The sequence below is a fragment of the Thermodesulfobacteriota bacterium genome, from assembly GCA_026415035.1.
Taxonomy (GTDB): domain Bacteria; phylum Desulfobacterota; class BSN033; order BSN033; family UBA1163; genus RBG-16-49-23.
Genome location: JAOAHX010000018.1, coordinates 1 through 57,159 on the forward strand (window position 1 = coordinate 1; position 57,159 = coordinate 57,159).

General features: G+C 57.1%; 54 protein-coding genes, 1 tRNA gene and 1 pseudogene (1 of these 56 only partly in view). 26 read left to right on the forward strand and 30 right to left on the reverse strand.

Annotation, left to right across the window (positions count from 1 at the left end; genetic code table 11):
* Window positions 1–291: 291 nt before the first annotated feature.
* The 21 genes from N3G78_10645 to N3G78_10745 all read right to left on the reverse strand — a co-directional run bounded on the left by N3G78_10645 (window position 292) and on the right by N3G78_10745 (window position 23,556).
* Entirely contained in the window at window positions 292–897 is a 606-nt protein-coding gene (locus N3G78_10645) for a molybdopterin-dependent oxidoreductase (GenBank protein MCX8118379.1), read from the reverse strand.
* Entirely contained in the window at window positions 894–1,400 is a 507-nt protein-coding gene (locus N3G78_10650) for a pyridoxamine 5'-phosphate oxidase family protein (GenBank protein MCX8118380.1), read from the reverse strand. The genes N3G78_10645 and N3G78_10650 overlap by 4 nt, the downstream gene beginning before the upstream one ends.
* A 90-nt stretch (window positions 1,401–1,490) precedes the next feature.
* Window positions 1,491–2,087, reverse strand: coding sequence for a cryptochrome/photolyase family protein (locus N3G78_10655; protein ID MCX8118381.1), 597 nt, complete (start codon window positions 2,085–2,087; stop codon window positions 1,491–1,493).
* A 31-nt stretch (window positions 2,088–2,118) separates the two neighbouring features.
* On the reverse strand, window positions 2,119–3,312 hold the full coding sequence (locus N3G78_10660) for an ABC transporter permease (protein MCX8118382.1): 1,194 nt from the start codon (window positions 3,310–3,312) through the stop codon (window positions 2,119–2,121).
* Window position 3,313: 1 nt separating this feature from the next.
* Window positions 3,314–4,765: an ATP-binding cassette domain-containing protein gene (locus N3G78_10665; protein ID MCX8118383.1), complete on the reverse strand. Its 1,452-nt coding sequence runs from the start codon at window positions 4,763–4,765 to the stop codon at window positions 3,314–3,316.
* A gap of 1 nt (window position 4,766) precedes the next feature.
* Entirely contained in the window at window positions 4,767–5,885 is a 1,119-nt protein-coding gene (locus N3G78_10670) for a glycosyltransferase family 2 protein (GenBank protein MCX8118384.1), read from the reverse strand.
* Between the two features lie 9 nt (window positions 5,886–5,894).
* Window positions 5,895–6,809, reverse strand: coding sequence for a TIGR01777 family oxidoreductase (locus tag N3G78_10675; GenBank protein ID MCX8118385.1), 915 nt, complete (start codon window positions 6,807–6,809; stop codon window positions 5,895–5,897).
* 19 nt (window positions 6,810–6,828) lie between these two features.
* On the reverse strand, window positions 6,829–7,215 hold the full coding sequence (locus tag N3G78_10680; protein ID MCX8118386.1) for a pyridoxamine 5'-phosphate oxidase family protein: 387 nt from the start codon (window positions 7,213–7,215) through the stop codon (window positions 6,829–6,831).
* A 72-nt stretch (window positions 7,216–7,287) separates the two neighbouring features.
* Window positions 7,288–8,637 (reverse strand): deoxyribodipyrimidine photo-lyase, encoded by a 1,350-nt coding sequence (phrB, locus tag N3G78_10685; GenBank protein MCX8118387.1) that lies wholly within the window; start codon window positions 8,635–8,637, stop codon window positions 7,288–7,290.
* A gap of 4 nt (window positions 8,638–8,641) precedes the next feature.
* Window positions 8,642–9,103: a tryptophan-rich sensory protein gene (locus tag N3G78_10690; protein MCX8118388.1), complete on the reverse strand. Its 462-nt coding sequence runs from the start codon at window positions 9,101–9,103 to the stop codon at window positions 8,642–8,644.
* Window positions 9,104–9,135: 32 nt separating this feature from the next.
* Entirely contained in the window at window positions 9,136–9,735 is a 600-nt protein-coding gene (locus tag N3G78_10695) for a CoA pyrophosphatase (protein ID MCX8118389.1), read from the reverse strand.
* Window positions 9,736–9,781: 46 nt separating this feature from the next.
* On the reverse strand, window positions 9,782–10,348 hold the full coding sequence (locus tag N3G78_10700) for a cysteine hydrolase (GenBank protein MCX8118390.1): 567 nt from the start codon (window positions 10,346–10,348) through the stop codon (window positions 9,782–9,784).
* 19 nt (window positions 10,349–10,367) lie between these two features.
* Window positions 10,368–11,135: a TatD family hydrolase gene (locus N3G78_10705; GenBank protein ID MCX8118391.1), complete on the reverse strand. Its 768-nt coding sequence runs from the start codon at window positions 11,133–11,135 to the stop codon at window positions 10,368–10,370.
* A 17-nt stretch (window positions 11,136–11,152) separates the two neighbouring features.
* Entirely contained in the window at window positions 11,153–11,722 is a 570-nt protein-coding gene (locus N3G78_10710; protein MCX8118392.1) for a phospholipase D-like domain-containing protein, read from the reverse strand.
* Window positions 11,722–12,672 carry an L-threonylcarbamoyladenylate synthase gene (locus N3G78_10715; GenBank protein MCX8118393.1) on the reverse strand — a complete coding sequence of 317 codons (951 nt, stop codon included), beginning with the start codon at window positions 12,670–12,672 and terminating at the stop codon, window positions 11,722–11,724. Before N3G78_10715 ends, N3G78_10710 begins: the two co-directional genes overlap by 1 nt.
* An 11-nt stretch (window positions 12,673–12,683) precedes the next feature.
* Window positions 12,684–13,829, reverse strand: coding sequence for a 5-(carboxyamino)imidazole ribonucleotide synthase (gene purK, locus N3G78_10720; protein ID MCX8118394.1), 1,146 nt, complete (start codon window positions 13,827–13,829; stop codon window positions 12,684–12,686).
* Between the two features lie 7 nt (window positions 13,830–13,836).
* Window positions 13,837–14,328: a 5-(carboxyamino)imidazole ribonucleotide mutase gene (purE, locus tag N3G78_10725; GenBank protein ID MCX8118395.1), complete on the reverse strand. Its 492-nt coding sequence runs from the start codon at window positions 14,326–14,328 to the stop codon at window positions 13,837–13,839.
* 146 nt (window positions 14,329–14,474) lie between these two features.
* Window positions 14,475–17,210 carry a cation-translocating P-type ATPase gene (locus N3G78_10730; GenBank protein MCX8118396.1) on the reverse strand — a complete coding sequence of 912 codons (2,736 nt, stop codon included), beginning with the start codon at window positions 17,208–17,210 and terminating at the stop codon, window positions 14,475–14,477.
* A gap of 192 nt (window positions 17,211–17,402) precedes the next feature.
* The gene (locus tag N3G78_10735; protein ID MCX8118397.1) at window positions 17,403–17,996 is read right to left on the reverse strand and encodes a hypothetical protein; all 594 of its coding nucleotides are present in this window, start codon (window positions 17,994–17,996) and stop codon (window positions 17,403–17,405) included.
* A 12-nt stretch (window positions 17,997–18,008) separates the two neighbouring features.
* A complete protein-coding gene (locus tag N3G78_10740) occupies window positions 18,009–19,157 on the reverse strand; it encodes a sodium ion-translocating decarboxylase subunit beta (protein ID MCX8118398.1) in 1,149 nt (382 codons plus the stop codon).
* 193 nt (window positions 19,158–19,350) lie between these two features.
* Window positions 19,351–23,556 (reverse strand): acyl-CoA dehydratase activase, encoded by a 4,206-nt coding sequence (locus N3G78_10745; GenBank protein MCX8118399.1) that lies wholly within the window; start codon window positions 23,554–23,556, stop codon window positions 19,351–19,353.
* Between the two features lie 198 nt (window positions 23,557–23,754).
* On the opposite strand from N3G78_10745, the gene N3G78_10750 reads away from it, so the two are divergent.
* From N3G78_10750 to N3G78_10795, 10 genes are all read left to right on the forward strand, one after another.
* Window positions 23,755–23,985, forward strand: coding sequence for an AtpZ/AtpI family protein (locus N3G78_10750; GenBank protein MCX8118400.1), 231 nt, complete (start codon window positions 23,755–23,757; stop codon window positions 23,983–23,985).
* A gap of 1 nt (window position 23,986) precedes the next feature.
* Entirely contained in the window at window positions 23,987–24,298 is a 312-nt protein-coding gene (locus N3G78_10755) for a hypothetical protein (protein ID MCX8118401.1), read from the forward strand.
* Window positions 24,299–24,308: 10 nt separating this feature from the next.
* A complete protein-coding gene (locus tag N3G78_10760) occupies window positions 24,309–25,052 on the forward strand; it encodes a F0F1 ATP synthase subunit A (GenBank protein MCX8118402.1) in 744 nt (247 codons plus the stop codon).
* Between the two features lie 73 nt (window positions 25,053–25,125).
* The gene (gene atpE, locus N3G78_10765; protein MCX8118403.1) at window positions 25,126–25,353 is read left to right on the forward strand and encodes a F0F1 ATP synthase subunit C; all 228 of its coding nucleotides are present in this window, start codon (window positions 25,126–25,128) and stop codon (window positions 25,351–25,353) included.
* Between the two features lie 108 nt (window positions 25,354–25,461).
* Window positions 25,462–25,956: a F0F1 ATP synthase subunit B gene (gene atpF / locus N3G78_10770; GenBank protein MCX8118404.1), complete on the forward strand. Its 495-nt coding sequence runs from the start codon at window positions 25,462–25,464 to the stop codon at window positions 25,954–25,956.
* The gene (atpH, locus tag N3G78_10775) at window positions 25,946–26,488 is read left to right on the forward strand and encodes an ATP synthase F1 subunit delta (GenBank protein ID MCX8118405.1); all 543 of its coding nucleotides are present in this window, start codon (window positions 25,946–25,948) and stop codon (window positions 26,486–26,488) included. Before atpF ends, atpH begins: the two co-directional genes overlap by 11 nt.
* 110 nt (window positions 26,489–26,598) lie before the next feature.
* The gene (gene atpA / locus N3G78_10780; protein ID MCX8118406.1) at window positions 26,599–28,110 is read left to right on the forward strand and encodes a F0F1 ATP synthase subunit alpha; all 1,512 of its coding nucleotides are present in this window, start codon (window positions 26,599–26,601) and stop codon (window positions 28,108–28,110) included.
* 4 nt (window positions 28,111–28,114) lie between these two features.
* Complete coding sequence (gene atpG / locus N3G78_10785) at window positions 28,115–28,996, forward strand: ATP synthase F1 subunit gamma (GenBank protein ID MCX8118407.1); 882 nt, start codon at window positions 28,115–28,117, stop codon at window positions 28,994–28,996.
* Window positions 28,997–29,059: 63 nt separating this feature from the next.
* A complete protein-coding gene (gene atpD, locus N3G78_10790) occupies window positions 29,060–30,463 on the forward strand; it encodes a F0F1 ATP synthase subunit beta (protein ID MCX8118408.1) in 1,404 nt (467 codons plus the stop codon).
* Window positions 30,464–30,572: 109 nt separating this feature from the next.
* Window positions 30,573–30,980, forward strand: a complete 408-nt coding sequence (locus N3G78_10795; GenBank protein ID MCX8118409.1) for a F0F1 ATP synthase subunit epsilon — start codon at window positions 30,573–30,575, stop codon at window positions 30,978–30,980.
* On the opposite strand, the gene N3G78_10800 is transcribed toward N3G78_10795, so the two are convergent.
* Window positions 30,961–32,754 carry a phosphoenolpyruvate carboxykinase (GTP) gene (locus tag N3G78_10800; GenBank protein MCX8118410.1) on the reverse strand — a complete coding sequence of 598 codons (1,794 nt, stop codon included), beginning with the start codon at window positions 32,752–32,754 and terminating at the stop codon, window positions 30,961–30,963. The two genes, N3G78_10795 and N3G78_10800, sit on opposite strands and share 20 nt — an antisense overlap.
* Window positions 32,755–33,377: 623 nt before the next feature.
* Here N3G78_10800 and bioB point away from each other — a divergent pair.
* The 3 genes from bioB to N3G78_10815 all read left to right on the forward strand — a co-directional run bounded on the left by bioB (window position 33,378) and on the right by N3G78_10815 (window position 37,704).
* Window positions 33,378–34,349: a biotin synthase BioB gene (bioB, locus tag N3G78_10805; protein MCX8118411.1), complete on the forward strand. Its 972-nt coding sequence runs from the start codon at window positions 33,378–33,380 to the stop codon at window positions 34,347–34,349.
* 213 nt (window positions 34,350–34,562) lie between these two features.
* Window positions 34,563–35,885, forward strand: coding sequence for a DUF362 domain-containing protein (locus N3G78_10810; GenBank protein ID MCX8118412.1), 1,323 nt, complete (start codon window positions 34,563–34,565; stop codon window positions 35,883–35,885).
* 13 nt (window positions 35,886–35,898) lie between these two features.
* Window positions 35,899–37,704 carry an AMP-binding protein gene (locus N3G78_10815; protein ID MCX8118413.1) on the forward strand — a complete coding sequence of 602 codons (1,806 nt, stop codon included), beginning with the start codon at window positions 35,899–35,901 and terminating at the stop codon, window positions 37,702–37,704.
* 55 nt (window positions 37,705–37,759) lie between these two features.
* Here N3G78_10815 and N3G78_10820 read toward each other — a convergent pair whose 3' ends face one another.
* From N3G78_10820 to N3G78_10840, 5 genes are all read right to left on the reverse strand, one after another.
* A complete protein-coding gene (locus N3G78_10820; GenBank protein ID MCX8118414.1) occupies window positions 37,760–38,485 on the reverse strand; it encodes an ABC transporter ATP-binding protein in 726 nt (241 codons plus the stop codon).
* 28 nt (window positions 38,486–38,513) lie between these two features.
* Window positions 38,514–39,305, reverse strand: a complete 792-nt coding sequence (locus tag N3G78_10825) for an ABC transporter ATP-binding protein (protein MCX8118415.1) — start codon at window positions 39,303–39,305, stop codon at window positions 38,514–38,516.
* Window positions 39,306–39,372: 67 nt separating this feature from the next.
* Window positions 39,373–40,563 carry an ABC transporter substrate-binding protein gene (locus N3G78_10830; GenBank protein MCX8118416.1) on the reverse strand — a complete coding sequence of 397 codons (1,191 nt, stop codon included), beginning with the start codon at window positions 40,561–40,563 and terminating at the stop codon, window positions 39,373–39,375.
* 58 nt (window positions 40,564–40,621) lie between these two features.
* Window positions 40,622–41,494 (reverse strand): branched-chain amino acid ABC transporter permease, encoded by an 873-nt coding sequence (locus N3G78_10835; protein ID MCX8118417.1) that lies wholly within the window; start codon window positions 41,492–41,494, stop codon window positions 40,622–40,624.
* Window positions 41,495–41,536: 42 nt separating this feature from the next.
* Entirely contained in the window at window positions 41,537–42,598 is a 1,062-nt protein-coding gene (locus tag N3G78_10840) for a branched-chain amino acid ABC transporter permease (GenBank protein MCX8118418.1), read from the reverse strand.
* A 204-nt stretch (window positions 42,599–42,802) separates the two neighbouring features.
* Here N3G78_10840 and N3G78_10845 point away from each other — a divergent pair, with 204 nt between their 5' ends.
* The 6 genes from N3G78_10845 (at window position 42,803) to ruvB (ending at window position 46,537) form a co-directional block, all read left to right on the forward strand.
* A complete protein-coding gene (locus N3G78_10845; protein MCX8118419.1) occupies window positions 42,803–43,261 on the forward strand; it encodes a hypothetical protein in 459 nt (152 codons plus the stop codon).
* A gap of 58 nt (window positions 43,262–43,319) precedes the next feature.
* Window positions 43,320–43,394, forward strand: a tRNA-Val gene (locus tag N3G78_10850).
* Window positions 43,395–43,435: 41 nt separating this feature from the next.
* On the forward strand, window positions 43,436–44,185 hold the full coding sequence (locus N3G78_10855) for a YebC/PmpR family DNA-binding transcriptional regulator (GenBank protein MCX8118420.1): 750 nt from the start codon (window positions 43,436–43,438) through the stop codon (window positions 44,183–44,185).
* Window positions 44,186–44,279: 94 nt separating this feature from the next.
* Window positions 44,280–44,765, forward strand: coding sequence for a crossover junction endodeoxyribonuclease RuvC (locus N3G78_10860; protein MCX8118421.1), 486 nt, complete (start codon window positions 44,280–44,282; stop codon window positions 44,763–44,765).
* A gap of 86 nt (window positions 44,766–44,851) precedes the next feature.
* On the forward strand, window positions 44,852–45,481 hold the full coding sequence (locus N3G78_10865) for a helix-hairpin-helix domain-containing protein (protein MCX8118422.1): 630 nt from the start codon (window positions 44,852–44,854) through the stop codon (window positions 45,479–45,481).
* 12 nt (window positions 45,482–45,493) lie between these two features.
* A complete protein-coding gene (ruvB, locus tag N3G78_10870) occupies window positions 45,494–46,537 on the forward strand; it encodes a Holliday junction branch migration DNA helicase RuvB (GenBank protein MCX8118423.1) in 1,044 nt (347 codons plus the stop codon).
* Here ruvB and N3G78_10875 read toward each other — a convergent pair.
* Both N3G78_10875 and N3G78_10880 read right to left on the reverse strand, forming a co-directional pair.
* Window positions 46,534–47,514 (reverse strand): SDR family oxidoreductase, encoded by a 981-nt coding sequence (locus N3G78_10875; GenBank protein MCX8118424.1) that lies wholly within the window; start codon window positions 47,512–47,514, stop codon window positions 46,534–46,536. The two genes, ruvB and N3G78_10875, sit on opposite strands and share 4 nt — an antisense overlap.
* Window positions 47,515–47,596: 82 nt before the next feature.
* Complete coding sequence (locus N3G78_10880; GenBank protein ID MCX8118425.1) at window positions 47,597–49,498, reverse strand: SurA N-terminal domain-containing protein; 1,902 nt, start codon at window positions 49,496–49,498, stop codon at window positions 47,597–47,599.
* A gap of 139 nt (window positions 49,499–49,637) precedes the next feature.
* On the opposite strand from N3G78_10880, the gene N3G78_10885 reads away from it, so the two are divergent.
* Genes N3G78_10885 through rodA form a run of 5 tightly spaced genes read left to right on the forward strand, consistent with a single transcriptional unit; the run spans window position 49,638 to window position 55,063 of the window.
* A complete protein-coding gene (locus N3G78_10885; GenBank protein ID MCX8118426.1) occupies window positions 49,638–50,675 on the forward strand; it encodes a rod shape-determining protein in 1,038 nt (345 codons plus the stop codon).
* Window positions 50,676–50,693: 18 nt separating this feature from the next.
* The gene (mreC, locus tag N3G78_10890; protein MCX8118427.1) at window positions 50,694–51,560 is read left to right on the forward strand and encodes a rod shape-determining protein MreC; all 867 of its coding nucleotides are present in this window, start codon (window positions 50,694–50,696) and stop codon (window positions 51,558–51,560) included.
* 10 nt (window positions 51,561–51,570) lie between these two features.
* Window positions 51,571–52,098 carry a rod shape-determining protein MreD gene (mreD, locus tag N3G78_10895; protein ID MCX8118428.1) on the forward strand — a complete coding sequence of 176 codons (528 nt, stop codon included), beginning with the start codon at window positions 51,571–51,573 and terminating at the stop codon, window positions 52,096–52,098.
* Between the two features lie 3 nt (window positions 52,099–52,101).
* Window positions 52,102–53,973, forward strand: a complete 1,872-nt coding sequence (gene mrdA, locus N3G78_10900) for a penicillin-binding protein 2 (GenBank protein MCX8118429.1) — start codon at window positions 52,102–52,104, stop codon at window positions 53,971–53,973.
* Entirely contained in the window at window positions 53,966–55,063 is a 1,098-nt protein-coding gene (rodA, locus tag N3G78_10905; GenBank protein MCX8118430.1) for a rod shape-determining protein RodA, read from the forward strand. Before mrdA ends, rodA begins: the two co-directional genes overlap by 8 nt.
* Window positions 55,064–55,198: 135 nt before the next feature.
* Here rodA and N3G78_10910 read toward each other — a convergent pair.
* Window positions 55,199–55,522 (reverse strand): annotated as a pseudogene (locus N3G78_10910) (single-stranded DNA-binding protein).
* Between the two features lie 229 nt (window positions 55,523–55,751).
* Here N3G78_10910 and N3G78_10915 point away from each other — a divergent pair.
* Complete coding sequence (locus N3G78_10915; GenBank protein MCX8118431.1) at window positions 55,752–56,324, forward strand: TlpA family protein disulfide reductase; 573 nt, start codon at window positions 55,752–55,754, stop codon at window positions 56,322–56,324.
* A gap of 157 nt (window positions 56,325–56,481) precedes the next feature.
* Window positions 56,482–57,159: the 5' end (the start) of an endopeptidase La gene (gene lon / locus N3G78_10920; protein ID MCX8118432.1), read on the forward strand. Its footprint extends 1,656 nt past the window's final position; only the first 678 of its 2,334 coding nucleotides appear in the window; its start codon is at window positions 56,482–56,484; its stop codon lies beyond the right edge, outside the window.

A 57,159-nucleotide genomic window follows, 5' to 3' on the forward strand; every position in this document is an offset into this window, starting at 1 on the left:
GATAAATTCCGAAGCTACGATGCCCTGATCTGCTGTGGATATCGCCACCTGAGGATCGATCACAAGAAACGATTCAGCTCCGGAAAGGTCTACATCAACAGCCTGGAGGGATTCTGGGCTGTGTCAAGCTCGGATAGACAACCCTTGGCCGGTTCATCCCGCCATCACCAGGGAGATCGAAGAGAAAGGAATCTTCCAGGATCGCCGGCTTTAAGCCTAAAAGTCGATACTCAATCTGACCCTGTCTTTGGGATGAGGGGCATCAACGCCTCTTATCCGATCCTCTTTTTACTATTCGTCCAAAAATCGGATCACTTCGCCGTCAGGGATGGGTCTAAGGCGGCCTCCTTCGTTCATGTCGCGCACCATTCCAGCGGTGATGAGGGCCTCGTCAGGGTACCCCCGCTGCTCCCAATAGCCCGGGACGTAGCGGTCCACCAATTCGATCTTGACCACGCTCTTGGCCGACTTATAACCCCACAGATAGGGACAGAACCCACGGACAGGTCCTCCGTAATCCTCTTCTAAAAGCTCTCCGTCGAACTCGTAGGCGAGGAGGGTCTTCTCCCTGAGGGCCACTTCCATGGGGAGGGAGGTATCGTAGATCATTCGATAAGACCAGAAGCGGACGTATCGGGCCCTGGAGTCGACCTGAACCGCATCCAGCAGGTCCGATATCTTTATCCCTCCCCACTTTCCTCGGACGGAGAAGCGCGTCACGCTCGTGAGCCTGGCATCGGCGATCGACTTGGGAAAGGCCATCAAATCCTCCCAGGTGAAGCGTTTGGGAAGGCTGCAGAGACCTGTCACCTCGACTGTCCAGCTCTTCCGGTCGAGCCTTCCCGGGTGGCCCTCCGCCCAGAAGATCGGTGTCCTCAATTCCTTCAACCTGCTCATGCGAACCTCCTCTTTTGAAGCCTTTTGGAACGACCCTTGATAGAAGCCCCCTTTTTCTTGACGGGAAGCTTCACCACATTTTGAAAATGGCGAACCACATAGTAGGCATCCACCTCGACCTTCAGCAGTGCACAAGTGGGGGAGGAGACAAACTCTTTGAGGTAGGGGTGTTTGGCCAGATAGAGTTTTTGAAAGCGGACCCTCTCTCTGCCCTCCGTCTCTTTGACCACCCCGGTCGCGGTCACCGCCGCCGCCTGATAAAAATCGGCCTCCTGGTTCGATCGATTGTCCACGACCATGGCGATCCTCGGGTTACTGGAGATGTTGTCATATTTCCGGGTGGCCCGGGTGGTTGCAAAGAGGAGGTGCCTCAGGTCACGGGTCGCGGCAAAAGCGACCAGGCTTCCGTAGGGTTGCTTTTCGCTCTGGGTGGCCAGAACGGCCAGCCGTTGCGTCGAAAAGAGATCCTTCAAAAAGGATTTCAGCGTCCCGGTCTTTTCCATCTGAACCTCCCTCATCCTCTTTCGAGAAAATTCTCGGCAACCGTCAGATGTCGTTTCATCCTTCTCCTGCCCATTCGATCAATCCGATCTTTACGCTTCTTCGACCCGAGGATTCGATTCGGAGGAGGGCCATGCTGGGATGGAAACCCCCATGGGAATCTTCTTCCGGTTCTCGGGATCGAAGCTCCACTTCCCCCCGATGGGCCTGTCCCCTTCGAGCAGGATCTTCAACCTCTTTCTCTGGGCCATGTAGAAGCGGGTCATGGAGAAATGACCGGCCCCTTTGAAAAAGCTGAGGAGCCACTCCTCGGGGGTGAGAGATGCCGGGCTGGGTAATCGGTGAAGGCCCATCCGTCCCTTTCGGGCCTCTTGCTTCAACCCTTCTTCGAGCCCCCTGTCCACCGGGTCCACAAACCAGATCTCTTCGACCTTCTTTTGGCGAAGGGACTTAAAAAGATCCTCTCGAAAATCGAGGGAGTGGAGGCGATAACCTTGCGCCTCAAGCCTTTTCTTATAGGCCTGCATCGAGGCCCGGTGGAGCAGAAGTTTTTTCTTGTGGAATTTGAGGGGGATCGCCCCTCCGAAGAAGAAGCAAGGGGCCTCCACCAAAAAGATCTCCCTCTCCTTCGAGAGGACGGGAGAGGATTTAAAAAGTTGATGGGGGAAGATGAGGGCGGCCTGCTTCATGAGATGTCCCTTTGCGGCCAAAGCTTCCGTTTCAGTCTGTAAAACGAAAGCGCCAGAGCGCAATGACGAAGAAAAAAGACGCAAACCCAAGAAGAATGGAGACCTCCGGGAGAACGGCGTTGACCCCAAGGCCCCTCAGGATCACATCGTGATATCCGGCCAACGCCCAGGCGTGAGGGGTAAAGAGAGAAAGCGTCTTCATCCAATCCGGCATGATAAAAGAGGGCACCATCAGCCCCCCCAGGGCCGACAGGCTCACCGCCAGGAGCACTGAGAGGCCATTGACCTGAGCTTCGGTTCGGCCCAGCGCGGCCACGAAGAGCCCCATTCCATTGGCGGAGGCCGCAAGGGCCAGGGAGACGAGGATCAAAGCGGGGAGGGATCCGATCCGGATCCCGAAGATCAAGACCCCGATGCAGAACATCAAGGCCGTTTGAATCAAGTTGACGAGATAGTAGGGAAGAAGTTTTCCGATGAGGAGTGTGGCCTTGGAAAGGGGGGCGGAGAGAATTCTCTGAAAGGTGCCGTCCTGCTTCTCTTTCAAGAAACTGGAGGCCAAGGTCAGGACGATGAAGAAGACCCCAAATATGGTGTAGGCCGGGACATTCTGTTCGATCGCTGTGGGACGCCGCTCGAACCGATACGATTTGGGGAAGGTATGGATCACCTTCACCCTCGAGGGCCGAATTTCACCCCCGAGGGGAAGAGAGGTCCCGCCCCTGGAGGGGAAAGGCGCTAAAAAGGCCCGTTGCTCGATCACACCTGCGATGGTTCCTTTAACCGTGGCCAGCAGTTGAGCATTCATGGCCGGATCGCTCAAGAGACGAACGGTCGCCTCTCTCCTTCCGGAGCCCTCCCCCCTCTCCATCACCGTTTCCGTGAACCCCTCTGGAAAGAGGAGTGCTAAGGGATAGATCCTCTGCTCGATGAGGTCTTCCGCGATCTCCGAGGTCAGGGGTCTGCCCTCGTGAGTCTCCATCAGGACAAACCCTTCGATGCGTTTGAGGTCGACGATGGCTTGGTCTGCCAGTGGGCAACCCGGTTGACGAACGACCAGGATGCGGATCGGGTGACTTTTGCTCCCCGCTTCAAAAACCCCCTCCAAGGCAAAACTCATCACCAGAATAAAAAAGATCGGCATGATAAAGAGGAGGGCCAAGGCTTGACGATCCCGAAGCAGGACCTTCCATTCTTTAAGAGTAATGGCCATCACCCGGTCGATCATCTCATCCGTCCCTGAGGGTCCTGCCGGTTAAATGGATAAAGACCGTTTCCAGATTGGGCTCCGAAAGGTGGAGGGTTTTGAGTTTTCCCTCCTCGCTTCCCACGAAATCGAGCAACGCCCTCGAGGCCTGCTCAAGATGCGCTGTTTCGATGAAGAACACACGCTTCTGCGGGTCCACGATCGTGACCGACCCCACCCGTCTCATCTTTTCGATCAAAGGGTCATCGGCCTCGCCGTTCAGCTCGAGACGGATCATCCCCCTTCCGAACTCCCGGATGAGTTGGGCCGGAGGACCCAGGGCGATCACCTTTCCCCAATCCAGAATGGCGATGCGCTCGCACAGGCGATGGGCCTCCTCAATGTAATGGGTGGTGTAAAGAAGGCTCATGCCGGCCTGGTTCAGGGAACGTAGGCTTTCGAGGATGGCCATCCGGCTTTGCGGGTCTACGCCCACCGTGGGTTCATCGAGGATGAGCAGGTCGGGCTCGTGGAGGAGACCTGCCGCAATATTGAGGCGTCGCTTCATCCCGTGGGAGAAGGTGCCTACCGGCTGGCCCGCCCGATCCCACAAGGAGACGAAGGTTAAGGCATGGGCCACCCGTTCTTCCAGGTGTCTTCCTTTTAAGCCATAAAGCCTCCCGAAGAAGATGAGGTTGTCCCGTGCGGTCAAGGAGGGATAAAGGGCCAGGTTCTGGGGGACCAAACCGAGTTTCGTCTTGGCCTCCAGGGGGTTTGATAGGAGGTCGATCCCGTCGATTAGGATCCGGCCCCGGTCCGGAGGGATCAATCCGGCCAGTAGCCCGATGGTCGTCGTCTTGCCCGCCCCATTGGGCCCCAGAAGGCCAAAACACTCTCCCCTTCGGATCTCGAAGGTTAAGCCCTGAACCGCATCGACCTTGCCGAAACGTTTCCAGAGGTCTTTGACCAGAAGGATGGGGTGGTTTTTCGTTGTGGAGGACCCTTTTCCCCTTTCCGGGGTCAAGAGACGGCCGAAGCGGAATCGATTATACCTCTGGGCGATGATGAAGGGAAGATTTTCGGCCAGGGCATAGAAGATCATGACCCAACCCACCCAAGTGGGATTCCACAGGAAGAAGAGGGGGGCGAAGAGGATGAAGATCCAATGGGTGGCCTCGGCCCGACAGGTCTCGACGAGGAATGCCTCGAAATAGCTCTGGTCCTTCCCGTTCAGTTGCTTTTTCGGAAATCCAAACCTTCCGAGAAAGGAGGCCCCGTCGGGCAGGTGTTGCTTCCACTTTTTAACCTTAAAGACGTCTTGGTAAAGGTCTCCCCCTTTTTCCCAGCTCCTCCCCCGATAAAGCCAACCCTTGGGATTGAAATGGCGGGCGGGCACCCTGACCATCAGGGCGACGACTCCGATGTGAATGATAAACCAGATCACAAAATCGATGACGATGGTCCAGAAGGTGGGAAGGTGAATCAGCCTCAACATGCTATGCCTTCCTGACCCCGGTTCTGACCTCCCTCCCCTTCCAGCGGACTTTCCGGAGGAGGAGGATTCGAAGGAGAGAGGTGATAAAAATGGCGATGAAGAAGAAGAGGGGGATCGGATAGAGGAGGGCGGTGGGAAAACCGAAGTTTCCTATTTGCCTTAGCCTTCCGTGAAGTTGAAACACATAAAGACCATAGAGAAAGCCCCACCCCCAAACGTCCGCCAGCGGTCCGAGAAGCATCGATTGGATCAGCTCTCGGGCACTGCCCACGGCCCCGAATATCCAGGCGATGATCATCAGGAGGGTGGGCCGGGAGGTCGCCTTGGCCCCTGTCCCAAAGCCCTTGCTGAAGCCCTCGACGAGCGAAGGCAAGCCCTCGGGGTACATCCGGAAGGCTATGGTGCCTTTTCCACCAAAACCGTGGACGGGCAGGCCGGCGGCAAGGAAGGCCTTTCCGAGGGAGAGGCTCTCCAAGACCTCCCCTTTGACTCGCGCGTGGCCCCCCACATTCCAATAATCGTCTCGAGCACAGATCATACAGGGTCCGAAGGCGCCCGAAGGCCGCACCTTCGATCCCAAAAGGGTGAAGGCGTTGACCCCTGCCACGGTGAGGAGGTTGAAGAAGGCCGAAAGTCGCTCATAGGCCTTTTCCATCCGGTGATAGGGCTGGAGGGTGACCAACCCCCTCAGCTCCAGGTAGGCCGATACGATCTTTTCAAGACCGTCGGGTTCCATCACCGTATCGGCATCCAGGAAAAGGAAGAGTTCCCCTGTGGCCTTCTGGGTCCCTTGCCAACAAGCCCAGTTCTTCCCGGTCCACCCCTCGGGCAGGTCTGTGATCGAGATCACAAGACAACCCTCCCTTCGGGCCACCTCGGCCGTCTCATCATTGGACTGGTCATCGATGACGATGATCTCGTGGGGTTTAATCCCCTGCCGGCGAAGGGAGGGAAGTAGGACGCCGAGCCTCTTTGCTTCGTTGCGGGCAGGAATGAGAATGGAGAGTTTTGGAATCGGATGGGGAAGGGATTTCTTTCGGACGAGAAGCGGAATGTTCCATAAAAAGATGAAGCCGAAAGACCAGAAGAGAAAGAGAAGGTAGAATTTATCGATGACCATCGAGAAAGGTTAAGCGGAGGTGCCTACAAGGCTTCGTAGGGCCTCTCCAATCCGGGGGTACTTGAAGACGAACCCTCCTTCCAGTAACCTCTTCGGAAATACCCGTTGGCCTTCGAGGATGACGGAGCCGAACTCTCCCAAAACCAGTTTGATCATGAAGGCGGGGGCGGGCATGAACGATGGCCGGCCCAGAACCTCTCCAAGGGCCTTGGCGAGGTCCCTGTTCCTCACAGGGTTTGGAGAGCAGAGATTGACCGGCCCTGAAATCTCGGGATGCTCGATCAGAAAGACAAAGGCCTCTGCGAGATCCTCGATGTGAATCCAAGAGAACCACTGCTTTCCGCTTCCGATCGGACCTCCGAGGAACTTCTTGAAAAGGGGGATCATCTGTCCGAGGGCCCCTCCCTTCTCTCCCAAGACGATCCCGAAGCGGGTGAGGACGACCCGGGTCCCCTTCTCCTCCGCCTTTAAGGCTTCGGCCTCCCATTCGACCGCGATCCTGGCCAAGAAGTCGTCTCCTGGGGGAGAATCCTCTGTCAGTTCCTCGTCGCCGCAGAATCCGTAGTAGCCCACCGCGGAGGTGCTGAAGAGGGTGAAGGGTTTTCGAGAGGCCACCGGGATCGCCTCCACGACGTTCTGGGTGGTGAGGATCCGGCTCTCCCGGATGGCCCGTTTATGCTCCTCCGTCCACTTGCTGAAGATGGAGGCCCCTGCGAGGTTGATGACCGCATCGTGGGCTTGGACGGCCTGTTGCCAGGGGCCCCTCCGGGTGGGATCCCCTTCTAAATAGGAGACCCCGGATGGAGCCCTCCTTCCCCCTTGCAGGGAACGGGTCAGGACGGTGATCTCGTGCCCCTCCTGGGTCAACCGGTCGATCAGGCGCGTCCCGACAAACCCGGTTCCGCCCGTCATGAGGATCTTCATCGCTCCCCCCTCCGATCCCCTATTTTTTGTCTCCGATCAAGGGCAAGACCTTGTCGATGCGGAAATAGACGAGATATTTGGTCCTGTCTTTATAAACGGTATAGGCGGGACAGGGATCCTTCCTGCGGATCTGCTCGATCAGGACCGTGTCCTTCTCTTCCTTCAGTTTGGTCAGATAGAGCCTCTTTCCGACATAGCCCGGCTTGTCCTCCATGAAGAGGTAGGCGGCCTTGGGGTTCGACTGGAGGTTCTTATGCATCAACCGATCGGCCATGATGAAGGCGACCGTCCTTTCGCTGATGAAATGGGGCCTTCCGTAAATGGCCATCCCGACCTTTCCATCGGCATCCGCTGTGGCGATCACGCCCCGACCCTGGGTCTTCTCGAAATATTCGCTGAGCTTCATAATCCCCCTCCTTCGCTGGATTTAGAATCCTCTCCGTATCATGATAACTCGAAATTTTGAAAAAGACACGTTTCAACGGAGCTCCTGGACCTTCCTCACATATCGATCCGCATCGAATTTCCTCTTCAGGCCCTTGTCGTTCATGTACCTCACGGTCCCGAAGATGGGCCGTTCCGCCCAGGGGCGGTCGTGTTTCCCGAAGCACCAGGCCACGCCTGTGAACCCGTTGGGATCCCTCCCGTCCAGCTCATATCGGTTGTTAAGGTATAAGGCCGATCGGAAGGCCTCCTCAGGCGTCGGGCTCCACTCGAGGATCTTCTTCCCCCAGTACATCCTCATGTAGCCGTGCATCTTTCCGGTGAGGACCATCTCCCTCTGGGCCGCGTTCCAGTAAGGGTCGTGCGTCTTCGCCCTCTCAAGCTCTTCGAGGCTATAGAGATAGGGCCGTCTGTCCTTTCGATGGGACGAAAGGGTCTTCCTCGCCCACTCTGGAATCGCCTCATAGGAATCGTACCTGAGGTTGTAGAAGACGAAGTTCATGCTCAACTCCCTCCGAACGATCAGCTCCTCGAGGTAGGCCTCGGCCCCGGGGCTTCTGACCTCCCTCACTTTTAGGGCGATCCTCAGGGGCGAGATCTGTCCGAAGTGGAGGTAGGGACTCATGTGGGAGAGGGCATCGCAGGTGGGATCGTTTCTCAATTCCGGGTAACGATCGAGCTTCCCCTCGATGAAGACCTTGAGAAGGCGATGGGCCTCGTGGGCCCCTCCCTGGAAAGAGGAGACCTTTTTCACGCTCCGATCGATGCGAAGCCTCCGGAGGGCCCCATCGAGATCGTCGAGCTCGAAGGAGTCGAATTCGAGCCCGAGGGAGGAGCACCGGGGTTCCCGGTTGGGGAGGGGGACCAAGAAGTAATCGAGTTTTTTAAGGATCTTGGGCCGAAGCGTCGCCGCCGCATACTCCTCTTTTGGGGAGGCCTCCTCCACCGGAACGATCACGTCGCTTTCGACCTGGATCAAGGGGCAGTCGACCCGCCTGGCCACCTCCTCCCTCCAGCCTCTCTGGATCCTAAGGTATCCCCGATCCACCACCACGAGGGAGGCCTTTTTGGCCATCTCGACCGCTCCCTTTTCGGGTGAGATGTGCCGGATGACCATCCGGATCTTTCTCTCCTCGAGGGATCGCTTGGTCTCCCGCAGGCCTTCCAACATGAAGGCATAGTGCCTCTCGTTCGCCTCGGGAAAGCGATCGGTGATCCCGAAAAAGACGACCAGGGGTTGGTCGAGCTCGTCGGCCTTCGAGATGGCATATTCGAGGGCATGATTCTCCTCGGCCCTCTGGGAGGCCTGCATCCAGTAAAGGACGTATTGGCCTTTGCGAATCGGTCGGGCGTTGAGGGCCTTGAGTCTCTCCTTCTGGATCATTTCCCTAACGGTTTAAGATATAGAGGGCGTAATTGAGGACCGCTGCAAAACTGACCCAGAGGTGGTAAGGGAGCAAAAGGAACCCGGCCCACCTCGAAACTTGGAAGAAGAGGTAGATCGTCAGGAGAATGGCCGGCCACAAGAGGAGGATGTCGATGAGTCCGAGGAGGGGGGATCGGAGGCCAAAAAAGGCGATGGACCATAGCGTATTGAACCCCAATTGGACGAAGAAGAAGACCAAACCGGCCCGCGCCCGGGGATGATCCTTCCTCTGCCAGACCAAAAAGAGGGATATCCCCATCATGACGAAAAGGCCGATCCAGACGGGGGTGAAGACCCAGTTGGGCGGGGTGAAGGGAGGCTTCTTCAGGGCCTCATACCAGGTGGGGATGGCGGGCGTGGTAAAGAGGGAGCCGATGAGGCCTGCCAGCTGGCAGAGGAGGAGGCTTGCGGCCAGTTTCCCCAAATCCTTTAGATCGATCCCTCGTTTAAATCCCTTCAGGAAACACCTTCCTTTTCTGCAGTCGAAATCAGGTCCAAAAACTGCTTCAGGATGCGGGCCGTTGCGCCCCATATCGTATGGGGCCCGTACTGATAGGCCGGTACGATCTCCCGCCTTCCCATCCGGGTGATCTCCTGCTCGGTGAGGTTCTCCTTCTTGAGCAGGAAGGAGAGGGGGACCTCGATCAACTCCGCGATCTCGATGGCACTGGTCCGGAACGGGTAGGGATAGGGGAAGAGGCCGACAAAGGGCGTGACGATGAACTGGGTCACGGTCAGGATGTCGTCCAAGGTTCCAAGGATTTGGACATCCTCTTCACGAAGGCCGATCTCCTCGTAGGCCTCCCGGAGGGCGGTCTTCTCGAGACTCGCATCCTTTTCATCGACCATCCCGCCAGGGAAGGAGATCTCGCCCTTATGATATTTCACCAAGTCGGTTCTTTTGGTCAGCAGGAGATGGCAGGAGCCGTCTTTTTGGAACAGGGGCACGAGCACCGCGGCACGGGCATAATTAGGGGGATGATCGATGACCCTTCTCTCCCTCGAAGAGAGGACCTGGATGATCCGGTCGATCGAAATCCTTTTTCGATCCTCCATCGCGAACCCGAGTCAGAGGGTCGATCTTAAGGGGGGCTCCTTGATCCTACAAGGCCCCCGCTTCTTTCAAGAATTCCTCAAGGGTCATGATCCTCAACAGGGGATAGAGGGCGAAGTCCCGATAAAGGTTGAGGCAACCCTCATGGATGGCCTGGCTCCGGCTGGCACAGCCATCCTCTAAGATGATAACCGAAAAGTCGTGGCAGAGCCCGTCCATGGCCGTCGTCAGGACGCAGCATTCCGTGGTGATCCCGGTGACGACGATCGTGTCGATCCCCCAGGTGCGGAGGGTCTGATCGAGATCGGTCTTGAAGAAGGCGCTGAACCGCCTCTTCGGAAGGACCATGTCCGAAGGCTCGGGTTTCAGCTCGTCGATGACCTCGGCCTCTTCGGTCCCCCGAAGCGAGCGGGGCTTCATCCTCCCCTTGAAGATGAAGTCCTCTTTCAAGAAGCTGTCGCAGGCGAAGATGATGGGATAGCCCCTCGCCCTTCCTTCTTTTAACAACCTCTGAAGGGTGGGGATGATCTTTCGGGCCTCCTGGGTGATCGGAAGTCTCGATCCCTCTTGGAAGGTATCTTTCAGCATATCGACCACAACGATGGCAGGCTTCATGAAAGGGTCCCTCCGCGGCTCATTTCACTCTGAAGACCTTTTTGGCGTTCTCCGTGGTGGCCTCGGCGACCTCCTCGAACGACACCCCTTTGATCGCCGCGATCTTCTCAGCGGTATAGCGAACATAACCGGGTTCGTTTCTCTTCCCCCGAAAGGGAACCGGCGTGAGGAAGGGGGCATCGGTCTCGATCAATAGGGAGTTCAGAGGAAGCTCCTTTACGAGCTCCTGGTAAGGGCCGCTGTTTTTGTAGGTGATGCTTCCGGGGATGGAGATGTAGAACCCCAGATCGATACAGGCTTTTGCCATCGCCCCGTCTCCCGAAAAACAGTGGATGACCCCTCCGTTCTCCCAGCCTTTTTCGGATTTCAAGATCTCGAGGGTCTCCCGATGGGCGTCTCGGTCGTGGATCACGATGGGAAGTTTGAACTCCCTCGCCAGGGCGATCTGCTCTCGAAAGCGTTCCACCTGCACCTCCCTGGGAGAACGGTTTCGGTAAAAGTCGAGGCCGATCTCTCCCAAGGCCTTCACCTTTTTGTGTCGACAGAGTCGCCGGAGGAGCGGATAGGTCCCTTCGTCGATCTCCCTGGCGTTATGGGGGTGGACGCCCAAGAGGGCATAGACGAATTCATGGGCCTCGGCAATCTGAAGAGTCCTTTCCCAGTCACCCCTCTCGGTTCCCACCGTGAAAATGTATCCGACGCCTTGGTCCTTCGCCCTTTGGAGCACTTCCTCCAAATCCTTCTCATACTCGGGCATCTCGAGGTGGGCATGAGAATCGATGAGCATCCTTAACCCCCGGTCCCTCACTCCCTCTTTTGGGAAGGACTGCCAGAGGCCTTGAGCTGATGGAAGTAATCGGTCAAGGCCCTGGCCACCTCTTTGGACTTGATCAGAACGGAGACTTCGTTATTGCTCGTGAGGGAAGAGAAGACCCAGTTGGTGCTGCCGACCAGGGCCCATTCTCCGTCGGCCACCAGAGCCTTTGCATGCATCGTTTTAAAGAGGGGGTCGTAAGTCACCTCCACGCCTCCCTCCGAGAGGATCTTTCCCGTCTGCCGGTTCCGTTTGGTCGTCCGATCGTCGCCCTCCCGGGCCTCCAGGACGACCTCGACCCTGACCCCCCGCTTCTTCGCCTCGATCAATTCTTTGATCAGGAGATTGGAGGGGGTCTGGGGATACTTTTCATAATAGCCCATCTCGAACATCATGACCAACAGAGAGGACCTGGCCTCTCGGATCATTTTCCTCGCCACCTCGAAATATTGGGCATCGGTCACCACCTGGACGTCCTCGGCGGGAAGGCCGAGGACCGGTGAAGCAAAGAAAGGGGCAATCAACCACAGGGTCAGTAAGGCAAGACGGCTTTTTCTCATCACGATCCTTCTCCTTTATGGCTTCCCCGGCGGAGCCGGTCCATGATCGCCCGTCCCAGACCGACCTCGGGAACGGGTTCCGCAAAGATCGCCTCCAGGCCGGACCTGTCGAGGCGCCGGAGGGCCGAAAAGAGGTTGGCCGCGGCCTCTCTCAAATCCCCCTTCTCCGAAAGGACCTCCACCGCGTCAAATCTCAAGGAGGGCCTGATCCGGTCGAAGGCGAGAAGGCCGATTCGCCTCCCCTCGTAACGGGCCACATCCGCCTCGGACCAATCGAGGAAGACCGGCGTCCGGGCCGCATAATGTTTAGAGAGCATCCCGGGGGCAAGAGGTCGATGGCCCTCAAAGGGGCCGATCTCCACCTGGCCGATCACCGATTCGATCTCTTCGAGGGGAACTCCGCCCGGCCTCAAAAGACGGGGCCTCTCATCGACCAGGGAGATGATGGTCGACTCCACGCCCACCTCGCAGGGGCCTCCTTCCAGGATGAGATCGACCCGGTCCTCCAGTTGTTCACGGACATGTTCGGCGGTGGTGGGACTGACATAGCCAAAGGGATTGGCGCTGGGTGCAGCAATGGGACAATCGGCGGCCTGGATGAGTTCGAGGGCCAAGGGATGCTTCGGCATGCGGATCGCCACCGTGGGAAGGCCACCCGTCACGATCTCGGGCACCTCCTCCCTTTTTTTGAGGACCAAAGTGAGGGGGCCGGGCCAGAACCGATCGATCAATCGCCGGGCAGGGGAGGGCAGCTCCATGGCGAGCCGATCAAGCTCGTTCAACCGGGCGATATGGACGATGAGGGGATCGAAAAGGGGCCGCTGTTTGACCTCAAAGATGCGGGCCACCGCCAAGGGGTTGAAGGCATCGGCTCCCAATCCATACACCGTTTCCGTGGGAAAGGCCACGATGCCGCCCTGCCGGATGATCCGGGCAGCCTGATCGATCATTGGCTTCTCTTTTATCTCCATCTCAACTTTTTATGGGCCGACAAAGCCCTTTCGATGGCCTCCTCCGCGCTTCCGGCCAGGGCGGTGAGGTGTCCCATCTTCCGTTTGGCCTTGGCCACCTTCTTGCCGTAGAGATGGAGTTTTACCTTGGGATCTCGAAGGGCCTCTTCCACACCGATGAGCTCATTGCCGTTTCCCTCTCCGAGGAGGTTGACCATGGCCACGGGAGAGAGAAGCTCGGTCGATCCGAGGGGGAGGTCGCAGATGGCCCTCAGGTGCTGTTCGAACTGGGAGGTCACGCAGGCGTCCAGGGTGTAGTGGCCGCAGTTGTGAACCCGGGGCGCGATCTCGTTGACCATCACCTTTCCATCCTCTAAGAGGAAGGTTTCGACGCAGAAGGTCCCAACGATCTGGAGGGCCTCGGCAATCTTTACCGCAATCTCGATCAATCGGTCTTCCACGTCCCGACCGATCCGGGCCGGTACCGAAGAGAGGTGGAGGATATTCTCTCGATGGACGTTTTCGGCGATGGGGAAGGTCACCACCTGGCCCGCCTTATTCCTGGAGCAGATGATGCCCAGCTCCTTCACAAAGGGGACGAACTTCTCCCAGACCAGCGCCTTCCCCTGGCTGAGCTCCTCCAACCGGTGAAAGGCTTCTTCGGCCTCTTGCTCGTTTTGGATGACGATCTGCCCTTTCCCATCATATCCGCCGAAGATCGTCTTCAGAACCGCAGGGAGCCCCACCGTCTCCCTTGCGACCTCCAGATCCTTAAGGGTCTCAATTTTACAAAAACCGGTCACAGGGATCTGATGGGAACGGAGGAAGTTCTTTTCCAGCAACCGGTTTTGAGTCACCTCCAACACCCGGCTCCCAGGAGAGACCTCTTTTCCTGCTTGCTCGAGGCCTTCCACCACCCGGACATGGACGTTTTCAAACTCATAGGTGATGAGGTCGCAATGGCTGGCCAGTTCCTGGGCCGCCGCCAGATCATCGAAGGGGGCCTGGACCTGACCGTCCGCGACCTGACCGCAGGGAGAGTCCGGCTCGGGATCGAGCGTCCAGATCCGGTAGCCCATCCGCTTGGCCTCCATGGCGAACATCCGGCCCAGCTGGCCGCCGCCCAGCACGCCGATCGTCTTGGGAGGAAGTATCATCTCTCGTTCATCCTTTAATGCGACTGTTTTCCAGAACAGCCTTGGTCATATTTTCCATATAGGTTTTTAATTTCTCTGCGATATCGGGATGCTTGATGCCGAGGATCCTTGCCGCCAGAAGCCCGGCGTTGTGGGCGCCTGCCGTTCCGATGGCCACGGTGGCCACGGGAATGCCTGCGGGCATCTGGACGATGGAGAGCAGGGAGTCCAGGCCTTTCAAGGCCTTCGATTCGATGGGAACGCCGATGACGGGCAACGTCGTTTTCGAAGCGGTCATCCCCGGAAGATGGGCCGCTCCTCCCGCGCCCGCGATGATCACCTCGAGCCCTCGGTCCCTTGCCGTCTCGGCATATTCGAACATCCAGTCCGGGGTTCGGTGGGCCGAGACGATGCGCATCTCGTAAGGGATGCCTAACTCGTCGAGGATTTTGGAAGCTTCTCCCATCGTCTCCAGATCGGACCGACTTCCCATGATGATGCCCACCAGAGGCCTCTCCATAAGCTCCTCCGTCTTTGCGATTCTTCTCGTTCGATTTTTCAACCTCCCCCTTATCTTAAGAAATTTCCTTCCCTTTCACAAGAGAACCAAAAAGCCCTCTCCAGGGCGACAGAGAGGGCTTTTGGGCCGGCTCGAACCGATCGGGTTTATGCCGAGGCCATCCTTCTTCCGACGACCATCTTCCTTCTCAAGATCAGTTTGGTGAGCTCGATGATGACAAAGATCGCCAGACCGAAGCCGGTGATGAGGACCATATCGGAGAAGGACGGCTTCATGATCCCAAAGGCCTCCCGAACAGAGGGGATCTGGACGAGGATGGCGATCAACACGATCTCCCAGGCAATGGCAATGATCAACCACTTGTGGGGAGGGGCTTTGAAGATACTGTAGATGAGGGATCGGCAATTGAGGGCGACCACCAGTTCGATGACGACGAAGAGGAAGAAGACCTCTGTCCTCGCCTGGGTGATATCCGTCAGTTTGTGAAAGAAGAGGAGGTAGAAGAAGGGGCATTCGATCAGCACCGCCCGAAGGATAAAGGATTTGACGTCCCATCCGAAGACGCTCTCTTTGGGATCTCTCGGCGGCCTCTTCATGATATCCGGGTCTGGCGGCGAGACGCCCAGGGCGAGGGCAGGCAGGCCGTCCGTGGCCAGATTCATATAGAGGATGGCCGCCGGCAGAAGGGGCAGAAATTCGGGCCCCATCGCCAGGACGATTCCGCCGATGACGATCACCTCGGTGAAATTGCACTGGAGGAGGTAGGCAAGGTATTTTTTAATGTTGTCGTAGATCCATCGGCCCCGTTCGATGGCCTTCACGATGGTGGCGAAATTGTCGTCGCTCAGGATCATATCCGAGGCCTCTTTCGTGACTTCGGTCCCTGTGATGCCCATGGCGATCCCGATGTCGGCGTGTTTGAGGGCGGGGGCATCGTTGACGCCATCGCCGGTCATGGCGACCACCTCTCCCCTGTTCTTCCAGGCCTTCACGATCTTCAGCTTATCCATGGGCGAGACCCGGGCATAGACCGTCACTTGGTCGACGATCCGTTCGAACTCCTCATCCGGCATCCTCTCCAACTCCTCACCGGTCAAAACCCTGTCGCCCTCTTGATAGATCCCGATCTCCTTGGCGATGGCGACGGCCGTCAGCTTGTGATCTCCTGTGATCATGATCGGTTTGATCTGGACCTGTTTGCAGACCTTGATCGCCTCGATGGCCTCCTCCCTGGGCGGGTCCATCATGCCCGCGAGGCCGAGAAAGACCATGTGATGTTCCAGATCCTCCTCCGTGCACTGGATCGAATCCGGGCACTCTCGAAAAGCTACCCCCAGGACCCTCAAAGCCCCTTGGGCCATCTCTTCGTTGACCTGTAAGAGCTCTCTCCGTTCCTGCTCTCCCAGCTTTCGGATCTCCCCGTCCAAGAATATGTGGGAGCATCGTTCCAAGACGGTTTCGGGAGCGCCCTTCATAAAGGCCACCCTCTTTCCATCGGCCATCTGGTGAAGGGTCGTCATCCGTTTTCTCTCGGAGCTGAAGGGAATCTCTTCGAGGCGGGGGTTTTGAACCCTGGTATAGGTCTGTTCAAATCCGGCCTTGAGGGCCGCCACCATCAGGGCCAACTCCGTCGGATCGCCCTTGAGGATCCATTTTCCCTCTTTCTGTTCAAGGGAACAATCGTTACAGAGGAGCCCTCCCTTCAAAAATAGATGGAGGGCTTCACTCTCTATGGGGTCTCGACCCCCGGCCCTTTGGAACTCCCCCTTGGGATCATACCCGGTCCCGGTCACGTCGAAAAGGTGGCCGTCGACATAGATCTTTCTTACGGTCATCTCCCCTTTGGTCAGCGTCCCCGTCTTGTCCGAGCAGATGACCGTCGTGCAGCCCAGGGTCTCCACGGCGGGCATCTTCCTCACCAAGGCATTCTGCTTCGCCATCTGCCGCATCCCGATGGCGAGGGCTCCTGTGACGATGGCGGCCAACGCCTCAGGGACGGCCGCGACGGCCAGGGCGATGGCGAACATCACGACCTGAATGATAAAGGCGAAATCGATTTTGCCCCCCAAGGCCTCCCTGAGGATGCTGATGGTTGCGACCAGGAAACAGATGGAGAGGGCAATGATGCCGAGCCATTTGCCGATCTCTTCGGTCCTCTTTTCGAGAGGGGTTTTTTCGGCCTTGACCGAGGTGACCTGCTCTGCAATCTTCCCGAACTCCGTAAGCATTCCGGTGGAAGTCACGACGGCCTTGCCCCGTCCGAAGGTCACGGTCGTGCCCGTAAAGACCATATTCTTGCGATCGTTGACCCGGGTCTCCTCAGCCAGGGGGCTTACCTCTTTGCTGACCGGCACGGACTCCCCCGTAAGCGGGGCCTCGTCGCACCGCAGGGAGTGGCTCTCGACCAATCGGCCGTCAGCGGGAATCCGGTCTCCGGCTTCGAGCAGCAGGATATCTCCAGGGACGAGGTCTTTAGAAGGGATCTCCTCTTCGCGGCCACCCCTGAGGACGGTGATCGTGGGAGTGAGCATCTTTTTCAGGGCCTCCATGGCCCGCTCGGCCCGGTACTCCTGAATAAATCCCAGGAGGGCGCAGAAGAGGACGATGACGGCGATGATGGCCGCATCCACCACCTCGCCCACCAAGGCCGAAAGGACGACCGCGACAAGGAGGATGAGGATGAGAATGTTCTTGAACTGGTTGAAGAAGAGGGTCAGGGGGGAGACCTTTTCTTCCTTCTTCAGCTCATTCGGCCCGTAAAGTTGGAGTCTTGCCCTCGCCTCTTCATCGCTTAATCCCCGGAGAGGATCGGTTTGAAGCTCCTGAACCACCTGAACCGCATCGAGCGAATGCCAGGCTTTCTTCGGCAACGGATGGGCCATGCCCGCACCTCCTCTTTCGTCAATCTTTCATCAATGGGACCTTCCTGGAGTGAGGAGCCTCCCAGAAGGGTTTTTTAGTGGGATAGGATAAACCATTCTTCAAAAAATCACAAGAAAAAACCCCGGCGTCCGTGAAGGGCCGGGGTTGGCTTTGGTAAACCCTGGAGTGGTGGCTGAAAATCCAAGGGTAGATCATGCGTGGGATGCAGAGGGTTTGACGGGACTCTCCTTCATCGTCTTTCGCATGATGTAGATGGCGATATTGAGCGTCACCCATAAAATGAGGAGGACGACGAAGACGCCGGTGAAGCGGATGAAGAGGGTGGCCAGGACCCAGGTCCAGCTGTCCTTCTGGATGGTCACGAAGGTTTTAGGGCCATCCTTCTTCGAAATTCGGATGGCGTGCCATTTGGAGACCCCCTGATCCTCGATGTACATCTCCTCCTCCCAGTTCCGGTATCGGGCATCGGGATATTGCAGGAGCGCCTCTTTATACCAGGCGAAGACCTTATCGTAGGGGAGTCCATATTCCAGGACGAGACGCCCCGATTCTTCTTTGACCTTGTTGCCATCCGGCATGATCGGCGCTCCGATCCACTGAGGTCCCTTGGGGATGACCAGGGAGGAATCGATGGGACCGATAGATTTCTTTGCCTTTTGGGAGGCTTCTCCTCCCTTCTTTTCGCTCGGAGTCGCTTCTTGGCCTGACTCCTGAGCGGCTGCTGAGATGCCGACCATCAAAAAGATGAGCGCGAGAACCATCACGGTGATTTTCGTCCTTTTCATCACACCCTCCTCTTAATCGAACATGGCCAGGAGCATGCCCGCTGCTGCCGGAGAACCGATCGACCCGCCCAGGCAGGCGCCCATCGCATGCATCAGCAGGTAATTCTTCTTGTCGTACTTCTGACCCCATACCTGGGCCACGCGGGGCGACATGGGGATGGCGGAGACCCCTGAGATCCCGATGATGGGGTTGATCTTCTCCTTAACGAAGAGGTTCATAATCTTTACGGTCAGGATCCCCCCTGCGGTGCAGACCATAAAATCGAGGAGGCCCAGTCCGAAAACGGTGAGCGGTTTGGGGGTCAGAAAGACCTCTGCCTGCATCGAGGCCCCGATGCTCACCCCTAAGAGGACGGTGACCACATCCATCATCGGACCGCCGATGGTCTTGGTGAGCCGGGGAACGACCCCGCTCTCCCGCATGAGATTTCCGAACATGAACATCCCCATCAGGGGCATGACCGCCGGAACGAGAAGGGCAACGATCCCGCCGCAGACCAGGGGAAAGAGGATCTTCTCCGTCTTAGAGACAGGCCTCAAGGAGGGTTTCATCCGGATGAGGCGCTCCTCTTTGGTCGTGAGCAGACGCATCACGGGAGGCTGGATGAGAGGGACCATCGACATATAGGAATAGGCCGCCAAGGTATTGGCGCTCAAAAGGTGGGGCGCAAGCCGTGCGGTGAGGTAGATCGTCGTCGGGCCGTCGGCCCCGCCGATGATGCCCACGGAGGCCGCCTCCTTGATGCTATAGCCGAACAGGATCATTCCCGTGAAGGTGACGAAGACCCCTAACTGGGCCCCCGCCCCGATCAGAAGCATCTTCGGGTTGGCGATGAGGGGGCCAAAATCGGTCAAAGCGCCCAGCCCTAAAAAGATGAGGCAGGGGAGCAACTCCCACATGATGCCATATTTATAAAAAAACTGGAGCAGTTGTGGATGCCCGTCCTCGGTATAGCCGAAAAGAGGCGTGTTTGGAAAATTCACCAAAAAGATGCCAAACCCGATCGGAACCAGAAGGTTGGGCTCAAATTCCTTAACGATCGCCAGATAAAGGAAGAAGAGGCCGATACACCACATCACGATCACCTTCCAGCTCATGAAACCGAGTCCGGTGGTCTGGAAGGTTCCGACAAGGAGATCCCATATTTCACCCCAACTCATCTCGATTCCTCCTTTTTAAACTCGAAATCTTCACCCCTGCTCTTAGCACAATAAAGAGGACTTGTCAAGGCGAAATGTGATTTTTATAACAAGTTTCTAACTTGCTGAAAAAATATAAATTTAGTCGATGTCCGAGGCAAAATTTCAAGCGTGTGAGAAGGAGGGAATGGCCTTATTGTGTTAACGTGTGCATTTATCTTCTTGCCCTGTTTTTCTCCATATATTCCCTTGCCTGGAACATGAAGGCCTCGAGGCGGGTCAGGGTGTTGGTCTGTTCCTGTCCATCGTAGGCCATGTTGAGGATGGGGATATTGTTGTTCTCTTCCCGGTACCTTTTGAGGAGGGCGCTGACGATCGTCCCAGGCATACAGGTGAAGGGCATGATATTGATGATCCCGCTTGCTCCCCGTTTGGCAAAGTCGATCGACTTTCCGATGGAGAGGATGGCCTCCCCTTCGAAGCTGGAATCGAGATAGGGTTTGGCCTTTTTAAAGAGGGCCTGGGTCTTGGGCTCCCCGAAGTTCCGGAGGTGTCCCTTGAAGATCCTTTCGAGGCGGTGCTCATCCTTCTTCTGATAGTAATCGGTCAGAAAGACCTTCAAGAGATTCGAAAAGGACTTCTTCCGAAGGCTCCGTCTCTTGGAGATGGTGTTGACATAGAGGATCCACTCGGTCATCGGCGCGATCCAGGCCTCGCCTCCGAACTGTTCAATCTTCCGGATCACGTCCTCGTTGCTGAAGCGGTTGAGCCGGACGTAGATCTCGCCCACGATCCCGATCAGGGGCTTCGATCCGGGGGCCTCTACTTCGATGCGGTCGAAGGCTTCTAAGCCCTGTCGGAGGACTTCCTTCAGATCCCTTCCCTTCCGAATCGCGTCACAGACCTTTTGGAGGGACTCTTCATAGACCCGATCGGCCTCGCCCTTTTGCTTCTCATAGGGCCGGGTTTCGAGGAGCTTCTTGATCAGGAGGTCGACAGCGACGATCCCCTGCCACCCCAAACGGGAGAACTGGGAGCCCATGATCCCGAGGTCGTTGTAGAGCGTCTCGTCCTGATTGGGCGCATAGATCGGGACATGCGGGAATCCCAACTCGTCGAGGACGAGACGGTGGAAACGGTGGTACTGGCCGAAGCGGCAGGGCCCGTTTCCCGAGGGCATGAAGAAGGCCGCTCGCTCATGATCGAACCCCGGGGTCTTGACCAACTTGACCATATCCCCTGTGGTCAAAATGCAGGGGTAACACTCCTTGCCCGAGGTGAGCCTCCTCCCCCAGTAGAGGGTCTCCTCGTCCGATTCCTGGAAGACCTCGGCCTCCACCCCGCAGGCCTCGAAGGCGGCCTTCACCGCATAGGCGCCGTCATACATGTAGGGGATATAGATCTTCTTGCTCCGGTCGGTCTTGGGAGGCACCCTCTTCGAAGGAGCAAATTTCTTCGCCTTCGCATGCTTCAAGCTGTCGAGGAAGGCCTCGCAACGGGTGATGGCACCCGCATCCGCACTGTGTTCGTCGATCTCGATCTGGAGGTGGGGTTTGCCCTTCGAGAGTTCCCTGAAGAAATGGGTGATGAAGGAGTCCGGGCCGCAGCCGAAGTTGGTGATGTAAACGGCATAGAGCCTCGGATCCTCGTTGATGATCTTTCCGGCGGAGAGGATCTTCTGGCCGTAGCGCCAGTACATCTCCCGGATCTCCTCCGTGGGGTTGACCGAGTCGAGGGGGAGAAAATCCATGGGAATGGGAAGGACGCCCAGGTCCCTCAACTTTTTCGGCAACTCCAAGTTGACCCCGGGATCGCAGGAGTTGTAGGGCCGTCCGACGATGACCATGGCCTTCTCCTCGGGCCCGAGCCGGTCAAGGACCTCCTTGCCCCGGTTGAGAAGCCCCTGGTAGAAGCGGGCCTGAAACCGCTCGGCCTTCTCCATGGCCTCTTTGACCTGTTTGGCCTTCCGCTTGAGGGACCTTCCGAACTCGACCAGTTCTTTCTCCAGATGATCCCTTCCGAACCTGAAATGGAAGACCGGCTGGAGGACCTCAACGCCCCCTTTCTTGAAATCGATGGAGGAGTGGACCGCATACGGAAAGGCCTGGGCATAGGGGCAGGCGGCGCTGATCGGGATCTCCGGATGAGGCGACTTGAGGTTGACGATGGAGGGGAGGAAGATCCGACGCACGCCCTTCTCCATGAGATTGAGGACATGGCCGTGGCTCACTTTGATGGGGAAACAGGTCTCGGCCACGACGTTCTCCACGCCTTTCCGGATCAGCTCCTTGTTGGTCGCATCGGAGAGGACGGGCCGATAACCCAGCTCGACGAAGAAGGCCCTCCAGAAGGGCATCAGCTCGTGGAGGTAGAGAATCCTCGGGATCCCGATGAGCGGCGCATCCGCGGGAAGGGCCTCCTCCTTTTCGTAAGGGGCAAAGAGCATCCTCTCCCGCTCCTCGAACAGGTCGGGGAGGTCCGATCCCCTGCTCCGTTTGATCACATCGTATTTCTCGCACCGGCTTCCATAGAAGAGGGGTTTCTCCCCCTCCACGCTCACCTTCCGGATGAGACAGAGGTTGGAGCAGGCCTTGCATTCGAAGGAGGTCTGTTCGTATCGGCGCTGACTGAGGTCGAACCCTTTGAAGCGGGATCGTTCCCAGGTCCGCTCCTCCATCGCCAGGATCGCCACCCCGAGGGCTCCGGTGACATCGTGGTTTTCAGGAACGATGATCCTCTTGCCCAGGACGCTCTCGAAGGCGGCCACCACCCCTTTGTTAAAGGCCGTCCCTCCCTGGAAGAAGATCCGTTCCCCGATGCGCCGATCCCCGACGACCCGGTTCAGATAGTTCTGGACGATGGAGTAGCTGAGCCCGGCGACGAGGTTCTCCTTGGAGGCGCCCCTCTGTTGGTGGTGGATGAGATCGGACTCGATGAAGACCGTGCACCGCTCTCCCATCCTCACCGGCTCCGGAGCGGAGAGGGCGAGGTTTCCGAATTCCTCCTTGATCGAGATATCCAGTTTCTCCGCCTGCTCTTCGAGAAAGGAGCCTGTCCCGGCGGCACAGACCTTGTTCATTTCGAAATCGACGACCACCCGTTGGTCGATGCTGATATATTTCGAATCCTGACCGCCGATCTCGAAGATCGTATCCACCGACGGGTCGATATGGACCGCGGCCGTGGCCTGGGCGGTGATCTCATTGCGGACCAAATCGGCGCCCACGAAATCGGCCGTCAGGTAACGGCCCGAACCGGTGGTGCCCACGCCCAGGATCTCGATCTTGTCGCCCAGCTCCTCTCCGATTTCCCTCAGGCCGGTGCGGACCGCCTCGATCGGCCTTCCGGCGGTCATCAGGTATCGCTTGGCCAGGACCTTCTTGTCCTGGTCGATGACGACGAGGTTGGTGCTAATGGAGCCCACATCGATCCCGAGGTAGGCCTTGATCTTCTGGGAAGGTGGGGAGGAGGGAGAAGAGGGGTTTTGGTTCCCCCCTGGAGAGGACGAAGATCGGTGATGGGAAGAGAGGCAGAGCGGTTTTAAGGGCGCCTCCTTCTCCTGGTGGTGCTGGAGATAATCGGTGAGGACCGTTAAATCCAGCCTCGCCCTTGATCGAACCTCCTTCTTCTCCCGGGTGACGAGGACAGCGCCGATGGCCCCCATGGAGGCGAAATATTTCGGGATGATCAACTCCCCCTCGGAGAGTTCGAGGACCTCCTCAAAGGCCTTTCTCATCCCCACATTGGCCGCCACCCCGCCCTGGAAGGCGATCGGTTTATGAAAGGCCTTTCCCTTTCCGATGGTGCTCTTGAAATTCCTCGCCACGGCGTAACAGAGGCCTGCCACGATATCGTAGTCCGGCGTGGCGATCTGCTGAAGGTGGATCATATCGGACTTGGCAAAGACGCTGCACCGTCCGGCAATCCGGGGAGGATTTTTTGACTTGAGGGCCAGTTCGCCGAAGGCCTCGATCGTCAGGCCCAGCCGGGAGGCCTGTTGATCTAAAAAGGACCCGGTCCCCGCCGCACAGAGGGTGTTCATCGAGAAGTCGGCGATCTTAAGGCGACCGTTCTCCTCCTCGATCAGGATCAATTTCGAGTCCTCTCCGCCGATATCGATGATCGTCCGGACCTGGGGATAAAACTCCTGGACCGCCCTGGCCTGGGCGATGATCTCGTTGACGAAGTCTCCTCCGAGGAGATCGGCCAGTAATTTCCCACCCGTGCCGGTGAAGGAGAGGCTGTGAAATCGTTCCGGAGGGATGCGGGAAAGGATTTCTTCTAAAATCTTCTGGACCGTCCGGATCGGCTGTCCTTTGGTCCGGGTATAATGTTCCTCGACGACCTCGGCCCGCTCATTCAGGATGACCGTATTGGCACTGACCGAGCCGACATCAATCCCTAAGTAGAATCTGTCCATTTACGCCTATCGGAATCTGTCCTTCGAAAAAACATTGAAATAAATTTTAATCGATCCCATTTTCGGTTTTCAAGGTGAAGGGGATCCGAACCTCCTTTCTTTCAACGACCTTTCCCTTGAATCAGAAGGGAGGACGCACAAAAATGGATTGACAACCCCTTTTCGGTATGTTAGAGATTTCACGTTTCGAAACCCCTGATGCCCCAGAATCGAAAGCCTGAAAAATTCACGAAAGATTGGGTGAAGTTTGGGGGCATCGGTGTGGAAATGCTCGCTTCGGTGCTGATCGGCGCATTCGGAGGCTATGGCCTCGACCTTCTCCTTAAAACCCGGCCCTGGTTGATGATCGTGGGGTTCATCCTCGGGTCGGTGGCCGGTTTCCGGAGCATCTTCCGTCTCCTTCAGCAGGATCGAACAAAAAAGGATTGAGATGAATCCTTTTCTCTTCGGAACAGGGGTGGGAATCGGGCTGGCGTTGCTCAACTTCCTCGCCTCCACCTTCCTCTCTTCGAAAGTGATCCAACGTTCCAAATTGACCTCGGTGCTCATCGCCCTGGCCGGTTTCATCGGAAGGCTGACAGGCCTCGGTCTCATTTTTTACGGGTTGAGCAGGGTGAAGGGGATCCACTTTCAGGCCGCCCTGGTCTCTTTCCTCATCTGTTTCACCCTTCTCCTCGTCGTCAAGACCATCCGGTTTTATCGGCAGTTAGGGACCGTCCCTTGGAAGCTGATCGGGAGGTAAGGACTCGCCTATGGAAAAGATCGACTTGATGGAACACCTTCACCCCCACGTCCTCGTCCCCCTCAAGATCGGAAGCATCGACGTCTCCATCACCAACGCCGTCGTGATGATGTGGATCGCCTGCGCCCTGGTCTTCCTCACCCTCTACTTTGCGGGAAGGGCCGGGCGTTTGGTCCCGAAGGGACTTCAGAACCTGATGGAGTCGATGGTGGACTATCTGAAGACGAACCTCATCTATGAGACGATCGGCGAGAAGGGGATGGCCTGGTTTCCCTTCATCGCCACGCTCTTCTTCTTCATCCTCTACTGTAACCTCCTCGGCCTGATCCCAAAGGGCTTTACCGCCACCTCGAACATCAACGTCACCGCCTCCCTGGCGGTGGTCGTCTTCCTCTGCACCCAGGGGGCGGGCATCTATAAACACGGGCTCTTCGGCTACCTGAAGAAATTTGTCCCCAAGGGCATTCCCCTCTGGATCATCCCCCTGATGGTCCCTATCGAGATCATCAGCCAGTTCGCCAAACCCTTCTCCCTGGCCGTCCGGCTCTTTGCCAACATGACCGCCGGCCACCTCGTCATCCTGGTCTTCCTCTCCATGATCATCATGTTCAAGAGCGTCATCATCACGCCCCTGCCCCTGGCCATGGCCGTGGTGATGATGGCCTTCGAGATCTTTGTGGCGCTGATTCAGGCATTCATCTTTTCGATCCTGGCCTCCATGTATATTGCCGAGGCCATCCACGAAGAACATTAGACCCACCTCGAACCCCTCTTCTGGAGGGGGGTGGAAGGAGACATTAAATTAATTCATCGGAGGAGGTTGCCAAATGGATCCTGTCGGTTTTGCCTATTTAGGGGGAGGCTTGAGCATCGGCCTGGGAGCTCTCGGGACGGGGGTCGGGATGGGGATCATGGTCGGGAAGACGGTCGAGGGGATGGCCCGTCAGCCCGAGGTTTCCGGACTGCTCCGGACGACGATGATCATCGGCATCGCCTTCATCGAGGCCCTCGCCCTTTATGCCCTGGTCATCAGCTTCCTGTTGATCTTCAAATAAGGCACCGGGTTCCTCAAGGAAGGCGGGTTGGCCCTCGATGGCCACCCCGGACTCCAACCAGGATCCCGGGGGCGGTCATGGGAGGGATTGACCGAAAAGGAGTGGATCATGTTTAAAGCAGAACCAGGATTGATCATCTGGACGCTGGTCTCCTTCTTTCTCCTTCTCATCCTGCTGGCCAAGTTGGCCTATCCCCATATCCTGAGGGGGTTGAAGAAGCGGGAGGAGACCATTCAGCAGCAGCTCGAAGAGGCCCGCCAGGCCAAGCAGAAGGCCGAACAGCTTCTCGAGGAGTACCGGCGCCAGCTCGCGGAGGCCCGCTCCGAGGCCCAGAGGATCATCAACGAGGGCAAGGAATTGGGTGAGAACATGCGAAAGGAGATCATCCAGAGGGCCCAGCAGGAGTCGAATCAGATCGTGAAGCGTGCCCAGGAGGAGATCGAGCTTCAGAAGCAGAAGGCGATCCTCGAGCTCCAGGAGAAGATCGCCGATCTCTCCATCATGGCGGCCTCGAAGGTCATCGGCAAGTCCCTCGATACCGAGGACCACCGTCGCCTCGTCGAGGACTATGTCTCAAAGGTAGGTGAACTCTATGGGAAGTGATCCGGTGGTGAGAGGCTATGCCGAGGCCCTCTTCCATATGGCCAGGGCCGAGGAGGTGCTCGATCGGGTGGAAGAGGAGTTGACCCGCCTCAAGACCGGCCTCGAATCGAATGCCGAACTCAAGGAGTTTCTAAGCAACCCTCAGGTCTCTTCCGAGGGGAAGCGAAGTGCCCTCTCCCAGATCTTCGGGGGGACCGTTTCTGCCCTCACCCTCGACTGGCTCCATCTGGTCATCGATCAGGGCCGTCAGAGGAGGCTTCCAAACATCATCGAGACCTTCTTTGGCCTGGCGGAGGAATCCCGGCAGAAGGTGACCGCCGAGGTGATCACGGCCACTCCCCTGACGGAGGATCTGATCCAGCGCCTCGAGAAGGAACTCTCAAGGGCATCGAAGAAGCGGGTCTTTTTAAAACCGATGGTCGATCCCTCCATCTTGGGCGGAGCGATCGTCAAGATCGAAAATAAGATCATCGACGGAAGCATCCGGCATCGGCTCGAGGAGATCAAACAGGAGATGGTGAAGACCTACTGACCCAAGGGGTTGGGGCCTCCTCCTCAAGGAGAGGCGAGGCCGATGAATCCAAAACCCTCTTACGGCGAAGGGGAGGGTGGAGAAGGGCATAGTGGGGTGGAGACGTGGAACTGAAGATCAAACCAGAAGAGATATCAGCCATACTCAGACGCCATATCGAGCAATACCAGATTAAGACCGAGGCCGAGGAGATCGGAGAGGTGATCGAAGCCGGCGACGGGATTGCCCGGATCAAGGGCCTCCCGGGCTGCATGGCCTCGGAGATGCTCGAGTTCCCCAAAGGGATTTTGGGGATGGCCCTCAACCTCGACGAGGACCATATCGGTGCGATGATCCTCGGAGACTTCACCCAGATCGAGCAGGGCGATCCCGTGAAGCGGACCGGAAGAGTCCTTTCGGTTCCTGTGGGCGATGCCCTGATCGGCCGGATCGTCAATGCCATGGGCCAGCCCATCGACGGGAAGGGACCGATCCATACGGAGAAATTTCGTTTGATCGAAGGCACCGCGCCCAATGTCGTGGAACGCCAGCCCGTGAAGGAGCCCCTCCAGACCGGGCTCAAGTGTATCGACTCGATGATCCCCATCGGAAGGGGGCAGCGGGAGCTCATCATCGGCGACCGGCAGACGGGAAAGACGGCTATCGCGGTGGACACGATTCTCAACCAGAAGGGCGGGGACGTCATCTGCATCTACGTGGCCATCGGGCAGAAGCAGTCGACCGTGGCCTCGGTGGTCAACACCCTTCAGGAGTATGGGGCGATGGAATATACCATCGTCGTCTCCGCCACGGCCAGCGACCCTGCTCCCATGCAGTATGTCGCCCCCTATGCGGGCTGCGCCATGGGAGAGGAGTTCAGGGATACCGGGCGCCATGCCCTGATCATCTATGACGACCTCTGGAAGCATGCGGTGGCCTATCGGCAGATCTCTCTTCTCCTGAGGAGACCTCCTGGCCGGGAAGCCTTTCCAGGGGACATCTTCAACCTCCACTCCAGGCTCCTGGAGCGGGCGGCCAAACTGAGCGATGACCTCGGAGGAGGCTCCCTCACCGCGCTTCCCATTGTGGAGACCCAGGCAGGGGACTACTCGGCCTATATCCCGACCAATGTCATCTCCATCACCGACGGCCAGATCTATCTCGAAAGCGACCTCTTCTATGCCGGGGTCCGGCCCGCGGTCTCCGTAGGCCTCTCGGTCTCGAGGGTCGGAGGCAATGCCCAGATCAAGGCCATGAAGAAGGTGGCCGGGATGCTCCGGCTTGACCTCGCCCAGTATCGGGAGCTGGTCGCCTTTGCCAAATTCGGCTCGGAGCTGGACAAGGCCACCCAGGCCCAGATCACCCGGGGAGAGCGTCTGGTGGAGATCCTGAAACAGCCCCAGTACAGCCCGATGCCCGTGGAGAATCAGGTGATGATCATCTTCGTCGCGGAGAATGGCTATCTCGACGACCTCCCGGTGGAAAAGGTGAAAGATTTCGAAGCCGGGTTCTATCCCTTCATCCGCGAGAAGTATCCCCAGATCCCCAAGGCCATCCGCGAGACGAAGGAGCTTTCCGAGGAGACCTCCAGGCTCCTCCATCAGGCGGCCCAGGAATATAAGAAGAATTTTGTGGTGACCTGACCCCATGCCCGGAACCAAAGAGATCCGACGAAGAATCCGAAGCGTCATCAGCATCCAGCAGATCACCCGCGCCATGGAGATGATCGCGGTCTCCCGCCTCAAGCGGGCCGAGGAGCGTCTCCGTTCGGCCCGACCCTACGCGGAGAAGATTCAGGAGTTAATGCAGAGCCTGGCCCCTTCTCTTCCCCGGATTGACCATCCCCTTCTCGTCAAACGGGAGGTGAAACGGATCGGCCTCGTCCTGATCACCTCGGACAAGGGGCTCTGCGGCGGATACAACGCCAATGCGATTGCCGAGGCGACTCGGTTCATCAGCCGTTTCCCGGACAAAGAGATCCGGCTCATCCTCATCGGCAGAAAAGGCCACGACTTCTTCAAGAAGAAGGCCTATCCGATCGATTATACCCTCCTTCAGCTCTCGAAGGAGATCACCCTCCAGGAGGTAAGAGAAATCTCCGGGGTGATCATCAAAGGTTTTAAGGAGGCCCTCTACGACGAGGTCCACCTGATCTATACCCGGTTTCAATCGGCCATCTCCACCCACCCCACGCTCCTCCGACTCCTCCCCCTCGAAAGTCCGGAGAGGGCCAAGGGGGGAGGAGAGGTGAAGGGAGAGCCGATCTTCGAACCCTCGGCCGAAGAGATCATGGCCCAACTCCTGCCCAAATATCTCGAAGCGCAGATTTATAAAGGCCTTGTCGAGTCGGTCGCAAGCGAGCAGGGGGCCCGGATGGTCTCGATGAAATCGGCCACGGAGAATGCGGAGGAGATGATCTCCACCCTCACCCTCAGTTACAACAAGGCGAGGCAGGCCTCCATCACCAAGGAACTCCTGGAGGTGACCACGGGCGCCGAGGCCCTGCGGCTGGCCCAAAAGAAAAAATAGGGTCGGGGGGTGTTAGGGGGGCCTTTCGACTTAAATCTTCTAACTTCGCCAGGAGGTAAGACATTGAAGGTCGGGAAAGTCTTGAGGGTCATCGGTCCGGTCGTGGACGTCGAATATTTCACCGAAGAGCTTCCAGCCATCTACAATGCCATCCGGATCGACAAACCGGACGGGACGAAACTGATCGTGGAGGTCGCCCAGTATTTGGGTGACAATGTCGTCCGGTGCGTGGCGACCTCCTCAACGGACGGTCTGGTCCGTGGGATGGCTGCCGTCGATACCGGAGAGCCCATCACCATGCCGGTCGGAAGAGAGACCCTGGGGAGGGTCTTCAACCTCCTCGGAGAGCCCATCGATAAGTTGGGCGAATGTCCCGCCAAGAAGCGCTATCCCATCCATCGCCATCCCCCGCCCTTCGAGGAGCAGGTCCCTTCCACCCAGGTCTTCGAAACAGGCCTCAAGGTGATCGACCTCCTCGAGCCCTATGCCAAAGGCGGAAAGGTCGGCCTCTTCGGGGGCGCGGGCGTGGGAAAGACCGTCCTGATCATGGAGTTGATTCGAAACATCGCGACCGAACACGGAGGGTTTTCGGTCTTCGGCGGCGTGGGCGAGAGGACCCGCGAAGGAAACGACCTCTGGCTCGAGATGAAGGCCTCGGGCGTGATCGACAAGACCGTCCTCGTCTTCGGTCAGATGAACGAGCCTCCCGGCGCCAGGCTCAGGGTCGGCCTCTCCGCCCTCACCCAGGCCGAATACTTCCGGGATGAAGAGGGCCAGGACGTCCTCCTCTTCATCGATAACATCTTCCGATTTGTCCAGGCGGGCTCCGAGGTTTCGGCCCTCCTCGGCCGGATGCCATCGGCCGTGGGCTACCAACCCACCCTCTCGACGGAGATGGGCGAGCTGCAGGAACGGATCACCTCGACCAAGAGGGGATCGATCACCTCGGTCCAGGCCATCTATGTCCCTGCGGATGACCTGACCGATCCGGCTCCGGCCACGACCTTTTCCCATCTCGATGCGACCACGGTGCTTTCGAGGCAGCTGGCCGAGCTGGGCATCTATCCTGCCGTGGACCCCCTCGACTCCACGTCGAGGATCCTCGATCCGCGCATCGTCGGCGAGGAACACTACCGGGTAGCCCGGGGGGTCCAGCAGGTCCTTCAACGTTATAAAGAACTTCAGGACATCATCGCCATCCTCGGCATGGAAGAGCTTTCGGAGGAGGACAAGCTGATCGTCCATCGGGCCCGAAGGATTCAGCGTTTCCTCTCCCAGCCCTTCTTCGTGGCCGAACAATTCACCGGCACCCCGGGACGCTATGTCCCCTTGCCCGATACGATCAAGGGCTTCAAGGAGATCCTCGAAGGAAAGCACGACGACCTGCCCGAACAGGCCTTCTACATGGTGGGAAAGATCGAAGAGGCGGTCGAAAAGGCAAAGCGGTTACAGGAGGGAATCCACTGAAACAAAAGCTCGTAATGGGAAGCGAGAAACCGGGAACGATCTCCAGGGATTGAGTGGGGATAAAACATCTGAGAAATGGGATCGTTTTTGGATCGGGTAAGTAATCGAGATGGATGATCAGCCCTTTATCCTCGATGTCGTGACCTTAAAGAGGGTCGTCTTCAGCGAACCGGTCGAATCGGTGGTTGCGCCCGGAACGGTCGGTTACTTCGGGATCCTTCCCGGACATACCCCTTTTGTCTCAAGCCTGCAGGTGGGCATCACCCGGATCACAAAGCCAGGGGGGGAGAAGTTGAACCTCTTTACCAGCACCGGCTTTCTAATGACGGATGGGAAGAGGGTCATCCTCCTGGCCGATGCTGCCGAACGGCCGGAAGAGATCGATACCGCAAGGGCTCAACGGGCCAAAGAGAGGGCCGAAAAACGCCTGGCTGAAAGGGCACCGGATACGGACATCAACCGGGCCAAGGTGGCCCTCCTCCGTGCGGTCACCCGGCTCAAACTGGCCCAGGGGTGATCCCTTTGGAGAGGCGGGCTTTCAGGAGGCCGAGGGCCTTCGAAATCGCCTCGGGCATGGTCCGGCCGAATTGTTCGAAGAACTTTTCGATGCCCAAGATCTCGTCGTCCCACTCCCGGGGATGGATCTCGAAGAGTTTCGCAAGCCTTTCTTCGGAGAGGCCCAACCCCTCCCGTTCGATCTCGTTGAGATGAGGGACGAGCCCGAGAGGGGTCTCCCTTGCACCCACCCGGCCCCTGACCCGATCGACGATCCACTTCAACACCCGGATATTCTCTCCGAATCCAGGCCAGAGAAATCGGCCCTCCTCGTCGAGCCTGAACCAGTTGACCGAAAAGATTCTCGGCGGGTGTGCCAGCCTCTCTCCCATCCGGAGCCAGTGGCCGAAATACATCCCCATATTATACCCGCAGAAGGGAAGCATGGCCATCGGATCCCTTCTCAGGACCCCGATCTGATGGAGGGCCGCGGCGGTCGTTTCGGAGCCGTTTCTCGCCCCTAAAAAGACGCCGTGGGCCCAGTCGAATCCCTCCGTGACCAGCGGGATCAGGTGGCTCCGGCGCCCTCCGATCAGGATGGCCGAGATCGGCACCCCTGCGGGATTGGCAAACTCTTTGGAGAGGGTCGGTACCTGCTCGATCGAGACGGTGAACCTCGCATTGGGATGGGCGGCCTTCTTTTCGCCTCCGGGGCTCCAGGGCTGGCCCTGCCAGTCCAGAAGGCGATTCGGGACCTCTCCGTCCATCCCCTCCCACCAGGGCTCGTTTGTCTCGGGGTTCAAGGCGGTATTGGTGAATAGGACCGGAAAGCATCTCCCCGCCGTCAGGGTCTTCATCATGTTTGGATTGGTCTTCATCGAGGTGCCCGGAGCCACACCGAAGAGTCCGATTTCAGGATTGATGGCCCAGAGCCGACCGTCCGGTCCGACGTTGAGCCAGGCGATATCGTCTCCGAGGGTCCAGACCCTGTAGCCGGGCAGGGTCGATTCCAGCATGGCAAGGTTCGTCTTTCCGCAGGCCGATGGCATGGCCGCCGCGAGGTAAGTCACCTCGCCTTCCGGGTCCTCGACACCGATGATGACCATGTGTTCCGCCAGCCACCCTTCCTTCAACCCCTGCCAGGAGGCGATCCTGAGGGAGAAGCATTTCTTTCCGAGGAGGGCATTTCCACCGTAGCCCGAACCGATGCTCCAGACGAGGTATTCGTCAGGAAAGTGCATGATGAAACGGCGATTCGGGTCGAAGTCGCCTATGGAGTGAAGGCCCTTGACGAAATCCTCTCTCCTCCCGATCTTCTCGACGACCTCCTTTCCCATGCGCGTCATGATCCGCATGCTGATGGCGACGTAAGAGACATCGGTCAACTGAACGCAGGCCTTGGCATAGGGGGAATCGGGATGGCCCATCATATAAGGGAGCACATACATGGTGCGCCCTCTCATGCAGCCCTTCGTTAAAGAGGTGAGAAGGGCCTTGGCCTCTTTGGGATCCATCCAGTTATTGTTGGGCCCTGCGAGATCTTTCTCGGGATGGCAGACATAGGTGAGGTGCTCGGTCCTGGCCACATCGGTGGGATGGCTTCGATGGAGATACGCGTAGGGAAAGGTCCTCTGATTCAGTGGATGAAAAATCGGATGGGCTTCGATCCTCTCCTCCTTCATCCCGATCTCGATGAGGCGATGGGCCTCTTCCTCGGAACCGTCACACCAGTAGATCCGCTCCGGCTCGGTCAACCGGGCCTGCTCTTCCACCCATTCCTCCAGAGGAGTCGCCATCGGTCGATTCTCCTTTTTGATTTATATTCAACTTAAAGGGGGTTCTGGGGTTGTACGTCTTTATATACCTAATGGCCTTACTTTTCAAGTTCAAGTTAAGGCAATTATAAAAGATTGGCCACTGGTTTTGCGATCAATTGAAGGAGCCGGTCGGGGGCTTTCATGGCAATGAGGATAAAACGGTGTTCTCTTTCTCTTGAGTAGGCATAAAGCCCTTTCAGGCTGTTTAGGTGGAGCTTTCATGGATTGAACCATTTCGGAAGAACGCCCCCACCTCCGGAGGACCTTGGCCTCAGGGATGGCCAGGAAGGTTTAAAGGGGCAGGGTAGGCCTTCTCTTCTCTAACCTTTTATGGAAAAAGGGCGAAAGGTCGGTTGTCGTCTTCAAGCAGGCCCAAGAGAATGGCAAAATAAATGGGGCATGATTGTCAACTTTTAATTGATAACAGGTTGACATTATTTTTATCCTATCTTATTCTTTTTCAAATCTTCCCTCATTTTTTGGTTTGGGTGTGGTAGGATCACCAGGCCTTGATGACAGCCTCGCTTGGAAAAGAAAAGGATTTCGCCCTTGGGATCACGTCTCTTTTGAATGAAACCCATTAAAAGGAGCCCTCTTTATTTATGAAAAATTTGGGTCGATTAGAGGAGAAAGTTTTATCCGGGGAAGGCCTCTCCGAAGAAGAGGCCAGAGGAATACTTCAGATAGGTCATGAAAATGTTCTCGAGATCATATCCCTTGCAAATCAAGCCAGGGCCAGGTTTAAGGGGAATAAAATCAACCTCTGCTCCATCATCAATGCAAAATCAGGGCTTTGTGGAGAAGATTGTGCTTTCTGTTCGCAATCGGTCTATCATCCTACCCAGATACCAACCTATCCATTTGTTGGCGAGGAGAGGGTGATTCAGGAGGCCAAAGAGGCAGCAAAGAGTCAGGCGCGCCACTTTTCGATCGTGATGAGTGGCTATGCCCCAACCGAGGATGAACTCAAGGGTATCGAACATTCGATTGTGGGGATCTTGAGAGAAACCTCCCTCGAGCCCTGTGCCTCGCTCGGGATTCTCGACAGGAGGTCCCTTACAAGGCTTAAAAAGGCGGGCTTAGGACATTATCACCATAATCTTGAGACCGCCCGGAGTTTTTTTAAGCACATCTGTACGACCCATAGCTACGAGGAGGATCTCAGTACAATTCAAATGGCTAAAGAATTGGGATTCCGGGTGTGCTGCGGTGGCCTCTTCGGGATGGGCGAATCCTGGGAGCATCGTATCGAATTGGCCTACACGCTTAAGGAACTCGATGTTGACTCGGTTCCGATCAATTTTTTAAACCCCATCCCCGGTACACGACTTGAGAAGGCAAGATTTCTAACCCCCATGGAATGCCTCAAAATCATCTCCCTTTTTCGATTGATCTTGCCGCAAAAAGATATCATCGTATGCGGGGGCAGAGAGGTCAATCTAAGAGACCTCCAATCGATGATCTTTTTTGCGGGGGCAAATGGGATGATGATCGGTGGATACCTTACCACAAAAGGGAGAAAACCGGAGGAAGACCTTCAAATGGTAAAGGACCTTGGATTCATCATTGCCTGAAAAGGATGGGGAGGTATTCCGACTTCTCCCCTCCATAAACCTCCCAACAACGCCACAGATCGATACCCTTTCCCCATTCCAAATTTCATCCCCTTTTTAGTCCGCCTTCTTAGGAGAAAACACGAGGCCTGAGGAAGTGTTTGACACCCCTTGTTCCTTGATGTATAACATGCTTGCGATCAGAGGAGATTCCATCTCGCCCGAGGGATCGGCGTGAAGAAACACCCCGTGGCCATCGTCCGATACGAAAATCCTTTGGGGTCGGTACGAAGAGCGGTGGACCTCTGCCGAGGTCTCGATCACCTTCCTGCCAAAGGAAGGGTCTTTATTAAACCCAACATCGTCTTCTGGACCCGGACCACTCCCTTCCCGAAATGGGGGGTGGTGACGACCTCACGGGTCGTGGAAGATATGGTGGTCCTTCTCAAAGAACGCGGCATCGACGATATCACTATCGCTGAAGGGATCACCACCTTCGACCCGAAGGACAGGGAGACCCCTGCTCACGCCTTTGAAACCCTCGGGTACAATCTCCTGAAGAAACGCTACGGGATCAAGACCCTGGACGTCTTCGAGCGGCCCTTTCGGAAGGTCGATCTGGGGGCAGGGGTGGTCCTCAACTTCAATGAAGATATCCTCGAGGCCGACTTCGTGGTCAACCTCCCCGTGTTAAAAACCCATGCCCAGACCGTGGTGAGCCTCGGAATCAAGAACCTGAAGGGGCTGGTGGACGTCCCCTCCCGAAAGAGGTGCCACAACCCGGACCCCGAGAAGAACCTCAGCTACTGGGTCGCCCGGCTCGCCAACAAACTTCCGCCCTCCTTTACCCTGCTCGACGGGATCTTCACGGCAGAAAGAGGCCCTTTTTTCGAGGGAAGGTTGAGGAGGACAAATCTCCTTATCGCCTCTCCCGATCTCTTTTCAGCGGACAAGGTGGGAGCCAAGGTGTTAGGCTATGAGCCCTCCGAGGTCCCCTATCTCCGGTATGCCTCACAAGACTGGGGAAGGCCCCTCGACTTCTCCGATGTCGAAGTGATGGGGGAAAGGATGGAGGCGGTTTCTTCCTTCCATGAGTATGCGTTTCCTTATACTGAGGATGGAACGCTTCCAAAACCCATGGAGAAGCTTGGCATCAAGGGATTGACGTATCGAAAGTATGATGATACCATCTGTACCTACTGTTCCGGTTTCACCACGATCATGCTCATGGCGATCGCCCATGCCTGGAGGGGAAAACCCTGGGACGAAATCGAGATCCTGACCGGCAAGAGGATGAAGCCGACCCCGGGAAAGAAGAAGACGATCCTTCTGGGAAAGTGCATGGTTCAGGCGAATAAGGACAGCGAACATATCCAGGAGATGATCGCGGTGAAAGGATGTCCGCCCGATCTGAAAGAGGCCCTCCAGGCCCTCCAGAGGGCGGGCATCGAGGCAAATCCATCCTTTTTCGAACATATGGATATGGCGGCAGGGTTCTTCCTTAAACGATTTGAAGGGAAACCCGAATTCGACGAATCCTTCTACCGGGTGGTTTAACGAGGAGTCCGGCATGGGGCAGGAGACTTTACTCACCTATTTTTATCGGAATGTGAGGGAATGTCCCGATCGGGTGGCCTTACGCCACAAGGATTACGGGATCTGGCACGATGTCACCTGGAAGCAGTATGGCGAGAAGGTGAGGCAGGTGGCCATGGGGCTGATCAGCCTCGGCCTGAAGAAAGGGGAGTGCGTCTCCATCATCAGCGAGAACCGGCCGGAGTGGGTCTATGCCGACTTCGGGATCATGTCCGCAGGAGGAGTGACCACCGGCATCTATACGACCAATGCCCCAGAACAGTGCGGCTACATCGTCCAGAATTCCGGTTCGAGATTCTATTTCGCGGAGAACGAGGAGCAGTTCGACAAGACCCTCAAGTTCAGGAAGGATACCCCCCATCTCGAAAAGGTGATCGTGATGGATATGGAGGGATTGAAGCGTTACCCTGACCCTCTCCTGATGAGCTTCGACGACCTGTTAAAGCGGGGAAAGGAGTTCGATGAGAAACATCCCGGTCTCTTTGAGCAGCGCCTGGGAGAGGTCCAACCTGAAGACCTGGCGGTCCTCATCTACACCTCCGGCACCACCGGGCCTCCCAAGGGAGCCATGCTCACCCATGCCAACCTCCTCTTCATGAGCGAGGCCATGACCCGGGTGAATCCCGTGAAGGACGGCGACGAAACGCTCTCCTACCTCCCCCTGTGCCACATCTTCGAACAGCTCTTCACGGTGATGATCAATATCCGTTACCGGACGGTCTGCAATTTCATCGAGAGTCCCGACACGGTGATGGAGAATATGCGGGAGGTCTCTCCGACGATCACCTGCGGGGTGCCCCGCATCTGGGAGAAGTATGCCTCGGGGATCATGATCCGGATGGCTGACGCCACCTGGTTCAAGCGGACGGTCTTCAAGGCCTGTATGGGGATCGGCATGAAGTATGCCGATCGGAAGTTGAACTTTAAGCCCATTCCCTTCTATTTAAAAGCGGCTTATCTGGCCGCCTATGCGGCGGTCTTCCGTAAGCTCAAGGAACGTCTGGGCTTCGACCGGGTGCGGATCGCCTACTCCGGGGCCGCTCCCATCTCCCCGGACGTCCTGAAGTTCTTCAACGCCATCGGCCTTCCCCTTGTGGAGGGCTACGGCCAGACCGAGGGGACGGGCGTCACCACCGTCAGCCAGAAGGGACGACTCAAGATCGGGAAGGTCGGCCAACCCCTTCCGGGCGTCGAGGTGAAGATCGCCGAGGACGGAGAGATCCTGGTGAGGGGGCCGGGCGTCTTCAAGGGCTATTTTAAGAACCCCGAGGCCACTGCCGAGACGCTCAAAGACGGATGGCTCCACTCGGGAGACGTGGGAGAGCTGGACGAGGATGGGTTTTTGAAGATCACCGACCGGAAGAAGGACCTGATCATCACCGCGGGCGGAAAGAACATCGCCCCCCAGAACATCGAGAATCAGCTCAAATTCAGCCCCTACATCAACGATGCCATCGTCATCGGCGACCGTCGGAAATATCTCGTGGCCCTCATCGCCATCGACGAGGAGAACGTGATCAAATATGCTCAGGATCACAAGATCCAGTTCAGCACCTATGCCAGCCTCACCCAGGCGCCGGAGATCCGGCAGCTGATTCAGAAGGAGGTGGACCGGGTCAATAAGACCCTTGCCCAGGTGGAGCAGGTCAAGAAGTTCGCCATCATCCCCAAGAAGCTCTACGAGGAGGATGGCGAGGTGACGCCGACCATGAAGGTGAAGCGCAAGGCGATCAACGAGGCTTACAAGGACGTGATTGAAAAGTTGTATAGGGGGGATTGAAAGGGAAATTCCAGATGCGCCCTTCGAGGGCCAAGACCCAAAAATTCTCCGATGCTTACCGCCAGCGTTTCTTCCGTTTCCACCTCTGATAGCCTTTGGCCGATTCCTCAGAACGGATGCCGAGATAGAATTCTTTGACATCCTCGTCCTGAAGAAGGATTTCGGGTTTATTGGCCGCCACGATCCTTCCGCTTTCGAGGACGAAGGCGTAGTCCGAAATCCTCAAGGCCATCTTCGCATTCTGTTCCACGAGGAGGATCGTCGTCCCCTCATCGTTGATCGTCTGGATGATGCCGAAGATCTCCTTGACGAGAAGGGGGGAGAGCCCCAGAGAGGGTTCATCGAGCATCAAGAGTTTGGGACGGGCCATCAGGGCCCTCCCGATGGCCAGCATCTGCTGTTCGCCACCGCTGAGCGTCCCCGCCCACTGATCCTTTCTCTGCCGAAGGATGGGAAAGTGGTGGAGGACCCGTTCGTAGTCCTCCCGGATCCCCTTTTTGTCCCTTCGGGTGTAGGCCCCCATCTTCAAGTTTTCGTCGACGCTCAACTCGGGAAAGACCTCTCGTCCCTCGGGGACGTAGGAGATGCCGAGATGGACGATCTCCTCGGCGTCCTTCCCGTCGATCCTCTTGCCCATGAATTCGATCGTCCCCTTGTCGGGTTGATCTTCCAGGAGCCCCATGATCGTCTTGAGGATGGTCGTCTTTCCGGCGCCGTTGGCCCCGAGGATGGAGACGATCTGTTTCTCCTGGACCTCGAGGGAGACTCCCCGGATTGCCATGATGAGACCATAGAAGGTTTCGATGTTTTTAACGTTGAGCAAGGCTCTCTTCCTCTCCTAAATAGGCCTTCAAGACCTCGGGATGCCTCTGGATCTCCTGGGGCAACCCCTCGGCGATCTTCTCTCCGAAATTGAGGGCCAGGATTCGGTCAGAGACCTCCATGATCAGGTTCATGTCATGCTCGACGAGCAGGACCGTGATGCCGAGATCGTCCCGGATGTCCTGGATGGAGAAGATCATGTCCATCTTCTCCTCGAGGTTCATCCCTGCGGAAGGTTCGTCGAGAAGGATCAACTCCGGTTCCAGGGCCAGGGCCCGGCCCAATTCCACCAGTTTTCGGGTCCCGTAAGGGAGATTGATCACAAACTGGTTTCTTGCGGATTGCAAGTCCAGGAAGTCGATGATCTCTTCCACCTTCCGCCGATGTTCGATCTCCTCCCGGGCGGCCTTTGAATTCTTATTGAGGAAGGTGGCTCCGCTCCAGACGCCCGTTTTCATGTGGATGTGACGGCCCAGCATCAGGTTATCCATCGTGGTCATGTGGGAGAAGAGCTCGATGTTCTGAAAGGTCCGGGCGATCCCTTTCTTGGCCACCTGATGGGGCTTCAGATGGGTGATCTCCTCCCCTTTGAAATAGATCTTTCCGGCGTCAGGAGGATAGATCCCGCTGATGCAGTTGAAGATGGTCGTCTTGCCCGCCCCGTTCGGCCCGATGATCGAGTAGATGGTCCCCTTCTGGACCTCGAAGCTCACCCGGTTGAGGGCCTTGATCCCCCCGAAGGAGATGGTCAGGTTTTCGATTTTTAGGATCGGCTCCATGGAAGTTCGATCGCCCAAGGAAGGCCGGGGGCGGGCAGAGAGGGTCCTCTCCCTGCCCTGTCCCCCTCTACTTCGTGATCTGGATCCAGTCCGTGAGCCTCTCGATCGAGCCGTCAGGACGGACCTTCCCATAGAAGACATGTTTCCCGCCCTGCCGGTCCATCGGCGTTTTCGCCGGACCATAGGTGATGGGCGGACCGATGCCTTGCCAGTTCTTGAGCGTTTCCATGGCGCTCACCCAGGTCTCGGGGGTCAAATTCCTCCCGGCCCTCCGGAGCCCTTCGAAGAAGGGCTCGGCGAAGATGATGCCGGCATAGTAGAAGACGCCCCAGCGCTCCTGGGGGGCATATTTCTTCTGGGCCTCTCGGTATTTGACCATCAGGGGATGGTTGGAGTCCGGAAGCTCACCGAAGAAGGAGTTGATCATTCCGGCCCATAACCCTTTGGTGATGCTCATCATCAGGGCCGCGTCGGAAAGGGTGTTGCTTGTCGCCCACTGAGGTTTGAATCCGATCTTGGCCGTCTCCGCCAGAAGCAGGGCGGCATGGGTGGGCATGGCCCACATGATGACCGCTTCGGCTCCGGAGTTCTTCAATTTTAAGGCGTGGGTGCTGAGATCCCGGTCGGTCACCTCCGCAGAGACCTTCTCGACCAGCTTCAATTTGTGCTTCAAGAGATAGCGCTCCACCCCCATAAGCCCCTGTTTTCCGTAATCGTCGTTCTGATAGAACATGGCGATCTTTTTGAACCCAAGCTTCTCATAGAGGTAGCCCGTGAGGTTGAAGGCCTCATCGTCGTAGAGGGGGTAGATGGCGAAGAGGTACTTTTGGATCGGGGTGATCCATTCATAGACGCCCGTGACCGGGCCGCACCAGGGGACTTTGTTCTCCATCAGGTAATCCCGGGCGGTCATCCCGGTGGCCACCCCGACGCCTCCCACGACGGCGAAGACGCCGATCTGCTCTACAAATTCCTTTGCGATGGCCTTGGTCTTGGCCGGCATGTAGGAGTCGTCCCGCAAAAAGTATCGGATCTTTCTTCCGTGGATCCCGCCCTCATCGTTGATGATCTTGACCAGAAGGTCCGTCCCTCTGGCCACGGCTCCCCAAGGGGCAGCGGGTCCGGTTTGAGGCCCCCATTGTCCGATGAGGATCTCTGTGTCCGTAACCCCCCGGACGGCCTGACCCCATGTCGGAGAAGAGATGAGAAATCCAAACATCGTAAGAATAAGACCGATCCCCCATTGACGCTTCCTCATCCTATTCGCCTCCTTTCTTAGTTTTCCCATCATTAAACGGTTGACCCCGACTCTTCGTTTAAACCTTTTTCACGTAATGCCTGGCCAATAACCCGCTCGGTCTCACGCAGAGCATCAGGACGATGATCGCAAAGGCCACGACCGATTTGAACGAGAGGGAGACGTAGCCTCCGAAGAGATTTTCGATCACTCCCAGCAGGGCCCCTCCCAGGGCGGCTCCCGGAAGACTGGTCATCCCGCCGAGGACCCCCGAGGCGAAACCTTTGAGGAGGGGATCCATCATCATGGGGGGATCGAGCACGCCCAAGGCGGCGATGAGCATGCCCGCCACGGCTCCGACCATGGAGCTGAGAGCCCAGGTGAAGGAGTAGATCCATTTGGTCCGGATCCCCATGACGCGGGCCGCCAGTTGATTCTGTTGGGTGGCCCGCATGGCGATGCCCCATTTCGTATAACGAAAGAAGAGAAAGAGGATGAACATCAGGAAGAGGGAGACGATGATCGTCCAGAAGTTGATTTTGCTGATCACCAATCCCGAGAGGTTGTAGGTCTCGATGTTGGAGACCGGGAAGGGGAGGGATCTCTGGTCGGGACCCCATTTCCATCCCACAAATCCCATCAGGATCATTTCAAAGCCGAGGGTGATGATGATCAGACCGAGGACCGTCGGGTCTTTGGCACGCCTGAGGAAGGCAAATTCAAAGAAGACCGCCAGGAGGACGGCAAACAGGAGGGTGAGGGCCAGGGCGTAGGGGAAAGGGAGCTTATAGGTATCGAGGAGGGTGAAGGCAATGAAGGTGCTGATCATCGCCATCTCCCCCTGAGCAAAGTTGAGGACTTCGGAGGTCTTATAGATGATAACCATGGCCAGCGCCAGAAGGGCGTAACAGGCGCCCACCGCCAATCCGCTCACAATCAGTTGTCCCAGCATATTGGGCTCCGAGAAGCTATTCGAAATCCGACTTTGAGCCTTTTAAAAGGGCCAGGTCTTCCAGTATCGCTTGCAACGGATCCAGAATCCGAAGATTCCCAGCGGTTCAAAGAGGACGATGAGGATCATGATGAGGCCGTAAACGATGACCGCGATGTTTGAGATCCCTGCCATGCTCATGTATTTCTGGGAAAAAGCGACGAGGGCGGGCCCGATAAGAGAAATGTCCTGGATGGCTTGCAGTTTAATGTCGAGAAAGGTCATCAGGGCCGCTCCGCTGATGGACCCCATGATCGAGCCCAATCCACCGACGACCACCATCGCCAAAAAGGTGATCGACATGATGAGGTGGAAACTCTCCGGGTTGATGAAGCCCAGGATGAAGGCATAGAGGCCTCCTGCGATCCCGGTATAAAAAGCGCTCACGGCGAAGGCGAGGGTCTTGTAATAGGTGAGATTGACCCCCATGGCTTCGGCCGCGATGTCGCTGTCGCGAATGGCAATGAAGGCCCGGCCCACCCGGGTCTTCATCAACTTCACGGCACCGATGACCATGACCGTGGCGATGACCATGATCAGGTAATAAAAATGGAGATCTTTGATCGGCACCCCGAGGAATTCGAGTTTCGGGGCCTGCAGCCCCATCCGCCCACCGAAGAATTCGAGGTGTTTGATGGTCGTGGTCACCGCCATGCCGAACCCGAGGGTCGCGATGGCGAGGTAGGGCCCCTTCAGTCGCAGGGCCGGGAGCCCCAAGAGGAATCCAAAGGCAGAGGAAGCGAATCCCGCGAGGGGAAGGGCAACAAGAAGGGGAAGGTTCCACCTCGAGACCAGGATGACCGAAGCAAAAGCACCGATGGCGAAGAAGCCGGCATGTCCCATGGAGATCTGGCCGGTATATCCGACGAGGATGTTCAGGCCGACGGCGACGATGGCATGGACCGCGATCAGGTTGACGATATATAGGGAGAGGCCTAAAAGGTGATAGGTTTTGATGAGATAGGGCAAAAGGGCGAGAAAGAGGAGAAAGAGAAGGCTCCAGACCAGAATGGTGTTGCTCTTGAAAAGTTCGATGTCTTCATAATAGTTTCGTTTGATATCCACGAGACGTCAACCGATTAGGACGGATCCTTTATTTAAAATCGTTTTCCTCCAAGGCGTGATGTTATTATAGGCCTCGCCCAGCTTTTGTCAACTCTTTTTTTAAAGAAGTTCGGAGAGTTAACCCTCCCCTCATTTGACAAAGAGGAAGGGTTCCACTATAAAATAGTCCATTCGCGAAGAGAAGGGGAAGGGGGAGAAGGGCCGGTGGTGAAGTTCTTCGAGCTGATTCGAGGGGGAGGGGAGAGGGAGAGGGTCGCTCCGAAAGAGGAGAGGACCTACGAGGAACAGATGGATGAACTCACCTCCTGGAATATCGAGCATACGGACATCCTGAAGATTCTAAGGCAGGAGATTAACGAGGAAAGGTTGGCACGCTGGTCGGAGGCCCTGGAGAGAGGGGTTCGAAGGCATCTCGATCCCAAATGGGTCACCAACGAGGCAGCCCCTCTCATGGCGGTCTATCGTGACCTGTATCGATTTGTGAAGGAGATGAGGGTGAGGCTATTAGGGCACCCCTCGGTGCAGGGGATGAAATCCTTGGAGCGTTCCGATTCCCTGGTGGTTTGCATCCTGTGCGGGATTCGGGCGTTGCAGAAGGAGAGAGGGGCGAAACGGCCCATCGATACCCTCCAATGGATGATCCTCGAAAGGTATTTAGGATAACGCCCGGCTCCTTTAAGGGGTTGACATTTTGAAGCGGTTCAATAATAATTCAGCACGAGGGCGCTTAGTTCAGGGGGAGAACGCCTGCTTCACACGCAGGAAGTCAGAGGTTCAAATCCTCTAGCGCCCACCATCTCTTTCTCGATTCGCCTTGCCACTCGCAAGAGGGAAGCGATGTCCGGACATTCGAAATGGAGCACCATTAAACGGAAGAAAGGGGCGGCCGACGCCAAACGGGGAAAGCTCTTCACGAAGCTGATCCGGGAGATCATGGTCGCCGCCCGCGTGGGCGGGGGAGATATCAATGCCAACCCGAGGCTCCGAACCGCGGTCCAGGCTGCCAAGGCAGAGAACATGCCGAAAGAGAATATCGAACGGGCCATCAAAAAAGGGACCGGAGAGCTGGAGGGCGCCCATTACGAATCCTTGACCTACGAAGGCTACGGCCCAGGGGGAGTGGCGATGCTCCTCGAGGTCTTGACGGACAACAAAAATCGCACCGTGGCCGAGGTGAGGCACATCTTTTCGAAGTATAACGGAAGCCTGGGGGAGACGGGATGTGTCTCCTGGATGTTCGATAAAAAGGGGCTGATCTTGGTGGAGAAGGAAGGGACAGACGAAGACCGGCTGATCGAGGTGGCCCTCGATGCCGGGGCGATCGATGTGAAGGACACGGGCAAGGAATTCGAGGTCACGGTCCCACCGGCCCAGCTGGAGAGCGTGAAGAAGGCCATCGAAGAAGCGGGTTTCAAATATAGCTATGCCGAGGTGACGATGGTCCCTCAGACCACTGTCCGACTCACCGGAAAAGAGGCCGAACAGATGCTCAAGCTCATGGAGGGGCTCGAGGATTCCGACGACGTCCAGAAGGTCTATGCCAATTTTGACATCGCCGACGAGGAGATGGAACGACTCAGTGCTTAAAGACCCAATCCCCCTCGGGAGGCCGAAGCCACCATATCCATCGTTCGAGATAGGTGGCTTTTTTTACATCTAAGTTAAGTAAGCGAGGTAAGGGGTGAAGGCCATCGGGATCGATCCGGGCCTGGCCATGACCGGATTCGGAATTGTGGAGGCCCTCTTCAGGGGGGGGAGGGCCTGTCATTGGGGCACGATCCGGACCGGATCGGGCCATCCCCTCTCCTCCCGGTTAAAGACCATCTATGACAATGTCAAGGGGCTCCTCGAGGAGTGGAGGCCGGACCTTATGGCCATGGAGGAGGTCTTCGTGCTCAAAACCTTTCCGAGGGCGGCCATCCAATTAGGGGAGGTGAGGGGGGTGATTTCCCTGGCCGCCCAGGAGATGGGCGTTCCCGTCATCGGGATCAAACCCACGGAGGTGAAGAGCGCCCTGACCGGTAGCGGACGTGCTGACAAGAAGCAGATGGAGAAGGTGATCCGGCAGTTGCTCAAGATCGATGGGCCGATCGGATCGAGCCATGCGGGCGATGCCCTGGCCTTGGCATTAACCGGCCTTTCTCGAAGCAGACACTTTCGGTGGTAGACGGAGTCGGTTTGGATGCCGAAGGGGTAGGGCACCTCCCGAAAGGGACGGGCCCGGGACTATCAGAAGCCCTTTAAAGGTCGAGGATGATCCGTTATCTCGAAGGCAAGCTCTTGAAGAAGGAGGAGGACCGCATCGTCGTCCTCGCCAACGGCGTGGGCTATGAGGTCCTCCTTCCGGCGATCGTCCGCCGGACCTTCAACTCCAAAAAGGCGGGCGAGGACGGGGAGATCGTAAAACTCTATATCCATTATCAACAGACGGAGCGGCAGCCCAAGCCGGTCCTCATCGGCTTCAACTGTGAGCCGGAGAAGGAGTTCTTCGAAAAGTTCATCACCGTGGAGGACATCGGACCCCTGACCGCGGTCAAAGCCCTGGTCGAGCCCATTCCCAAAATTGCGAGGGCCATCGAGGAGAGGGATTCGAAGACCCTCGAGCGTCTGAAGGGCATCGGCAGGCGGACCGCCGATAAGATCATCGCCACCCTCCAGGGGAAGGTCGGAAAATTTGCCCTCATGCGAGAGGACCAGGTTCCGGTGGAAGAGGTGGTGGATTTCAAGAGACAGGTGGAGGAGGTGCTGGTTAAGGACCTCGGACACAAGGTGAGCGAGGCGCAACGGCTGGTGCAGGAAGCGCTGAAGAGAAACCCCAATGTCTCCTCGCCCGAGGAGCTCTTCGAGGAGGTCTACCGGGGGCAGAGGGGAAATCCATCGTAAAAGGCGGGGAGGATGAAGAAGGTCGAGAAGGAGGCCAAAGCGAATTCCGCGGTCGAGAGGGAGGAAGATTTCAAAGACCTCCGGCCCAGAAGGCTTTCCGAATACATCGGCCAGAAGCAGGTGGTCGAGACCTTGGAGATCGCCATCGAGGCAGCCAAGCGAAGGGGCGAGCCACTCGATCACGTCCTGTTTCACGCCCCTCCTGGCCTGGGAAAGACGACCCTTGCCCATATCATCGCCACAGAGATGGGCGTCCAGATCGTCACCTCCTCAGGCCCCGCCATCGAAAAAGGAGGAGACCTCATCAGCATCCTCACCCATCTGGAGAAAGGGGACGTCCTCTTCATCGACGAGATCCACCGCCTTCCTAAGGTCGTAGAGGAGTTCCTCTACCCGGCCATGGAGGAGTTCTGCATCGATTTCATCTTTGATAAAGGGGCCCATGCCCGAAGCCATCGGTACCGGCTCGAACGGTTCACCCTCGTGGGCGCCACGACTAGGGCCGGGCTTCTATCGGCGCCCCTCCGAGAACGGTTCGGGATCTTGAGGAACCTCGATTTTTACACGGTCGAGGAGTTGAGCCAGATCGTCAAACGATCGGCCGCCCTTTTGGGGGTTCCTATCGATGAGGGGGGGACCGAGGAGATTGCGAGGCGTTCGAGAGGCACTCCTAGGATTTCGAATCGCCTGCTCAAGCGGGTCAGGGACTATGCCGAGATCCGAGGGGAGGGCAAGATTACCAAGGAGATCGCCGATGAGGCGCTCCGCCTCGAGGGCGTAGACGAGGTGGGCCTCACCAGCCTCGACCGAAGGTTCCTCGAAACGATCATCCGCTATTACAAAGGGGGACCGGTGGGGCTCGAGGCGATCGCCGCTACCCTTCAAGAGGAGGCCGATACGCTGGTCGATATGGTGGAGCCTTTTCTACTGAAGATCGGTTTTCTCACCCGGACACAGAACGGAAGGAAGGCCACCGAACTGGCCTACGAACATTTCGGACTCCCCTCGCCCGAATCCGGCAGGCAACTCTCCTTCCCCACGCGGAAACGGCCCTAAACCCAGACCCCTTTTTTGGCCCCCTCCTTCCGGAGCTGCTCTTCAAAATAGGCGATCGTCCTCTTCAGGCCTTCCTCGAGGGGGACTTGGGGGGCCCAGCCCAGTTTCTCCTTGGCCAGATCGATGAGAGGTCGACGCTGTTTCGGATCGTCCGGCGGGAGAGGCTTGAAGACCATCTTCGATTTCGAGCCCGTCAAAGAGATGATCTTCTCCGCCAGTTCGAGGATGGAGACCTCCTCGGGGTTTCCGAGATTGACCGGGCCGGTGAAATCGTCCGGCGTCTCCATCAACCGGATCAGCCCCTCGATCATGTCGTCCACATAGCAGAAGGAACGGGTCTGGGACCCGTCCCCATAGATGGTGATCGGGTCGTTCCGAAGGGCCTGAAGGATGAAGTTGGAGATGACCCTGCCGTCGTCCGGATGCATGCGGGGCCCGTAGGTATTGAAGATTCGGGCCACCTTGATCTTAAGGCGATGCTGTCGGTGATAATCGAAGAAGAGCGTTTCGGCGCACCGCTTGCCCTCGTCGTAGCAGGATCGGGGGCCGATGCAGTTGACATTGCCCCAGTAATCCTCGGGCTGGGGATGGACTGTGGGATCGCCGTAGACTTCGGAGGTGGAGGCCTGAAGGATTTTGGCCTTCAGCCGTTTGGCCAGGCCGAGCATGTTGATCGACCCATGGACGTTGACCTTGGTCGTCTGAACCGGATCGTATTGATAGTGGATGGGCGAGGCGGGACAGGCCAGATTGTAGATCTGATCTACCTCCACGTAGAGGGGAAAGGTGATGTCATGGCGAAGCAGTTCGAAGTAGGGGTGATCGAGGAGGTGCACGATATTCCTCTTGGTCCCTGTATAGAAGTTATCGACACAGAGGACGTCGTGTCCCTCCCTCAGAAGGCGTTCACAGAGATGGGAGCCGAGGAATCCAGCTCCCCCGGTCACCAGGATCCGGGGGAAAGTCGCGCTTCTCATAGAACCCGTTTTCCCCTTTCACGGCAGATGCCCGAAGGCCGAACCGCGAAGGAAGACTCCGAGGAGGATTACCAAACCCGGCTCAGAGCAGATCTTTGTTGATCTCGATCTTCGCCCGGGTTCGGAGATGTTGAAGCCAGTTTTTGAAAAATTCCTCCTGCTTTTGATAGATCAACCTCCTTTCGAGCCCCTTTTTGACCGATTCAAATTTGCCTGGATCAGCCGGTTCGGAGCTGAGAAGCCTCACCACGAAGTAACCCTCTTTTGTTTTGAGGGGCGCCTCAGGAAAAGGTTTTCTCTCCGTGAGGGAGGCGAGGTGGGATCCCCATTCTCCCACCGGGCCAATCTTCGGGATGACCCCGGCAGCCCGCTGGAAGGGTCCGGTCTCCTCGATCTTCAACCCCTTATCGGCAGCGAGCCGGCTCATCTCCTGGCCGGCTTTCAATTGATTGAGGATCTCTTGGGCCAGGTCACGAGCCTTTTCATCCATTTTCTTGGTGAGGACCTTCTGGAGGACCTGCTCCTTAACCTCCTCGAGAGAGGGGATCCTCGACTCCTTACGGTCCACGAGCTTCAGGAGATAAAAGTTGGGCGGAAGGGTCACAACCGGAGAGATCTCCCCCAGCTTCAGGGAGAAGGCACTGGCGTGAAAGGCGGGGTGGTTTCCGATCTCGGGGATCTCCTCCCCCTCTTTGAAGAAACCGGTTGTCTTCAGAGGGACCCCGTTTTCTCGGGCATATTTCTCCAGATCTCGGCTTCTGAAAAGGGAGTAGAAGGCCTCATCGGCTCTTCGAGAGGCCTCCGCCTTGGCCTTTTCTCGTTTGAGGATCTGCAGGATCTGGTCTTTGACTTCCTCAAGGGATCTCTGCCTCTCCTCTTTCACCTCCTCGGCCTTGAAGATCCGGAATCCATCCCCTCCCTTCAGGAGGGGGCTGACCTCCCCTGCCTTGAGAGAGAAGAGGGCCTTTTCGAGAGGCTCCTCGAGGCTTCCCCTCTGAACCCATCCCAGATCTCCTCCCCGGGAGGCGGTTTCCGCTTCGGAATGGTCTCTGGCCAGGGAGGCGAAGTCCTTTCTCTTCTTGGCGAGTTCGAGGATCTCCTCTGCCTTTTTTTTCTTCTGTTCGACCCTATCGGGAGGAGATTGGGGCTCCACCCGGATGAGGATCTCCCGGGCCTTTACCTGCTTCGGGATCTTGAAGCCTTCCTTGCGCTGCTCGTAGTAGCGCTGGATTTCCTCGGGAGAGACCTGGACCCTCCCCTCATAATCGGAGGGACGAAAGGCGAGGTATTGGACCTGGAGATAGGTCGGAATTCTAAACTCCTCCTGGTTCTTCTGAAAATAGTCCTTGACCTCCACCTCGTTGACGGTCACCTGAGGTCGGAGGCTCTCCGGAGCGATCTTCACGAAGAGGAGATTCACCTTTTCGTTTTCGAACAGGTAGGTCTCCAGGAGCTCTTCCTCTGAAACCTTTTCGCCATTGAGCCGGATGAGGTGGACCACCTTCGAATAGAGAAGGTTCTCCCTCTGTCTCTCCTCGAAGGCCTCTGGCGTCATCCGATTGGCTTTCAGGAACCTCTCATAGAGGCGAGCGTCGAATTGACCGTTGACATGGAAGGTCGGGATCGCCTCGATGGCCATTCGAAGCTCTCCATCCGAGACGTTTAGCCCCAGCCGTTTCCCCTCCTCAAGAATCAAAACCCTGGAGATGAGCTCCTCCAGGACCATTTCTCTAAGGCGCAACGCTTCGGCCATCTTTTCGTTAAAGGCCGGTCCCATGGCGGACCGGTAGCGGTTCCACACCTCTTGGAACGCCTCCTGATACTCTCGGAGGGGGATGGGGGTCTGGTTCACTTTGGCGACGTAATCGTACTTCTTTTCACGGAAAAAGGAGTACCCCCCCCAGGAGATGAAGGTGACGGCCACCAAGAGCAGAAGCCCCCTGAGCATCCAGGAGGTGGCATGTTTTCTAAGGATCGTCAACATCCGAGCGCTCCTTTCAACGTTGGAATATTAATCAATCCGCCCTGAAAAGACAAGGGGAGAGGGTTTCCCGAGGCGGGAAATCTCCTTGAATCGCCGAGAGGGATTTGTTAAGATAGACCAGCGTGTCGAGGAGAAGGAGATGGTTTTTAATTCGCTACTGGGTCTTTTTTCCACGGATCTGGCCATCGATCTCGGGACGGCCAATACCGTGGTCTATGTTAAAGGGAAGGGAATCGTTGCCTCGGAGCCCTCGGTGGTGGCCATTCAGAGGGATTCGAGGGGGGACAAGCGGATCCTGGCCGTCGGCCGGGAGGCCAAGGAGATGCTGGGCCGGACGCCGGGGACGATCTATGCCATCCGGCCGATGAAGGATGGCGTGATCGCCGATTTCGAAGTCACCGGTGAGATGCTCAAATATTTCATCGCCAAGGTCCACAACCGGAAGGCCTGGATCCGGCCTCGGGTCGTCATCTCCGTCCCTTCGGGCATCACCCCGGTAGAGAAGCGGGCGGTCAGGGAGTCGGCCCAGTCGGCAGGCGCCAGGGAGATCTACCTGATCGAAGAACCCATGGCCGGGGCGATCGGGGCCGGCCTTCCTATCACAGAGGCCTCTGGGAACATGATCGTCGATATCGGAGGGGGAACCACCGAGGTGGCGGTGATCTCCCTTTCCGGAATCGTCACGAGCCAATCGATCCGGGTGGCCGGAGACAAGATGGACGAGGCGATCGTCCAGTACGTGAAAAGAAAGTATAATCTCCTCATCGGCGAGCGCACCGCCGAGATGATCAAGATCAGTGTGGGGACGGCCTATCCGGAAGAGAATCCCGAGACGATCGAGGTCAAAGGGAGAGATCTGGTGACTGGGATTCCAAAGACCCTCGAGGTCAACAGCGAAGAGGTTCGAGAAGCCTTGGCCGAATCGATCAACATGATCATCGATACCGTACGGGTCACCCTCGAGGAGACGCCCCCGGAGCTGGCCGCGGATATCGCCGACAAGGGAATCGTCCTGGTGGGCGGCGGAGCGCTTTTAAGGAACCTGGACGTCCTGCTTCGCGAGGTGACGGGGCTTCCCATCACGATTCCGGATGACCCCCTTTCGGCGATCGTGTTGGGGGCTGGCAAGGTCCTCGACAACGAGCATCTCCTTCGCAGCGTTACATTCCAGTACTGAAGCTCATCCCAGAGGTCGATGAGGATCCGAGATTTCCTCTCTCGAAGGTCTATCCTGCCCTCCCTCCTTTCCCTTCTCCTCCTCGCGTTGATCCTGGTCACCCTGAGAATGAAAGGCCATCAAGGGATAGCCTTTGTCGATGGACTCCTCCTGGAGGTCAGCGCCCCCCTCCAGAAAGGGGCCACCTTGGTCTTTAAAAAGCTCCAGGGCCTTTGGGAAGGATATCTCTTTCTGGTCGATGTTCGGAAGGAAAACGAAGCGCTGAAAAAGAGGTTGGCCGATCTGCAAAGAGAGAATGATCAGATGAGGGAGATGATCCTCTCCCTCGATCGCCTCAAGAGACTGCTTCAGTTTCGGGAGACCCTTTCTGCGACCGTCGTCGCGGCGGAGATCGTCGGTCGGGATCCTACCACGTGGTTCAAAAGCCTCACGATCAATAAAGGGGAGAAGGAGGGGATTCGGAAGGGGATGGCCGTTATCTCGCCGGAAGGAGTGGTGGGCCAGGTCCTAAAGGTGGGTCCCTCCTATGCCGTTGTTCTCCTCATCACCGACTATAACAGTGCGGTCGATTCGATGGTCCAGCGGACCAGGGCAAAAGCCATCGTGGGAGGGGGCGGGGAGAACCGGTGCCAGTTGAGGTATCTGCTTCGGACCGAAGATGTGGTGGTCGGCGACCGAGTCGTCACCTCCGGGTTGGCTGGAAATTTTCCCAAGGGGATGATGATCGGCGAGGTGTGCAAGGTCGATAAAAGGGGCCACGGCATCTTCCAATATGCCGAACTCGTCCCCAGCGTAGATTTCTCAAAACTGGAGGAGGTCCTGGTCGTTCAAGACCCCTCTCCTCCGATTGAGGAGAAGCCGAGGAAAGGGAAGAAGGCCCGATAGATCCCACGACATGAAACGCTTCTTCATCTCCGTCTTTTTAGGGCTTCTGTTGATCACGCTCCAGGCCTCCTGGTTGACCCTGCCTCACCTTCGATGGGTCCGGCCCGATATGATGCTTCTGTTGACGCTCTACGTGGGGCTCACCTTCCCCCTTGCCTCCGGAGGGATCTTGGCCCTCTTCTTGGGTTATCTGCTGGACCTCTATTCGGGGAATACCTTGGGACTCTTCACCGTCACCAGACTTTTCCTCTTTCTCGGGATCCAATTTTTTAAGAGACACCTCTATCTTGAACATTATCCGGGGCGGTTTGTCTTCGTCCTCCTGGTTTGCATCTTCGAAGGATTTCTGATCCTTCTGCTTCTCAAGGCCTTTCTCCCCGAGGCCTCAACCCATTTTCTTCGGCCGTTTTTGACGATGTTTCTCCCCCAATGTTTCTCCTCCGCCCTTTTGGCTCCCTTTCTATTTTCACTCCTTGGGGAGAGAGGAATCCTCTTTCGTTCGGCTCTTCTTTCCAGAGCCGGGGGGGGGAAGGGGTAGGGGATGGTGGAACTGGACACCCAGAGGATGGAGGTTTTCCAGCAGAAGGGGCGCTATCTCCGATTCGTTGTGGCCGGTTCCTTCCTCCTGCTTTTTATCTATCTCTGGTATCTTCAAGTGATCCGAGGAGCTGAATTCCGTCAGCTCTCGGAGAACAATCGGATTCGAATTCGTGAGGTGGTGGCCGATCGGGGGATGCTCATGGACCGCCATGGCCATGTCTTGGCCCATAATCGGCCCTCCTTCGATGTCTTTCTCATCCCGGAGGATATCCGGGCGAATCCGGACGTCCTGGAGAAGGTCGGGGAGGTCCTCCAAATCCCCCAGGAGGAGTTGCGGGAGAAGATGAAACTTTCGAAACGACAGCCCCCCTTCAGACCGGTCAAGGTGAAATCGGATATCGACTGGCAAAAACTGGTGCTCCTTGAGACAAATCGGGTCCACCTCCCCGGGATCCTCGTCGATGTGAGGCCCATCCGGGCCTACCATTATGGCCCTTTCGCCGCTCACCTGTTGGGCTATATCGGAGAGGTGGACGAGAATGAGTTGAATCACAAGAGGGGCCAGCCCTATCGATTGGGGTCGATGATAGGAAAATACGGGGTCGAATATGGCTGGGAGGCCTATCTCAAGGGGGTGGACGGTGGGAGGCAGATCGAGGTGGACGCCCTGGGAAGGGAGATCAGGCACCTCCGGAGCGTGGAACCCTTCCCCGGCCACAACATCGTTCTCACCATCGATTTTGGCCTTCAGAAGGTGGCCGAAGAGGCTTTTCAGGAAAAGGCAGGTGCCCTCGTCGCCATGGACCCCAAGAGCGGCCGCATCCTCGCCATGGTGAGCAGACCTGCCTTCGATCCGTCGATCTTCGCAAGAGGGATCTCCCCTGAAGAATGGAAGGAATTGATCGAACATCCCTTTCATCCCCTTCGGAACAAGACCATTCAGGGGCAATACCCTCCCGGTTCGGTCCTCAAGATCGTCACGGCGATTGCGGGATTGGAGACGGGCGCCATCACTCCCCAGACCCAGATCACCTGCACGGGGGCCTTCCCGTACGGGAACAGGGACTTTCGCTGCTGGAAGGAGAAGGGGCACGGGACGCTCAATCTCCATCAAGCCTTGGTCCAATCGTGCGATGTCTATTTCTATCAGGTGGGGTTGAAGGTGGGGGTGGATGCGATTGCCCATTACGCCGCTCAACTCGGCCTGGGAAGAAAGACCGGCATCGCCCTCCCCCACGAAAAGCCAGGGACGGTTCCCACCACCTCATGGAAGAAGAGGCGTTTCGGAGTGCCCTGGTATAGCGGCGAAACCCTCTCCGTCGCCGTGGGACAGGGGTATATGAATACCACCCCATTGCAACTGGCAACCCTCATCTCAGCGGTTGCCAACGGAGGGAGGCTCTATCTCCCCCAGGTGGTCGAGAGGGTGGAAAACATCTATGGTGAAGTGGTTAAAGCCTACCCTCCATTGGAGATCGGAAAGGCAGAGATCTCCGAGACGACGCTCCGCATCATTCAGGAGGCGTTGTGGGGAGCGGTCAACGAACCGGGATGCACCGGTGGGGCGGCGGCCCTGAAACAGGTGAAGGTAGCGGGGAAGACAGGGACGGCCCAGGTCGTGCGCATGGCGGCCGATTTTAAGAAAGGGGACATGAACCGGATGCCGCTCAAATTGAGGGATCATGCCTGGTTTGTGGCCTACGCCCCCTTCGAAGATCCAAAGATTGCGGTGGCGGTCCTGGTCGAGCATGGGGGATATGGAGGGGCGGCGGCCGCTCCGATTGCCAAGAGGGTGATCGCCAAGTATTTCGGCCTCGATGTCGGGCCACCCCCCCAGGGGGAAGAGAGGGCTGTGGAACCCGTCCATGATTGACCGGCGTTTTCTCATCCATTTCGATTGGGGGCTGTTGGGGATCGTCCTGCTCATCTCGGCGATGGGGATCTTGAATCTATACAGCGCCACCGCGCACGAGGAGACCACCGGCATGCCTCTCTATTTCAAACAGATCCTCTGGCTCGGTTTCGGGCTGGGAATCATGCTGGCCATCACCTTTTTCGAATACCGCCATTATACCGATTTTGCCTACCTCCTGCACGGCGTGGCCGTCGTCCTGCTCGTTGTCGTTCTGGCCTTTGGCATCATCACCTCCGGTGCCCAACGATGGATCAGGCTCGGTCCCCTGACCTTTCAGCCCTCCGAGTTCGTCAAGATCTCCCTCATCCTGGCCCTGGCCAAGTATTTCCAGAGATACCCCGGCCGTGAGGGGTTTTCCCTGAAGCAGATTGGTCTTCCCCTGTTGCTCTTCTTGGTTCCGATGGGGCTTATCCTGAAGCAGCCCGACCTCGGGACAGCCATCCTCCTTCTGCTCGTCTTTCTCTCCATTTTGGTCTATGCCCGGGTCCGGTGGAGCGTGCTCGCAACCCTGGCGGGCACCGGCCTCTTCCTGGTCCCCATCGCCTGGAGATTGTTGAAGGACTATCAGAAGCAGCGGATCATCACGTTTCTCAACCCGGACCTCGATCCCCTCGGAACGGGCTACCACCTCATCCAGTCGAGGATTGCCATCGGATCAGGGGGCTTCTTCGGAAAAGGGTTTATGAAGGGCACCCAATGCAAATTGGGGTTCCTTCCGGAGCAACACACCGATTTCATCTTTTCCGCTTTTGGGGAGGAATGGGGGCTGGTCGGCTGTGCGGTCTTGTTGGGGCTTTATCTCTTGCTGATCCTCAAGGGTTTACAGATCGCCGAGAATTCGAAAGACCGGTTCGGGGCGATCCTTTCGTTCGGGGTGGTGGCCATGATCTTTTGGCATACCTTCATCAACATCGCCATGGTCCTGGGGTTGCTCCCCGTCGTGGGAATCCCCCTTCCTCTTTTCAGCTATGGAGGATCTTTTCTACTGTCCACCCTGATGGGCATAGGCCTGCTTCAAAACGTGAACATCCGAAGGTACCTGTTCTAAATCCTTTGAGGAGAGGCGGCCCTCGAAAGGGCCCGAGGGTCAGAAGGGGACATCGTCATCAGGGGGCGGAGCCTCATCCGGATCGATCTCGTATTCCCTCTCAGAAATCGCCGGTTCCATCGGAGCCCCCGGCGGTCCCAGCATCTGCATCTGGTTGGCAATGATCTCGGTGGTGTATCTCCGGTTTCCGTCCTTGTCCTCCCAGGTGCGGGTTCTGAGCCGACCTTCGATATAGACCTGTTTCCCTTTGCTGAGGTATTGCCTGCAGATCTCGGCCAATTTGCCGAAGGCGACGATCCGATGCCATTCCGTCACCGATACCTTCTCTCCTGAGCGGTTCACCCGGTTTTCGGTCGTTGCGATGCGAAAATTGGCGACCTGAGTTCCGTTTCCAAGGAATTTGATCTCTGGATCGGCTCCTAAATTGCCCACGAGGATGACCTTGTTCACCCCGGCCATGATCCCACCTCCCCCAAATGGCCCTTTTCGCCCCGCCTCCATCGGCCCTCACCGGCACGATCGAGACAGGGACGAGTTTCACCTTACCATTTCTCAGCCCTCTTTTCAAGCGCTCTTTTTCTCCACCCGGGCCTTCTGTTTCGGCCCTCTCCTGAGGGGGCCTGGTTGTCGGCGGAAAGCCCCCCTGTTTCATATTGACGCCATTTTTTTAATATCTTAACCTTTATCTATGAAAGGGAGAGGGTTTTGGGGCAGGGGATGGAGATGGCTGCTCGTGGGCGCCCTGGTGTTACCTTTCTTCTCCCCTCAAGAGTTCAAGGGGCTATCTCGAGCCAATTCCAAAACCAACCCTTGCGAAAACTTCGGCATACACCGATTGAAGAAGGAGCCTCCCCCTTTCTCCTTGAAGTCCCTGGAGGGGAAGGAGGTCTCCTTGAAGGACTACAAAGGTAAACCGGTCCTTCTCTTTTTCTGGGGATCCTGGTGCCAAGCCTGTAAAGAAGATCTCGCCCTTTTGGAAAAATTTGGGGGGAGATCGAATCTCCAGATGGAGATCCTCACCATCGCCGTCGATGGGGAGAAAGAGAGGAGGATCCGGTCGATCGTCAAGGAATACCGGATCACCCTGCCTGTCCTCCTCGATCAGAAGGAGAAGACCGCCAGGGCCTATGGCGTTCGGATGATCCCCACGGCCTATCTGATTAATCAGGAGGGTTGGATGGAGGGGATGATCGTCGGCCAGAGAGAGTGGCACTCCTCCGAAGCCCAATTGGCCATCCGAGAGGCCTTGGGGCTTCATTGACAAATTTCTTCCGTTTCATATAAGATTGTAACGGAGGGGATAGATAAAAAAACTCTTCCCTCACGTTCTGAGTCCCGGAATTCGAAACCCCCTTCTTAGGGTTTCAGGAAGGTGACCGGATGAGACCGATGACGACCCGCGAGAATGGGGTCTTCCGATGAGATATCTCAACAAAACCGAGACCGGTTCCATCCCTCAACGACTTTTTTTTATTCCGATCAGGGACGCCGTCATCTTCCCCAATGTCGTCCTCCCCCTCTTCTTTCAGTCGGAAGAGGCCATCCACCTCCTCAATCAGGCGGTTCTGGAAAACAGCTTCATCGGGTGTGTCTATCCAAGGGTCAACCATTCCAGGGGGCCTCTCTCGAGAGAGCTTTTAAACATTGGGACGGCCTGTCGGATCCTTCAACTGGTGAGGTTGCCCGAGAGGGGGATGAAGGTCTTTCTTGAAGGGGTCAGCCGCATCCAGATCGAAAACGTCCTTCCCGAAACGCCCTATTTCAGGGCGGATGCGAAGGAGGTCAGAGATCCCGAGGTGAAGAATCCCCTTGCAGAACCCCTCGTCCACAGCATCGGGACCCTCTTTAAACTTTCCCTGACCCTCGGCAGGCCGATCTCGGACGAAGCCTTAAAAGCCCTCGACCAGATCGAACACCCAGGCCGGCTGGCCGATTTGATTGCCCTCTCCCTGCCCTTCGGGTTGCGGGAGCAACAAGAAATCTTTGAGACGGTGGACCCCATCGAACGCTTGAAAAAGGCCTACCATCTGTTCTGTCGGGAATATTCACCGCAGTCTCTGACGTCTCGCCTATTCCTAACGGGTTGCAAGGAGACG

Bases quoted from the DNA above. Each gene is read 5' to 3' on its own strand.
- N3G78_10645 (MCX8118379.1), bottom strand. From the start codon at position 897: ATGAGCAGGTTGAAGGAATTGAGGACACCGATCTTCTGGGCGGAGGGC.
- N3G78_10650 (MCX8118380.1), bottom strand. From the start codon at position 1,400: ATGGAAAAGACCGGGACGCTGAAATCCTTTTTGAAGGATCTCTTTTCG.
- N3G78_10655 (MCX8118381.1), bottom strand. From the start codon at position 2,087: ATGAAGCAGGCCGCCCTCATCTTCCCCCATCAACTTTTTAAATCCTCT.
- N3G78_10660 (MCX8118382.1), bottom strand. From the start codon at position 3,312: ATGATCGACCGGGTGATGGCCATTACTCTTAAAGAATGGAAGGTCCTG.
- N3G78_10665 (MCX8118383.1), bottom strand. From the start codon at position 4,765: ATGTTGAGGCTGATTCACCTTCCCACCTTCTGGACCATCGTCATCGAT.
- N3G78_10670 (MCX8118384.1), bottom strand. From the start codon at position 5,885: ATGGTCATCGATAAATTCTACCTTCTCTTTCTCTTCTGGTCTTTCGGC.
- N3G78_10675 (MCX8118385.1), bottom strand. From the start codon at position 6,809: ATGAAGATCCTCATGACGGGCGGAACCGGGTTTGTCGGGACGCGCCTG.
- N3G78_10680 (MCX8118386.1), bottom strand. From the start codon at position 7,215: ATGAAGCTCAGCGAATATTTCGAGAAGACCCAGGGTCGGGGCGTGATC.
- phrB (MCX8118387.1), bottom strand. From the start codon at position 8,637: ATGATCCAGAAGGAGAGACTCAAGGCCCTCAACGCCCGACCGATTCGC.
- N3G78_10695 (MCX8118389.1), bottom strand. From the start codon at position 9,735: ATGGAGGATCGAAAAAGGATTTCGATCGACCGGATCATCCAGGTCCTC.
- N3G78_10700 (MCX8118390.1), bottom strand. From the start codon at position 10,348: ATGAAGCCTGCCATCGTTGTGGTCGATATGCTGAAAGATACCTTCCAA.
- N3G78_10705 (MCX8118391.1), bottom strand. From the start codon at position 11,135: ATGCTCATCGATTCTCATGCCCACCTCGAGATGCCCGAGTATGAGAAG.
- N3G78_10710 (MCX8118392.1), bottom strand. From the start codon at position 11,722: ATGAGAAAAAGCCGTCTTGCCTTACTGACCCTGTGGTTGATTGCCCCT.
- N3G78_10715 (MCX8118393.1), bottom strand. From the start codon at position 12,672: ATGATCGATCAGGCTGCCCGGATCATCCGGCAGGGCGGCATCGTGGCC.
- purK (MCX8118394.1), bottom strand. From the start codon at position 13,829: ATGATACTTCCTCCCAAGACGATCGGCGTGCTGGGCGGCGGCCAGCTG.
- purE (MCX8118395.1), bottom strand. From the start codon at position 14,328: ATGGAGAGGCCTCTGGTGGGCATCATCATGGGAAGTCGGTCCGATCTG.
- N3G78_10730 (MCX8118396.1), bottom strand. From the start codon at position 17,210: ATGGCCCATCCGTTGCCGAAGAAAGCCTGGCATTCGCTCGATGCGGTT.
- N3G78_10735 (MCX8118397.1), bottom strand. From the start codon at position 17,996: ATGAAAAGGACGAAAATCACCGTGATGGTTCTCGCGCTCATCTTTTTG.
- N3G78_10740 (MCX8118398.1), bottom strand. From the start codon at position 19,157: ATGAGTTGGGGTGAAATATGGGATCTCCTTGTCGGAACCTTCCAGACC.
- N3G78_10745 (MCX8118399.1), bottom strand. From the start codon at position 23,556: ATGGACAGATTCTACTTAGGGATTGATGTCGGCTCGGTCAGTGCCAAT.
- N3G78_10750 (MCX8118400.1), top strand. From the start codon at position 23,755: ATGCCCCAGAATCGAAAGCCTGAAAAATTCACGAAAGATTGGGTGAAG.
- N3G78_10755 (MCX8118401.1), top strand. From the start codon at position 23,987: ATGAATCCTTTTCTCTTCGGAACAGGGGTGGGAATCGGGCTGGCGTTG.
- N3G78_10760 (MCX8118402.1), top strand. From the start codon at position 24,309: ATGGAAAAGATCGACTTGATGGAACACCTTCACCCCCACGTCCTCGTC.
- atpE (MCX8118403.1), top strand. From the start codon at position 25,126: ATGGATCCTGTCGGTTTTGCCTATTTAGGGGGAGGCTTGAGCATCGGC.
- atpF (MCX8118404.1), top strand. From the start codon at position 25,462: ATGTTTAAAGCAGAACCAGGATTGATCATCTGGACGCTGGTCTCCTTC.
- atpH (MCX8118405.1), top strand. From the start codon at position 25,946: ATGGGAAGTGATCCGGTGGTGAGAGGCTATGCCGAGGCCCTCTTCCAT.
- atpG (MCX8118407.1), top strand. From the start codon at position 28,115: ATGCCCGGAACCAAAGAGATCCGACGAAGAATCCGAAGCGTCATCAGC.
- N3G78_10795 (MCX8118409.1), top strand. From the start codon at position 30,573: ATGGATGATCAGCCCTTTATCCTCGATGTCGTGACCTTAAAGAGGGTC.
- N3G78_10800 (MCX8118410.1), bottom strand. From the start codon at position 32,754: ATGGCGACTCCTCTGGAGGAATGGGTGGAAGAGCAGGCCCGGTTGACC.
- bioB (MCX8118411.1), top strand. From the start codon at position 33,378: ATGAAAAATTTGGGTCGATTAGAGGAGAAAGTTTTATCCGGGGAAGGC.
- N3G78_10815 (MCX8118413.1), top strand. From the start codon at position 35,899: ATGGGGCAGGAGACTTTACTCACCTATTTTTATCGGAATGTGAGGGAA.
- N3G78_10820 (MCX8118414.1), bottom strand. From the start codon at position 38,485: ATGGCAATCCGGGGAGTCTCCCTCGAGGTCCAGGAGAAACAGATCGTC.
- N3G78_10825 (MCX8118415.1), bottom strand. From the start codon at position 39,305: ATGGAGCCGATCCTAAAAATCGAAAACCTGACCATCTCCTTCGGGGGG.
- N3G78_10830 (MCX8118416.1), bottom strand. From the start codon at position 40,563: ATGAGGAAGCGTCAATGGGGGATCGGTCTTATTCTTACGATGTTTGGA.
- N3G78_10835 (MCX8118417.1), bottom strand. From the start codon at position 41,494: ATGCTGGGACAACTGATTGTGAGCGGATTGGCGGTGGGCGCCTGTTAC.
- N3G78_10855 (MCX8118420.1), top strand. From the start codon at position 43,436: ATGTCCGGACATTCGAAATGGAGCACCATTAAACGGAAGAAAGGGGCG.
- N3G78_10865 (MCX8118422.1), top strand. From the start codon at position 44,852: ATGATCCGTTATCTCGAAGGCAAGCTCTTGAAGAAGGAGGAGGACCGC.
- ruvB (MCX8118423.1), top strand. From the start codon at position 45,494: ATGAAGAAGGTCGAGAAGGAGGCCAAAGCGAATTCCGCGGTCGAGAGG.
- N3G78_10875 (MCX8118424.1), bottom strand. From the start codon at position 47,514: ATGAGAAGCGCGACTTTCCCCCGGATCCTGGTGACCGGGGGAGCTGGA.
- N3G78_10880 (MCX8118425.1), bottom strand. From the start codon at position 49,498: ATGTTGACGATCCTTAGAAAACATGCCACCTCCTGGATGCTCAGGGGG.
- N3G78_10885 (MCX8118426.1), top strand. From the start codon at position 49,638: ATGGTTTTTAATTCGCTACTGGGTCTTTTTTCCACGGATCTGGCCATC.
- mreC (MCX8118427.1), top strand. From the start codon at position 50,694: ATGAGGATCCGAGATTTCCTCTCTCGAAGGTCTATCCTGCCCTCCCTC.
- mreD (MCX8118428.1), top strand. From the start codon at position 51,571: ATGAAACGCTTCTTCATCTCCGTCTTTTTAGGGCTTCTGTTGATCACG.
- mrdA (MCX8118429.1), top strand. From the start codon at position 52,102: ATGGTGGAACTGGACACCCAGAGGATGGAGGTTTTCCAGCAGAAGGGG.
- rodA (MCX8118430.1), top strand. From the start codon at position 53,966: ATGATTGACCGGCGTTTTCTCATCCATTTCGATTGGGGGCTGTTGGGG.
- N3G78_10915 (MCX8118431.1), top strand. From the start codon at position 55,752: ATGAAAGGGAGAGGGTTTTGGGGCAGGGGATGGAGATGGCTGCTCGTG.